General features: G+C 45.8%; 51 protein-coding genes, 1 pseudogene and 1 riboswitch. Of the genes and pseudogenes, 44 read left to right on the top strand and 8 right to left on the bottom strand.

All coding sequences use genetic code 11. The annotated features are described in order from the left end of the window. Positions 1-57 precede the first annotated feature (57 nt). The 3 genes from AC3WQ3_RS23670 (at position 58) to AC3WQ3_RS23660 (ending at position 5,275) form a co-directional block, all read left to right on the top strand. Complete coding sequence (locus AC3WQ3_RS23670; RefSeq protein WP_492473779.1) at positions 58-1,758, top strand: NAD-dependent malic enzyme; 1,701 nt, start codon at positions 58-60, stop codon at positions 1,756-1,758. A gap of 181 nt (positions 1,759-1,939) precedes the next feature. Continuing rightward, a complete protein-coding gene (locus AC3WQ3_RS23665) occupies positions 1,940-2,902 on the top strand; it encodes an AEC family transporter (RefSeq protein WP_154893325.1) in 963 nt (320 codons plus the stop codon). A gap of 111 nt (positions 2,903-3,013) precedes the next feature. Further along, on the top strand, positions 3,014-5,275 hold the full coding sequence (locus AC3WQ3_RS23660) for a hypothetical protein (RefSeq protein ID WP_492473778.1): 2,262 nt from the start codon (positions 3,014-3,016) through the stop codon (positions 5,273-5,275). Positions 5,276-5,378: 103 nt separating this feature from the next. Here the strand turns inward: AC3WQ3_RS23660 and dapA are convergent, their stop codons facing one another. Beyond that, on the bottom strand, positions 5,379-6,275 hold the full coding sequence (gene dapA / locus AC3WQ3_RS23655) for a 4-hydroxy-tetrahydrodipicolinate synthase (RefSeq protein ID WP_492473777.1): 897 nt from the start codon (positions 6,273-6,275) through the stop codon (positions 5,379-5,381). A 122-nt stretch (positions 6,276-6,397) separates the two neighbouring features. On the opposite strand from dapA, the gene AC3WQ3_RS23650 reads away from it, so the two are divergent. The 8 genes from AC3WQ3_RS23650 (at position 6,398) to AC3WQ3_RS23615 (ending at position 15,340) form a co-directional block, all read left to right on the top strand. Continuing rightward, positions 6,398-7,285 (top strand): LysR family transcriptional regulator, encoded by an 888-nt coding sequence (locus AC3WQ3_RS23650; protein ID WP_336779912.1) that lies wholly within the window; start codon positions 6,398-6,400, stop codon positions 7,283-7,285. A gap of 276 nt (positions 7,286-7,561) precedes the next feature. After that, positions 7,562-8,839 (top strand): BNR-4 repeat-containing protein, encoded by a 1,278-nt coding sequence (locus AC3WQ3_RS23645; RefSeq protein WP_492473776.1) that lies wholly within the window; start codon positions 7,562-7,564, stop codon positions 8,837-8,839. Positions 8,840-9,115: 276 nt separating this feature from the next. Beyond that, positions 9,116-10,270: a glycosyltransferase family 2 protein gene (locus AC3WQ3_RS23640; RefSeq protein ID WP_336779914.1), complete on the top strand. Its 1,155-nt coding sequence runs from the start codon at positions 9,116-9,118 to the stop codon at positions 10,268-10,270. 33 nt (positions 10,271-10,303) lie between these two features. Then, positions 10,304-11,584 carry an aminotransferase class III-fold pyridoxal phosphate-dependent enzyme gene (locus AC3WQ3_RS23635; RefSeq protein ID WP_336779915.1) on the top strand — a complete coding sequence of 427 codons (1,281 nt, stop codon included), beginning with the start codon at positions 10,304-10,306 and terminating at the stop codon, positions 11,582-11,584. A 59-nt stretch (positions 11,585-11,643) separates the two neighbouring features. Continuing rightward, the gene (locus AC3WQ3_RS23630; protein WP_492473775.1) at positions 11,644-12,675 is read left to right on the top strand and encodes a zinc-dependent alcohol dehydrogenase; all 1,032 of its coding nucleotides are present in this window, start codon (positions 11,644-11,646) and stop codon (positions 12,673-12,675) included. Positions 12,676-12,755: 80 nt separating this feature from the next. After that, positions 12,756-14,000, top strand: coding sequence for an MFS transporter (locus tag AC3WQ3_RS23625; protein WP_492473774.1), 1,245 nt, complete (start codon positions 12,756-12,758; stop codon positions 13,998-14,000). 65 nt (positions 14,001-14,065) lie between these two features. After that, positions 14,066-14,659 carry a DUF1349 domain-containing protein gene (locus AC3WQ3_RS23620; RefSeq protein WP_492473773.1) on the top strand — a complete coding sequence of 198 codons (594 nt, stop codon included), beginning with the start codon at positions 14,066-14,068 and terminating at the stop codon, positions 14,657-14,659. Between the two features lie 39 nt (positions 14,660-14,698). Next, positions 14,699-15,340 (top strand): HAD family hydrolase, encoded by a 642-nt coding sequence (locus AC3WQ3_RS23615; RefSeq protein ID WP_492473772.1) that lies wholly within the window; start codon positions 14,699-14,701, stop codon positions 15,338-15,340. Here AC3WQ3_RS23615 and AC3WQ3_RS23610 read toward each other — a convergent pair. Further along, entirely contained in the window at positions 15,337-16,152 is an 816-nt protein-coding gene (locus tag AC3WQ3_RS23610; protein ID WP_492473771.1) for an AraC family transcriptional regulator, read from the bottom strand. The genes AC3WQ3_RS23615 and AC3WQ3_RS23610 overlap by 4 nt on opposite strands. Before the next feature lie 243 nt (positions 16,153-16,395). Here AC3WQ3_RS23610 and AC3WQ3_RS23605 point away from each other — a divergent pair, with 243 nt between their 5' ends. The 4 genes from AC3WQ3_RS23605 (at position 16,396) to AC3WQ3_RS23590 (ending at position 20,235) form a co-directional block, all read left to right on the top strand. After that, positions 16,396-17,523: an NAD(P)/FAD-dependent oxidoreductase gene (locus AC3WQ3_RS23605; protein WP_492473770.1), complete on the top strand. Its 1,128-nt coding sequence runs from the start codon at positions 16,396-16,398 to the stop codon at positions 17,521-17,523. Between the two features lie 22 nt (positions 17,524-17,545). Next, positions 17,546-17,842 carry a hypothetical protein gene (locus AC3WQ3_RS23600; RefSeq protein ID WP_492473769.1) on the top strand — a complete coding sequence of 99 codons (297 nt, stop codon included), beginning with the start codon at positions 17,546-17,548 and terminating at the stop codon, positions 17,840-17,842. 14 nt (positions 17,843-17,856) lie between these two features. After that, a complete protein-coding gene (locus tag AC3WQ3_RS23595; RefSeq protein ID WP_492473768.1) occupies positions 17,857-18,750 on the top strand; it encodes a TetR/AcrR family transcriptional regulator in 894 nt (297 codons plus the stop codon). Between the two features lie 252 nt (positions 18,751-19,002). Then, positions 19,003-20,235, top strand: a complete 1,233-nt coding sequence (locus AC3WQ3_RS23590; protein ID WP_492473767.1) for a cytochrome P450 — start codon at positions 19,003-19,005, stop codon at positions 20,233-20,235. Positions 20,236-20,329: 94 nt separating this feature from the next. Here AC3WQ3_RS23590 and AC3WQ3_RS23585 read toward each other — a convergent pair whose 3' ends face one another. Further along, positions 20,330-21,835 carry a DHA2 family efflux MFS transporter permease subunit gene (locus tag AC3WQ3_RS23585; protein WP_492473766.1) on the bottom strand — a complete coding sequence of 502 codons (1,506 nt, stop codon included), beginning with the start codon at positions 21,833-21,835 and terminating at the stop codon, positions 20,330-20,332. Between the two features lie 217 nt (positions 21,836-22,052). Between AC3WQ3_RS23585 and AC3WQ3_RS23580 the strand changes: the two genes are divergently transcribed. The 10 genes from AC3WQ3_RS23580 (at position 22,053) to AC3WQ3_RS23535 (ending at position 31,674) form a co-directional block, all read left to right on the top strand. After that, complete coding sequence (locus AC3WQ3_RS23580) at positions 22,053-22,655, top strand: TetR/AcrR family transcriptional regulator (protein ID WP_492473765.1); 603 nt, start codon at positions 22,053-22,055, stop codon at positions 22,653-22,655. 28 nt (positions 22,656-22,683) lie between these two features. After that, complete coding sequence (locus AC3WQ3_RS23575; protein WP_492473764.1) at positions 22,684-23,322, top strand: NAD(P)-dependent oxidoreductase; 639 nt, start codon at positions 22,684-22,686, stop codon at positions 23,320-23,322. A 102-nt stretch (positions 23,323-23,424) separates the two neighbouring features. Further along, positions 23,425-24,360: an ArsR/SmtB family transcription factor gene (locus AC3WQ3_RS23570; RefSeq protein ID WP_492473763.1), complete on the top strand. Its 936-nt coding sequence runs from the start codon at positions 23,425-23,427 to the stop codon at positions 24,358-24,360. A gap of 104 nt (positions 24,361-24,464) precedes the next feature. Next, positions 24,465-25,223, top strand: coding sequence for a hypothetical protein (locus AC3WQ3_RS23565; protein ID WP_492473762.1), 759 nt, complete (start codon positions 24,465-24,467; stop codon positions 25,221-25,223). Positions 25,224-25,347: 124 nt separating this feature from the next. Further along, complete coding sequence (locus AC3WQ3_RS23560) at positions 25,348-26,022, top strand: response regulator transcription factor (protein WP_154893308.1); 675 nt, start codon at positions 25,348-25,350, stop codon at positions 26,020-26,022. Then, on the top strand, positions 26,019-27,389 hold the full coding sequence (locus AC3WQ3_RS23555; protein ID WP_492473761.1) for a sensor histidine kinase: 1,371 nt from the start codon (positions 26,019-26,021) through the stop codon (positions 27,387-27,389). Before AC3WQ3_RS23560 ends, AC3WQ3_RS23555 begins: the two co-directional genes overlap by 4 nt. Positions 27,390-27,879: 490 nt before the next feature. Further along, positions 27,880-28,242: a hypothetical protein gene (locus AC3WQ3_RS23550; RefSeq protein ID WP_336779930.1), complete on the top strand. Its 363-nt coding sequence runs from the start codon at positions 27,880-27,882 to the stop codon at positions 28,240-28,242. Between the two features lie 2 nt (positions 28,243-28,244). Next, a complete protein-coding gene (locus AC3WQ3_RS23545) occupies positions 28,245-29,963 on the top strand; it encodes an ABC transporter ATP-binding protein (RefSeq protein WP_492473759.1) in 1,719 nt (572 codons plus the stop codon). Between the two features lie 212 nt (positions 29,964-30,175). After that, on the top strand, positions 30,176-30,598 hold the full coding sequence (locus AC3WQ3_RS23540) for a MarR family winged helix-turn-helix transcriptional regulator (protein ID WP_127535905.1): 423 nt from the start codon (positions 30,176-30,178) through the stop codon (positions 30,596-30,598). Continuing rightward, entirely contained in the window at positions 30,595-31,674 is a 1,080-nt protein-coding gene (locus AC3WQ3_RS23535) for a threonine aldolase family protein (RefSeq protein ID WP_492473758.1), read from the top strand. The genes AC3WQ3_RS23540 and AC3WQ3_RS23535 overlap by 4 nt, the downstream gene beginning before the upstream one ends. Positions 31,675-31,771: 97 nt before the next feature. Here AC3WQ3_RS23535 and AC3WQ3_RS23530 read toward each other — a convergent pair whose 3' ends face one another. Beyond that, entirely contained in the window at positions 31,772-32,689 is a 918-nt protein-coding gene (locus AC3WQ3_RS23530; RefSeq protein ID WP_154893303.1) for an AraC family transcriptional regulator N-terminal domain-containing protein, read from the bottom strand. A gap of 233 nt (positions 32,690-32,922) precedes the next feature. Between AC3WQ3_RS23530 and AC3WQ3_RS23525 the strand changes: the two genes are divergently transcribed. From AC3WQ3_RS23525 to AC3WQ3_RS23500, 6 genes and pseudogenes are all read left to right on the top strand, one after another. Then, positions 32,923-33,909, top strand: coding sequence for an aldo/keto reductase (locus AC3WQ3_RS23525; protein ID WP_492473782.1), 987 nt, complete (start codon positions 32,923-32,925; stop codon positions 33,907-33,909). Positions 33,910-34,463: 554 nt separating this feature from the next. Next, a complete protein-coding gene (locus AC3WQ3_RS23520; protein WP_492473757.1) occupies positions 34,464-35,096 on the top strand; it encodes a pentapeptide repeat-containing protein in 633 nt (210 codons plus the stop codon). 53 nt (positions 35,097-35,149) lie between these two features. Continuing rightward, a riboswitch (guanidine-I (ykkC/yxkD leader) is annotated at positions 35,150-35,248 on the top strand. Between the two features lie 103 nt (positions 35,249-35,351). Further along, positions 35,352-35,693, top strand: coding sequence for a DMT family transporter (locus AC3WQ3_RS23515; RefSeq protein ID WP_336779937.1), 342 nt, complete (start codon positions 35,352-35,354; stop codon positions 35,691-35,693). Further along, positions 35,690-36,004 (top strand): DMT family transporter, encoded by a 315-nt coding sequence (locus AC3WQ3_RS23510; protein ID WP_127535898.1) that lies wholly within the window; start codon positions 35,690-35,692, stop codon positions 36,002-36,004. The genes AC3WQ3_RS23515 and AC3WQ3_RS23510 overlap by 4 nt, the downstream gene beginning before the upstream one ends. 109 nt (positions 36,005-36,113) lie before the next feature. After that, on the top strand, positions 36,114-37,460 hold the full coding sequence (locus AC3WQ3_RS23505; protein WP_492473756.1) for a DEAD/DEAH box helicase: 1,347 nt from the start codon (positions 36,114-36,116) through the stop codon (positions 37,458-37,460). A 314-nt stretch (positions 37,461-37,774) separates the two neighbouring features. Beyond that, positions 37,775-39,272, top strand: a pseudogene (locus AC3WQ3_RS23500) (glycoside hydrolase family 2 protein). Positions 39,273-39,472: 200 nt separating this feature from the next. On the opposite strand, the gene AC3WQ3_RS23495 reads toward AC3WQ3_RS23500, so the two are convergent. Next, positions 39,473-39,898, bottom strand: coding sequence for a MaoC family dehydratase (locus AC3WQ3_RS23495; protein WP_492473755.1), 426 nt, complete (start codon positions 39,896-39,898; stop codon positions 39,473-39,475). Positions 39,899-39,929: 31 nt separating this feature from the next. Then, positions 39,930-40,799 (bottom strand): MurR/RpiR family transcriptional regulator, encoded by an 870-nt coding sequence (locus AC3WQ3_RS23490; protein WP_492473781.1) that lies wholly within the window; start codon positions 40,797-40,799, stop codon positions 39,930-39,932. A gap of 183 nt (positions 40,800-40,982) precedes the next feature. On the opposite strand from AC3WQ3_RS23490, the gene AC3WQ3_RS23485 reads away from it, so the two are divergent. From AC3WQ3_RS23485 to AC3WQ3_RS23435, 11 genes are all read left to right on the top strand, one after another. Next, entirely contained in the window at positions 40,983-42,002 is a 1,020-nt protein-coding gene (locus AC3WQ3_RS23485) for a Gfo/Idh/MocA family oxidoreductase (protein ID WP_492473754.1), read from the top strand. Positions 42,003-42,168: 166 nt separating this feature from the next. Beyond that, complete coding sequence (locus AC3WQ3_RS23480; protein WP_492473753.1) at positions 42,169-43,164, top strand: LacI family DNA-binding transcriptional regulator; 996 nt, start codon at positions 42,169-42,171, stop codon at positions 43,162-43,164. Between the two features lie 140 nt (positions 43,165-43,304). Further along, positions 43,305-44,183, top strand: a complete 879-nt coding sequence (locus tag AC3WQ3_RS23475; RefSeq protein ID WP_492473752.1) for an AraC family transcriptional regulator — start codon at positions 43,305-43,307, stop codon at positions 44,181-44,183. Positions 44,184-44,270: 87 nt separating this feature from the next. Continuing rightward, entirely contained in the window at positions 44,271-45,545 is a 1,275-nt protein-coding gene (locus tag AC3WQ3_RS23470; protein ID WP_492473751.1) for an ABC transporter substrate-binding protein, read from the top strand. A gap of 49 nt (positions 45,546-45,594) precedes the next feature. Beyond that, positions 45,595-46,485, top strand: coding sequence for a carbohydrate ABC transporter permease (locus tag AC3WQ3_RS23465; protein ID WP_127535888.1), 891 nt, complete (start codon positions 45,595-45,597; stop codon positions 46,483-46,485). A 15-nt stretch (positions 46,486-46,500) separates the two neighbouring features. Next, positions 46,501-47,382, top strand: coding sequence for a carbohydrate ABC transporter permease (locus AC3WQ3_RS23460; protein ID WP_418041560.1), 882 nt, complete (start codon positions 46,501-46,503; stop codon positions 47,380-47,382). 284 nt (positions 47,383-47,666) lie between these two features. Next, a complete protein-coding gene (murB, locus tag AC3WQ3_RS23455) occupies positions 47,667-48,590 on the top strand; it encodes a UDP-N-acetylmuramate dehydrogenase (protein ID WP_492473750.1) in 924 nt (307 codons plus the stop codon). 207 nt (positions 48,591-48,797) lie between these two features. Next, positions 48,798-49,958, top strand: coding sequence for a type III polyketide synthase (locus AC3WQ3_RS23450; RefSeq protein WP_336779948.1), 1,161 nt, complete (start codon positions 48,798-48,800; stop codon positions 49,956-49,958). Further along, positions 49,945-50,667 (top strand): methyltransferase domain-containing protein, encoded by a 723-nt coding sequence (locus tag AC3WQ3_RS23445; protein WP_492473749.1) that lies wholly within the window; start codon positions 49,945-49,947, stop codon positions 50,665-50,667. Before AC3WQ3_RS23450 ends, AC3WQ3_RS23445 begins: the two co-directional genes overlap by 14 nt. Before the next feature lie 59 nt (positions 50,668-50,726). After that, positions 50,727-51,872 carry an NAD(P)/FAD-dependent oxidoreductase gene (locus tag AC3WQ3_RS23440; RefSeq protein WP_492473748.1) on the top strand — a complete coding sequence of 382 codons (1,146 nt, stop codon included), beginning with the start codon at positions 50,727-50,729 and terminating at the stop codon, positions 51,870-51,872. 180 nt (positions 51,873-52,052) lie between these two features. Further along, positions 52,053-53,240: an aminotransferase-like domain-containing protein gene (locus AC3WQ3_RS23435; RefSeq protein ID WP_492473747.1), complete on the top strand. Its 1,188-nt coding sequence runs from the start codon at positions 52,053-52,055 to the stop codon at positions 53,238-53,240. Between the two features lie 132 nt (positions 53,241-53,372). Here AC3WQ3_RS23435 and AC3WQ3_RS23430 read toward each other — a convergent pair whose 3' ends face one another. Continuing rightward, positions 53,373-53,798: a hypothetical protein gene (locus AC3WQ3_RS23430; RefSeq protein ID WP_492473746.1), complete on the bottom strand. Its 426-nt coding sequence runs from the start codon at positions 53,796-53,798 to the stop codon at positions 53,373-53,375. 120 nt (positions 53,799-53,918) lie between these two features. Further along, positions 53,919-55,193, bottom strand: a complete 1,275-nt coding sequence (locus tag AC3WQ3_RS23425) for a stalk domain-containing protein (RefSeq protein WP_492473745.1) — start codon at positions 55,191-55,193, stop codon at positions 53,919-53,921. Positions 55,194-55,420: 227 nt separating this feature from the next. On the opposite strand from AC3WQ3_RS23425, the gene AC3WQ3_RS23420 reads away from it, so the two are divergent. After that, complete coding sequence (locus AC3WQ3_RS23420) at positions 55,421-55,753, top strand: antibiotic biosynthesis monooxygenase (protein WP_127535879.1); 333 nt, start codon at positions 55,421-55,423, stop codon at positions 55,751-55,753. A gap of 206 nt (positions 55,754-55,959) precedes the next feature. Further along, positions 55,960-56,268 carry a hypothetical protein gene (locus tag AC3WQ3_RS23415; protein ID WP_336779952.1) on the top strand — a complete coding sequence of 103 codons (309 nt, stop codon included), beginning with the start codon at positions 55,960-55,962 and terminating at the stop codon, positions 56,266-56,268. Positions 56,269-56,287: the final 19 nt, after the last annotated feature.

Genomic DNA, 56,287 nt, shown 5'->3' with positions numbered 1-56,287 from the left:
AAGTTACCTAGTGTTAAAAAGAAACTAAAGAGACATCATGAAAGAAGGCTATTCGTAATGAACACATTTTTTGTTGATCCGAGCGGGAATCTGAAAACACAATTAAGAGGTAAAGAAGTTCTATCCAATCCAATTCTGAACAAGGGTATTGCCTTTACCGAAGAAGAGAGAAAAGAACTGAACCTGAACGGCATCTTGCCGCCGATGGTTTTAAATATTGAAGAACAGGTGAGCCGGGTTTATCAGCAGCTGCAAAATGAGTCTGATAACTTGCGTAAAAGCATCATGCTAAATGACTTGTTTAACCGAAACATTGTTTTATTTTTTCGATTATTGAAAGAACACCTAAGTGAAATGCTGCCGATTGTATATACACCTACGGTCGGGCAAGCAATTCAGGAATATAGCCATCAATACCACAGACCTGGTGGTGTCTACCTCTCCATTAACGATATGGACGGCCTGGAGGAGGCATTCCGGAACAGTGGTCTGCAAGCTGGAGACGTGGATCTCATTGTGGTAACCGACTCGGAAAGCATTCTCGGTATCGGAGACTGGGGTGTGGGCGGCATTAACATTGCCATCGGTAAACTGGCGGTGTACACCGCTGCCGTAGGGGTTGATCCTAGCCGAGTACTCCCTGTGGTACTTGATGTTGGAACAAACAATCCTACTTTGTTGAATGATCCATTATATGTAGGGAATCGTCATGAACGTATCCGCGGTGAGAAGTATGATCAGTTTATTGAAGCTTTTGTGAAGGAAACGACCAAATGGTTCCCCGACGTTCTGCTTCACTGGGAAGACATGGGCAGCGTAAATGCCAGAAACATCATCCATAAATATGGAGAAGAGCTGCTCACCTTCAATGATGATATCCAAGGAACGGGTGCTGTCACACTGGCTGCTGTAATGTCAGGCGTTCAGGTTACAGGTGTACCACTTCGTGAGCATCGCGTACTGGTATTTGGCCCAGGGGCTGCCGGGATTGGTAATGCGGATCAGATCAGAGATGCCATGATGGAAGAAGGACTTACGCAGGAGGAAGCGGAAAACCGGTTCTGGGCATTCGACTATCGCGGTATTTTGACGGACGAGATCGAAGGATTGTTTGAGTACCAAAAGCCATATGTACGCAAAGCGGACGAGATCCAAGACTGGAATCGGGATGAAAAGGGACAGGTTAATCTGCTTGAAGCTGTTACTCGTATTAAACCGACCATTCTGATTGGTACATCAGGTGTTACAGGTGCCTTCAACGAACAGGTTGTGAAGGAAATGGCCAAGCATGTGGAACGTCCTATCATCATGCCGATGTCCAATCCTACATCCCTTGCGGAAGCAGCTCCAAAAAGCCTGATTGAATGGACGGATGGCAAAGCATTGATCGCAACAGGAAGCCCGTTTGAACCTGTAATGTATAATGACATTCAGTTTGAAATCGGTCAATCCAACAATGCGTTTGTTTTCCCTGGTCTGGGACTGGGAGCGATTGTAGCCAAAGCTTCGAAATTTACGAAGAATATGTTTACCGCAGCGGCAATCGCGGTAGCAGGTGCAGTAGATTCTTCTGAACCAGGAGCTCCACTCCTGCCAAGGGTGAAAGAATTGCAGGATGTTTCTTACAAAGTGGCGGTGGCTGTAGCGAAAGCAGCAATCGAAGACGGTGTCGCCGGCCGTCAACTCGAAAACGTGGAAGAGGCGATTAAGGATGCCATGTGGCACCCTGTATATAGACCGATCCTTGCAGCAGTTTGATAACTGTGAACCCGCAATAATTTGAATATGACAATACGTCACACCGAGAGAATACCTGTCCATGCGTACAGGTATTCCTTGGCTGTGTCCAAAATTGAAAATAACATATCACATGATCAAAATTTTTGTCATTTGTTGAAGTGTTGCAAATGCTCAGATCATAAATGGAGGTTTGACCAACATGTCAGTAAGTGACATTTTTATTATATTAATTCCTATATTTTTCGTAATTTTACTCGGTTTTTTTGGAGGCTATTTCAAAGTATTTAACTCCGCATCCTCCAAAGGCCTGAATACACTGGTGACCAAGTTTGCGCTGCCGGCGCATTTGTTCATTGGTATCACGACGACGAAAAAAGAGACCCTGATTGACAAGTGGCCATTCTTCATGACCATATTCCTCGGGATTATCGGCTTCTATGTGGTGCTGCTGCTGGTGATGCGTTTCATTTTCAAAGTCAATCTTAGCCAGTCATCGATCTTTTCATTGAATGCTACACAACCTTCGTTTGCATTTATGGGGATTCCGGTGCTGGGTAACCTGTTCGGTGCCGCTGAAGTCACTATTCCAATTGCAATTACGGGGATCGTAGTTAATGCGCTGCTTGATCCAATCGCGACCATTGTCAGTTCTGTGGGGAAGAAAACGGAAGAGGGCAAGCAGAGTGGTCATGGCGAAAGCTTGTTTAAACTTACGATCCATTCCATCATCCATGGTCTGAAAGAACCGCTTGCCTGCATTCCGCTTCTGGGTGTGATCCTGACACTTGTTGGCTTCCAGTCACCTCAGCTGCTTCAAAGCTCCTTTGACCAGATCGGTAGCATAACATCCGGAGCAGCCCTGTTTGCAATCGGGGTAACGGTGGGCATTAACCGGATCAAATTCAGCCTGAATGCCATTAGCATTTCGCTGTTGAAGGTGATTGCCCTGCCATTGTTTACGTACATGTTTGCATTATTGATGGGACTATCATCAACCGACATGACTATGGTCATCCTGCTGGTATCCTTCCCAGGTTCAGCCGTGGCTGCGATGATTGCATCCAGATTCGATACACTTGAGGTGGAGACGGCATCATCCTTTGTTATGAGCTCCGTCCTGTCATTGATCTCACTGCCGATCCTCATCTCCATATTGGTTTGACTCAGAAGAAGCCGCGATATTCGCGGCTTTTTTTCGTTTCTGAACTTAAAAAAGTTGCGTATACGATGAAAATTATGAATAATGTTTAGATGTGCGAAAGGGGGGAGTTTTATGAAAAAGAAGAATAGAATTCCGTTTATACTTCTCGTAATATTTGTTCCTGCGATGATCCTGACGGTACAGATCTGGAATGATTATCGAGGCGGGGTTATGCGAGTCCAAGATCAATACTCCAATCTGACAGGCATGTATTATCTTGATGGCGGGAACAAAATTGCAGCTTTAACGGATGAAAGGGACGGCATGTATTCGAGGCTCCACATGTATGAGGCTAACACGGGAAACCTGATCAAAGAACAAATGATCCGTGCCAATTCTCAAGGTCCATTAGCAGCAGCTGCATATCAGAATAACGGTGTGATCATCCCAACATTAGATAGCAGTCAGAGCTTACAGCTGACTCACGTACGGGATACGGGAGAAGTGACAGAATTAGCCCGAAGTACAATGCAGCTCGATACTCCTTGGGCAGGTGTGCACGCATGGCGTGGCAGGCTCATTGTGAATGGAGAAACATCAGGTTCAACGACATACCTTGCAGAGGTCAGGGACGCAGAAGTAAAAAAAGTGATTCTTAATAGTCCAGATGTACTTCCATCGGATCCGGAAAATATCTCTGACTTAGACAGGAGCTTCAAAAACGAGCTGCCTGTTCCTTTATTTGAATTGGTACTTGAACATGGCCAAAGGGCCCATGTAAGTGGAATTCTTCAACAGGATGGCCTTCCGGCCGTGAAGATCCAGCCTGAGGATGTAGGTATTACCCTCGCACAGGAACAGGCTTCCAATGCGTTTGCCAAATCATTTGGCATTGATAACACCCGGTTGGTTCGCGCCGAGGATTCCAATCCCAAACAAGTCCGTTTCTATAACGCAAAAACGAATGAGTGGGGATCTGTCGTTAATACTCCCAAACCGGTATACCAAGCCAGTGTATTCTTATTGAATGACCAGGAGGTTTTCATTGTTGGATCTTCCATGGAGGATGAGAAACAAGGTGAAGTTCGCGGTTATATCTACAATGAAAAGAAAAAGTCATTCATGGATGCAGGAGCATTGGTTGGGCAATTAACATATCAGGATCTGGAGAACACGGACGTTCAATTTTACAAAGCTCTTGAAGATGATACGCTCTATTATTCCGCCGGTGAACAGGTGGCAGGCGCCATGAACGTGGAGACAGGACTATTCCATATGCAGACGAAGGACCAGATGCTCGAATGGATCAAAACAGCGAATGAAGGACAGTTATCCTTCCGTGGTTTCCTAGGTCATATCGGTGAAGGTGGGGTTCTTGTCCTCAACTGGGCAGTTTGGCTCGCCATTCCGCTGTTAGTAATCATCGTGCCACAGTTCGTCCTGCCACTAATATTTAAAAGGCGAACGCAGCTGATTAACGAGGGTGAACTGTTGAATGGTACGATCATGGAGATGGCAGAGACAGGCACCTACGTCAACAATCAGCCGCTGGTTCGCTTCAAAATTCGTTTCGAGTTGGAAGGCGAACAGAAGGAGGTTGAACTCAAAAAGGTTATCTCTCTCCTGAATGCTAATCGTATCGGCGATCAGGTAGTTATCAGCTATAATCGGGAAAAGGACAAGGCCATGTTGATATCCGATGAGGATTTACAGCGCCAGATGCCATCAACCATACATCATGCTGTTCTTGAACGTATTGATCATTATGGATTCCTCAATCGCGGCAAGGTCCTCCTGCTCCATTTTACAGCGGATGAAGAAGAATACGAGGTGCCGGTTGTGCAGCCTCCGGGCTTCAGCTACCGTGTAGGAACCGAGGCAACGTTGATTCTGGTTGGAGGCCAGGCTCGCCTTCAAAGTTATGGTGTGGGTACTTCGGAACTTGCCGATCAATTGGCGCTGGAGGCAGAAGTTGTCCGACTGGAGAAGAAGGAGACGGAGTTCCTGGATCGGGAGCTGCTCGTCATGGATTTGATGATAACAAGCGGTGAGGACAGTATACGCAAAACAAACAGCCTGTTCGTACCATCGGGTACTGTTGTTCAGAACGGAACGCGGATTCCAATGCATATGAAACGTGAAGATTATGAGCGTGATTTTCGTTTAGCCAAAGGCAAACAGGGTGCAGCCACGATTCGCACCGTCATGTATGAAGGTATAACAGCCGGCGAGCGCCCCTTGGCGCAGATTACTGTGGACCGAGGTGGACAGATCTATGAAATTTATCAGTCGATCGATCCTGTATTCGGTGTAGAGATCGGCGACGAGCTCTGGATCAGTTATGATGAACAGACTGGTGAAGCTCTTATCCTAAATTATTCATCAAATGGATAGCATCTCTCAGCTAACGCTTGTGTTTAGAATTGTATAGAGCATATTCAAAAAGCCGCAGATCTGCGGCTTTTTGAATGTCTATTTACTGTAGTTATTGATGTGTCTAGATTACTGCGTTACTGCTCACCATGTATTGATCCATCTTCGCTTTTAATTGCTCAGATGCCGGCATCAGCGGCAGGCGCAGTTGATCGGAAGTAATGATTGCTTGATTGACAAGCAGCCATTTGATCATGGCAGGAGCGGGCTCTGCAAAGAGATGGTCAATAAAAGGAGCGACTCGAGTAAACAGCTCACGCGAGCCCTCTTTGTCCCCATTTTTAAAGCGATCGTACACCTCAATGAATTGCTCCGTGTTAATATTGGCAGATGCCAGCATGCCACCAGCAGCACCTTCACTTAACATATCGTAAAAGAATGCATCATCTCCGCACAGGATTGGTTTGGATCCGCTTCGTACCAGCTCCGACATTAATTCCACACCATTGGTACTGTCCTTAAGGCCAATAACCCCGTCTAAGTTCATTATTCTTTTCATCGTATCCACCGAGACACGGACACCCGTGCGTGCAGGGATTTCATATACGATAACGGGTACTCCCACTTCGGCAGTCACACGAAAATGCTCATAAATGCCTTCCTCTGTCGGTCTGTTGTAGTAGGGAGTGACAACAAGAACGGCATCCGCACCGAGTTCACCAGCCATTTGTGTACGCTTGACCGTTGATGCTGTATCGTTGGTTCCGGTCCCAACGACGATGGGTATTGTTTTATTTATGCTTTGCAAGGTTTCCTTCGTGACGTGAACGAGCTGTTCCACTTCATCCCATGAAACCGTAGGTGACTCTCCAGTAGTACCGTTAATAACTAAACCGTGAATTCCGCTATTCGCCATATGTGTGATGTAGTTCCGAAAGGAAGGGATATCGAGATGATTATCCTTCGTAAAAGGGGTGATTACCGGTACATAAATACCTTGAATCTGTTGTTCGGTTAGCATAATATGGCCTCCATTTATGTTGAAATGACATTAAATTCACTTTACCATGGGAATTGGCATCATAGTTAACTATAATAGATGATGGGTGTTATCGATTATTTTGATAAGGAAGGTATAGGAACATGGATTTGAATTATTTTCAAACCTTTCGTGAAGTGGCCGTGCGGCAAAGTTTCACCAAGGCGGCAGAAGAGCTTGGCTACGCACAATCGAGTGTAACGACACAGATTCAAAAGCTGGAAAAAATCTATCAGGTCAAATTATTCGAACGTTACAATAACAATAAAATCCGACTTACTTCAGCAGGGGAAGAATTGTTCAAGCTCTCCGGACAACTCCTGGAGATATATGAACATTCGCAGGAAAAGCTGACCAAACAGGGCGGAGGTTCGCTTACCATCGCAACGATGGATTCGCTGGCTTCCTATTTTCTTCCTGCCCCGATTCAGACGACGCGCAAGCAGTATCCTGAACTGGGTATTCGGCTGCAGACCGATCGGGAAGACATGATTTTGCAGAAAGTAAAAGAGGGAGAAGCCGATGTAGGACTTATTCTCGCGAATGCTTCATCCGAATCAGGCTTGCAGTGGATCACCATCCGGGAAGAGCCGCTGGTGCTCATCGTTAACACAGATCATCCCCTTGCGAAGAAGCAGAAAATTGAACTGAGCGATCTGGCTGACGAAGAATGGATTATGCCCGAGGATACCTGCAACTATAGACAACTCCTGGAGAGAGTACTCAGGGCGAACGGTATTCCTTACAAAGTAGGTCTGGAACTCGGAAGCCCTGAGGCGATTAAACGAAGCATTATGGCAGGATCGGGTATCTCGCTTTTGCCTCAAATGATCGCCCTCGATGAGATCCGGCGGGAGGAACTCACCGTATTGCCACTGGAGCATGGCGAATTCAGACTCGAAATCCAGTTAGTCATTCACACCCGAAAATGGGTATCTCATGCATTGCGCCAATTTGTCACAAACCTCGGAGCCAAGGAGACTGAATGGTAACCCATTCGGTCTTTTTGGTGATGGAATATTTCGAAAACGTTTAGCAAAACAGCAATAGTTGAAATGTTCTATTCCAGCATATCTTAAGGTTTAAATATCAAGATTTTGTTCTATCAAAAGCATGATTTTGTATATGACGTACAACGGAAAACTCATGTTACCATGATGATGGCGCTAACAAGCACCCAGTAAACTGTAAGCGCTTTAATTATACCCGGCCGGGGATCCTTTCTCTACGAATTCGTGTTACACCAATCATGAAGGAGGCGAATGATCTTGGGAAAAAGCAGGTTCTGGAAGATAGGCGCCGCTGCAGCATTGCTCATATCTGTACTGCCAACGAGTACCGGTATGGCCGCAGCAGCACTCACGGAGGTACCTTATGCCATGGATTCTAGCAATCAGGCGGGATGGTGGACGCCGCTTGAGACCTATGGCACGGGAAATGAGTATGCTTACTTGGCTTACAACGGACCGGGAGGCTCAGAGAACACACATACGGTAAATATCGCAAGACGGGATGGATCGGGAGCGTGGTCCAACATTCCGGTGATGAATGGCAGTACCGTTGCCCAGTACAGCGATGACATTGGGCACAACCAACCTTCCATAGCCCGCGACGGCAGCGGTCGATTTCATGTCTTTGCCTCCATGCACAACGATAGCTGGCGTTACTTCAGGTCGGATACCGTAGGAGGCGCCCCGCAAAACCATTCTTCCGATATGCCTGCCTTCTCTACGTTTAAGGGGACATATCCCGTGTTGACAACGGCACCAAATGGTGATGTCTATCTTTTGATTCGATCAAGCGATGACACGACTGGATATCGTCCTGGAATTTTGTATCGCTGGAACAATGCCCAGTCCAGCTGGAGCCAAGTGGCGATCGTCGGTGCGAACGCGGGTCGTTCATTCTATCCCAATGATCTGGTTTTCGATGCGCAAGGTGACTTACACATCCTGTTTGAATGGTCTACTTTTGTTTCGAGCGCACTACGTCATGATTTGTCTTACGTAAAGTACAGACCTTCAACAGGTACTTTCTATAAAGCTGATGGCAGTGTCATAGCTTCACCCGTATCGCTAAGTAATGTGGATATTGTCCAGCCGTTTGCTCCAACCGAGGCCTACGTCAAGGATGGAGGCGATCCAGGGGGACCGGGAATCCAGAGCGCCAAGCTGGCCGTAGATTCAGCAGGCAATCCGAAGATTGTCTACCGATACCGGGAGGAAGGAAGCACGAACTTCTCCGTGAAATATGCTTCTTATGATACAGGTGGATGGACGCAGCAGACCGTATATAATGCCACGGCAACAAGAGCGGGAATTGATATTACGTGGACGGGGTCAGAAGTCCGGGTCTATTATACGAAATATAGCGGCACCGACCGTGCATATATGGCGGTTCCGGACGGCAATGGCGGATGGACCCAAACGTCGATTGCTCCTGGAAAACCTATTGAGAGACTTAGTGTTGAGCGTAATGCCAATGGTGTCGACATTCTGTACCTGGTGGATATCACCAATCGCAAGCTGTATTACGGCAGAAACTAAGCTGCTTTTCCACTTCTGAAAAGTACCTCTGGAGAGTCAACCGCACAGGCAGTGCGGAATCACTCCAGAGGTGTTTTTATGTTTGTTCATATTCAAATATTAATAGAGTTCAGAATTTGAGATTTCATAATTACAATAAATGATATAAATTTCTAGTAGACCCAAACATTTACCAAATTAAGACAGCAAATTCGGAACAAGGAGGCTGGTATCCGGACATATTTTCCAGAGTTAACAGCTTGATCGCTTTCCATCACATTCAATAGGAGGGATCCCATGCTTTACACAATTATTGTGCCAGTTAACCAGGACTATAACATTCTGAACCTGTTCACCGATTCACTGCTTCGGACGGTTAGCCCGTCCACACAGATTATCTTCATCAACGATGGTTCCGGCTCGGCAGTCTTTCAGCATCTGGAGAAACTGAAGCAGGAAGTTCGTGAAGGGGTAACGATTGAAATTCTGCAGCATGATTTTCCACTCGGTTGCGCGGTATCCATTAATAGTGCACTGCGGCGAGCTGAGGGAGATTATATTTTCTTCCTGGATTCCGATACGATTTTACAGCCGGATTGGCAGTCCATGATGAGAGAGACGCTGGATAGCGATATTACCATCGGCATGATTGGCGGTGTCCTGCTGTATCCGCAAACCGGGGGCGTGCAGCACTGTGGTATTGCTTTTGCAGACACCATCGGCAGGCACCTTTTCCTCAATGCATCCCCTGAAGATATTCCGAAAGAGACGTTCTCGGTGCAGCTGGTTGTATTCGCCATGTTCGGCATGAAGCGGGAAGTCTACGAGACGATCGGTACCCTGGATGAGAAATTCTTCAATGGATATGAAGATTTTGATTACCAGATGCGTGCACGTGCAGCCGGATATGATACGGTCATTAACCCGAACATTCGTGCTTATCATTGGGAGCGCAGCAGCGGCATTCATCGGAATTTCAACCGGAAAAATAATTTGGCCCGCTTCTGGAAAAAGTGGGGGAGTGAGATCGAGGCCGATGTTTGGCCGTTTGTGTTCAGTCACTTGAAAGAACAGCTGGGTAACCAACCCGAGCACCAACATCTGCCGATCGTCGGCATTGATCTCGCTGAAGTACGTAGTGATGCCGATACGTTCTGGACCAAGCTTGAGGAAGCTGAGATTGCACCTATTACAGAGGTACGTGATTATTCCAACCGCTTCAATTCAAACGGGGCCATTTGGCTGCCGCAGGTACTGGGCAAGGAACTGATTCATAGTGAGAACCGGTTGCTGTTTTTGGTAGACAATTTCGCCCGTTTGCTGGAAAACCGGTACTGGATCGAGATGAGACATGCGCACCGGGCCAAGGATCTGATTATCGATTTGTATGGCAATGTCATTACGATGGATCGAATCTATGATGGCTGCTGGCCTGGAACCAAGGTTCGTTAACCATTAAACCTAGTATACAGGGAGGGACTATAGGTGAAATCAAAAGAGAGCACGCTGGACCGTGCCGTAAGGTTTACCCGGAATCTGGAGTGGCTTGCGCACGTCGAAAAGGTTATTCCGAGCGGATGCAGTACACTTGCCAAAGCGCCTGAACGGTTGTTTCCAGGCTACACGCCCGTGTGTTGTGCGGAAGCACGGAATTCCCGCTTTATCGATATTGATGGGAATGAATGGCTGGATTGCGAGATGGCCATGGGTACCGCTCCTTGGGGACATGCACGGCATGAAGTTCAATTAACCGTCATTCATCAGTTGAAAAAAGGGACAAGCTATTCCATTCCGGCTGACATTGAACTGGAATGTGCTGACTTGATCCTCCAGCGGTTTGGTGGGCGATACCCTTCACTGCGGTTCACGAAGAGCGGTGCGGATGCTGTCAGTGGAGCCGTGCGTCTGGCTAGGGCAGGAAGCGGCAAAAGCAAAGTGATTGCAACAGCCTATCACGGGTGGCATGACTGGTCAGCTTATGGTTATTATGGTCGGGAAACGAAAGAGCGCGGTATACCAGTTGATATTGAACGTACAACGATTTGGGTGGACAAGCCTTCACCAGAGCGAATTGAAGCTCAGATCACAGCGTCCCCCGAAGACATCGCATGCATAGTGCTCTGTCCCAATGAATGGAAGCGTGAACAGCTGGAGCAAGTCGTTTCCCTTTGCCGATCATTGGATATCATTGTGATTTTTGATGAAGTCACTTCGGGCATCCGTATGGGCAAGCAGGCCACAGCAGGAGAGTATGACATCTGGCCGGATCTGCTCTGTATCTCCAAAGGAATGGCGAACGGATTGCCCCTCGCTGCCGTGATGGGACCCGAGCATTTGATGTCCTTGGCAGGACAAGTCAGATTCAGCAATGCGCATTCCAGTGAGACCACTGCACTTGCAGCAGCCATCGCATGTGAACGATTGATGCAAGCTGCCAAGGTATGGCCAAGCTGGAGGGATGCCACCATCCGAATCATGGATCTGATCGAGGCAGAACTTGTGCTTCTTGGGCTGACGGACCAATTGGCCTTGAAGGGTACCTATGCAAGCTTCTACATTCACTCGATTACGGAGGATAACTTCCAATCGGATCCCTTCCGTGAGTTTATCGTAAAGAAAATGGCACACTTCGGCATTTTCACTAAAGGATACTTTATTTTCTCGGATGCCCATACTCGGGAAGAATTGCTATGGGTGGAAGAAGCACTACTGCAGACCCTTTCGGACTGGAAAGAGCTGCGTAAACAGGAGCATCTTGCTCGATAACGTGTTCGAAAACGTTTATAACTTCATCCCTACAGGGAATCGACTAGGAGGAATCATCCATGAAAGCACTCGTATATCAAGATCATAAACAGGTAGCGTTACTTGAGGTTGAACAACCAAGCATCCAGAAACCGAACCAGGTTAAAGTCAAAATTTATGGCTCAGGCATCTGCGGCACGGATCTGAACATTGTCAAAGGCAAAGTCCCGGCAAACAAGGGAACGATTATCGGCCATGAAGGTGTGGGTACGGTTGTGGAGGTGGGCCCTGAAGTCCGTGGATTTAAGGTAGGGGACCGCGTTCTGATTGATCCCACTCAATCCTGTGGAACCTGCTCCTACTGCCGTGAAGGATTGTTCATCTATTGCGAAAACTTCGATGACTATCAGGTAGGCATGACCACGCACGGTACATTTGCGGAATATTATGTGGGAGATGAGAAATATATCTACCCAATTCCGGATTCTATGAGCTGGGAGACAGCGATGATGATTGAGCCGCTTGGTTGTGTGCTGCAAACGTTTATGAAAGCAGGGGTTAAGCCAAGTGATTCGGTGCTCGTTCTGGGTTCAGGCGCCATTGGTTCCCTGTGTCAGCTCGTAAGCAAACGATTGGCACGGCTCACCGTTGGCACCGAAGTAGATCCGTACCGCAAAGAGTTTGCTTCAGGCATTGCTGATCATGTGTTCTATCCTCAGGAACTGACTCTCGATAATGTATATAAAATCAATAACAACAAAAAGTTCGACATCGTAGTCGATGCGGTAGGGAATCAGCTTCATGTTGGATTTGAGATGATTGCCAAAGGGGGAAGAATCATTCCCATGGGCTATGACGACAGCTATAAGGTGACATTCAAATCAACGGATGTTATTAATGATGGAATCAGCATTATTGGCGCCGTAGCCGTACATTCGATGATTAGTACGGCATTGAAATTCGCGCAAAGCATTCCGGAACTGGAGCGCATGGTGACAGCCAAGGAGCTGCTGTCTGATTACGAGGAGGCATTCAACGGTACAGTGGGGTATCATCTGCGTACTGGTGAACCCCTGCCGATGAATTCGGTCAAAACAGCTCTCATTTTATAGGAGTATAGAAGTCTCGGGATTGCCGCTGCGATGCATAACCATCCGCAGCGGCAAGGTCCGCAGAAAGAGGGGGATATGGAGTGAAGCTGCTTCAGGATTTGCCGAGAAACCCGCGGTATTCCATTTTACTTGAACCGGTATGGGCCATCCCGGGCACGATTGTCCTGTTTTATGCTCCTTTATATATGAAGGAAGCCGGACTTTCGGACATCGAAATCGGTTTGATCAATTCGGTGAATCTATATTTTGCCTTTATATTTCAATTGTTTGCCGGTTCAATTACGAACAAGCTGGGCCGGAAACGGACGACGCTGATCTTTGATCTGGTTGCGTGGAGTATTCCGATGTTCATCTGGGCGTTTTCTCATAATTTCTGGCTGTTTCTAATTGCTTATCTTCTGAATGCCACTTCAAAATTCGTGACGGTATCCTTCAACTGTCTGATCATTGAGGATGTCGAGGAACATAAGCGATCCAGAGTGTTCGGCATTCTAAACATGATTATCACGGCAGCGGGGGTATTAACGCCGATTGCCGGCGTAGTTATTGCCGATTTTGGTATTGTGCCAACGCTGGCCAGCATCTATTTCGTCGGAGGAATTCTGATGACCGCGATGTTCTTCATTCGCAACCGGTATACCGATGAAACCGAGGTTGGAAAAGAGCTGATGGGCATGCATAGTCAAACGAGGGTGCTGCACAGTCTTGCTTCAAGTTTGCGACTGTTCGGCAGATCGTTTTATAAACGAAGACTTTTTCCGATCATATTGATTACTGTGCTTTCCAATCTGATTCTGCAGCTGAATTTTTTTCAAGTCATCTTCTTTAAGGAACAGCTCAAGTTTGATGATCGTGTGATTTCGTTTATCCCGGTAGTGACGGCATTAACAGTCATGCTGCTGTATCTGGTCATCATTCCACGCCTGAAACAACGATCAGAGGAGAAGTATGTAGGGTTTTCCATCATATTAAGTACAATCGGAGCCGTGCTGTTTCTGTTGATACCTGTTGGAAACATAGCGATGCTGTTCCTGACCCTGATTGTGCTTGCAGCTGGTAATTTTATTTTGCAGACGTATCGGGATTCCCTGCTCATGAACAGACTGGGCACACATGAAAAAGCCGATATGTTCTCTGCCGTACAGACGGTTATGACACTGACTGCCATTCCATCTGGTTACCTGACAGGGCTGCTATATCATCATCATCCCGTACTTTTGTTCAGCGTCATTCTTGTACTGTACGTTATCCTGATGGTCATTATGTTATTCCTGCCTGATCCACAGAAACATACCCAAGTGATCGAAACTTACAAAAATATGTAGGAGAAGGGGTTTTCTGTATATCGGAAGAATATGTAATACAGAAAACAAACTTGGGAGGTTACGAGATGTCTAACGTATTCACAACAGAAAAGCGAAGCCAAATGAACTGGATGAATGAACCTGAAAACTGGTCTTTCACAGAAGAGGGGGTACTTATTGTGGAGGCTCAGGCAGATACAGACTTTTTCCAAGACCCTGCGGGCATTAACGTCCGTGCATCCGCACCATTTCTGGCGATACCAGTTCCGGATGATTTTGAACTTACCACTCAATTAACCGTGAACATGAAACATCAGTATGACTCCGGATGTCTGATGATCATGGCAGATGAACGCAACTGGTGCAAGCTTTGTTTTGAGTATGATGGAAAAGCGGCTACCATTGTGTCGGTGGTTACCCGGGACGGTTCTTCTGATGACTGCAATTCGGTTGAAGTTCCCGTATCTGATCCATATCTGCGCATTCGCAAGGTGGAGGGCTGCATTTCATTTTTTTATTCACCTGATGGGGAAGAGTGGAAACTAATTCGCTACTTCGGCATGCCGCTTCAGGGGGAGATTCAGGCTGGCGTGGTTGCACAGTCACCAACGGGAACAGGTTGTACCTGCCGCTTTTTGTCGTTGGAAGTTACAAGCCCTGACTTGACTGCACGCTTCTAAGCCATTTCCCCTGCCGATTAATGGAGGGAGGAGAGGTTAATGATAAAAGCCTTTATATTGGATTTTGACGGACTGATCCTGGACACGGAGACGCCCTGGTATTATGCCTTCCGGGATATTTACCAGGAGCATGGAATTGAACTGGGACTGGATCTCTGGTGCAAAAATGTGGGAACGGATTTCGAAGAGTTTCATCCGTTTCTGTACTTGGAACAGGCACTGCAAAAATCGATTGATCATGATCAAATCAAGCTGTTATCGGAACAAAAATATACATCCTACCTGGGACAGGCAACGATCCTTCCAGGAGTGCATGAACTGCTTCGGATAGCTCGTGAAAAGGGGATTCAGCTTGCCGTTGCTTCAAGCTCCACGCGCGATTGGGTGCATGGCTATCTGCACAAGCTGGGTATATTCGAACAATTTGCGGTCATTCATACGGCTGAGGATGTCAAGCGGGTCAAGCCAGATCCGGAATTATATCTTCTGGCTCTGCACAGTCTGGGAATCGAAGCTTCGGAAGCGGTTGTTTTCGAAGATTCGCCTAATGGGCTAAAAGCAGCAAAGGCTGCGGGGATTCGCTGCGTCATTGTGCCGAACGAGGTAACCCGCGATCTGGAGTTCCAGCTGCATGATCTGCGGTTATCCTCGCTGGCTGAGATCGATGTGGACATTCTCTAACCCAGGTACTGCTTGCGTAACTCAATTGGAGAGATTCCTTCGTATTTCTTGAATACGGAACCAAAGTAACTGGCACTGTTGAAACCGACTGCTTTGGCAATATCATGAGCGGTAATGGCATCATTCTGGATGAGCATTTCCTTGGCTTTCAGCAGACGATAACGTGTCAGGTACTCAAGCGGAGTCATTTGAAATTCCTTCTTGAATATCCGGTTTAAGTGCTGTTCGGTGACGTTCATCTGCTGGGCCAGCATGGAAAGCGAGATATCCTCATGATAATTCTGTTTGATAAAAGTAACGAGTCCGCCAAGCTTTAGGCGTGCATCGGAGCGTTCAACAGCACCATAACGATCTCCTTCGATCGTCAATCTTACCAGAAGCATGTAGAGCAATGCGGATACGTGCCAGATCTGATCCTTGTGCCGGGACTGCAGCGCCAGCGTTATTTCATGCAGCAGGATATGAAGCATTCCATCCGGCTTGAAGGCGCGCAGCTCCCCGATCTGCAAGGTATGCAGAAAGCGGGGCAACAAATAGCCATTAAACGTAAGACAATCAAACAATAATGAATCACTCAGATTGTGATAACGATAGGCAACTTCAGGGAACATAATAAGAGCGGTTCCTTCACGGATCAGGAATTCATGATTTTTGGCTGCGATTCGCCCGGTTCCTCCGATGCATTGTACAATGGTGTAATCCCGTGAATGGTCGCTCCAATGCTTGAATTCATCAGCATTCATCTGGATCTGCCCTGTAATCATTAGTGGCATATCGGCATCCAGCGGATTCTCCATGCTAGGTTTCGGCATCGTTGTGTAATTCCTCTTTTCGTTAAAGGATCTTGTGAATTAATGGCGTGGATACAGCATTAAAAGAAACCTAACTTGAATTATATTACATAATTAACATTATTTTAAACGACACGATTGAAACATGGCATCATAGAGCGAAAACCTTTTAGTTTGCCGTACTGAAATGGGCAACTCTTGCTAATCGGATGCGAAACAGTATACGCTATAATGGAAGCAGTGATAGAGGAAAGGGATGCAAGCATGAAGAAAGTCATCGTAGTAGGATCAGGAATACTGGGGGCTTCGACAGCCTATCAGTTAGCAAAAAGTGGTGCGGGAGTCATCCTCGTGGATCGTGGTGATATCGGACAAGCTACGGATGCTGCCGCAGGTATCATCTGCCCGTGGTTGTCGCAACGGCGTAATCAGGATTGGTACCAGCTTGCCAAGGCCGGTGCACGCTTTTATCCCGGACTTATTGAAGAACTGCAGAGCGAGGGAGAAACGGAAACCGGGTATGCCCGAGTGGGGGCATTGAGTATTCATTCGGATATCGAAAAGATCGGCAAGATGGAGGAGCGTGCCCATCTTCGAAGAGCAGATGCACCGGAAGTTGGGGACATTACAAGGCTTAACGAAGAGGAAACGCATGCACGATTTCCATTGTTGGATCAACAATATCATTCGGTATACATTAGCGGCGCAGCGCGCATAGATGGTCGTGCCCTGCGAGATGCCTTAATTCGATCCGCGCAGCGGAATGGAGCCGTTCTCGTTCATGGGGATGCTGCTCTTCTATTTGATTCTGGTCGGGTAACAGGAGTGTCAGTGGATACAGAGCGTTTCCTGGCAGATGAAGTAATTGTATGTGCTGGTGCATGGGCCAATTCGATCATGAAGCCTCTGGGTATTCACTTTAAGGTTCATTACCAAAAAGCACAAATTATGCATTTGCAGGTATCCGATCAGGAAGAGACAGGAAGCTGGCCAGTGGTTATGCCACCTTCTGATCAATATCTTTTGGCTTTTGGCGAGCACAAAATCGTGATCGGGGCCACACATGAAAATGAAATTGAAGGCTACGATACCAGAATCACGCCGGGCGGTATGCAGGAAATCTTGAATAAAGGGTTGGAACTCGCACCTGGTTTGTCGAACAGCACGTTTCAGGAGGTCAGAGTTGGTTTCCGGCCGTTTACGCCAGGTTTTCTTCCGGTAATGGGGTATGTTCCTGGATGGGAGGGATTGATCACAGCCAACGGACTTGGTGCTTCAGGCTTAACGATGGGTCCCTTTATCGGCAGCCAGTTAGCGAAGCTGGCTCTGAATCAGGAGCTGGATATTGATATTCAGCCATATGATCTTGCCAAAGCGATGGATGCATTCTAAAAAGGAAAAGTGGAGGTGAACCATGACCTATTCACAGCGATTAACCCAAGCTAGCTCGTCCGATATATCCTATCTGGAGTACCAGATCGGTGCGGCGGAAGACGAATTGAAACAAGCCGAAAGGCAGCAGATCAAATACGAATCTGAATTGAATCAGCTCAGGACATCCCTAGAGGATGGTTCAAGTTCAATCTCATCACTGGACACCGACATGGAGCTAAAACTGCTGAGTAAAATAGCCGAAGTGAAGAGTCGTATGGAAGCAATCCGTACACGGCTAATTCAATTGCAGGATGATATGGAGAAGTTGGCAGATTGAGAGGTCCTTACCTAATGAATAAACGGAAACAACTGCTATTGGACACGGCACTTATGCTTTTTGAGAAAAATGGCGTGTCTAATACAACCATCCAAATGATCCTTGATCATTCAGGTGTATCGAAAGGCACATTTTATAAATTTTTCAATTCCAAGGATGATTGTGTTCTTGCGATCCTTGAGCAGCGTATCCAGGAAGATATGATGATTCGTCAGGAACTCGAGGCACAAAATCATAACTCTGACTTTGACTTGCTGGTAGAACAGATCGTGGTGCCGATGATATCCCCGGATAAACAGCGAGTGGTTGAGTTGTTCTGGACAGGATTTTATTCAGGGGAATTTGATGTCGAAAATCTCACACGAATCCAGTTAAACTGGCTTGCTGGACGACTTGTGCAGTTATTTGGTGAAGAGGTAAGGCCATACGCCTGCGAAGGGGCCATTTTTTGTTTCGGCATGGTTCACCAGATCTCGAATACCTGGAGAAACTTCCATCTGAATCAGCCTCACTGGAAAGCACTCGTGCCCAAGCTCCTGAACTATACCGAGGTTCTGCTGAAAGACATGGTGGACAAGCAGGAGCATATGATTGATGCAGCGAGTCTGGCTGTTATCGATCCTGAATTCAAGCAGACTGTACCGGATAAGCAGCATCTGCTTGCTGAGCTGGAGAAGTTCAACCGATCTATTCAGAAATCGCACGTATCCATCCAGGCCAAGGAATTAACCCAAGGACTATGGTCCCTGTTTCGGGAAGAGACGCTTAATTTTTCAATGCTGAGGATTACGTTAACAGCCTTTCAAGCTGCTTTTGATTCCGAATCTGAACAGGTGCAATCAAGAACGATTGCTCAATCATGCTGGTGGTTTATTGAAATGAACGGAATGATCAAGACTGCAAAATAGCTGGTAAACAACATATCAAACTACTTAATATACGAATCGTATAATTTAAACCCTCTTATTATAGAGGGTTTTTAATTTAGTTCAAATGGTTTATATCATAAAATAGACGAATTGTATAAAATTTAACTAGGTGCTGAACTGTCAATTCATGTACCGAAGAAGGAGGAGTGGCCTTTACGATAATTCCAAGGCAAGAACCTTTACTCTACTACTAGCATTCAATCAAAAAATATTCCAGGAGGTGGCATCAGCATGTACAAAGAAGTGATTCGAGTTGAGGATATCACCGGATTTCAGTCCAGATCCGAGGAGTTTTTTCCCATCCAATGGTATCAAAAAATGTTGTCCGAAAGCCCAGTGCACTACCATGAGGATACCGATACCTGGAATGTATTTAGGTATGATGATGTTAAACAGGTTCTAAGCAATCATGAATATTTCTCCGCTGAGGGAACCCGAACAACCATAGCTGTTGGGGCGAAAAACAAGGAAGGCACACCTCCGGACAAATTAAACATTTCAAGTATTGACCCGCCAAGACATCAAAAAAGCCGCTCATTGTTATCTGCAGCCTTTACACCCCGCAGTCTCAAAAACTGGGAACCTCGTATTCGCAACATTGCGAAGCAGCTGGTGGAAGACCTTGAGTTTAATACAACTATAGATATCGTCGAGAAGCTTGCTGCTCCACTGCCTGCCATGGTCATGGCGGACCTGCTCGGGATTCCGCTCATGGAAAGCCACCGGTTTAAAAGCTGGGTGGACATCCTGTTCCAACCTACCTCTGAAGAGAACGCGCAAGAAAGTGAAATAAAGAAACAGGCTGCTGCTCAGGAGTATTATCAATTTCTGTATCCACTCGTAGTGAAGAAGCGGGAGAATCCCGGTGAAGATATTATTACCGATTTGTTGAATGTGGACGTTGAGGGAGAGAAATTCACGGAAGATGAAGTTGTTCGGACAACGATGCTTCTGCTCGGAGCCGGCATTGAAACAACCAGCCATATGGTTTCAAGCACATTTTATTCTTTCTTGTACGACGAGGGGAATCTATACAGCCAGTTAAGACAGAACCCGGAACTGGTTCCGCTTGCTGTGGAAGAAATGCTACGTTACCGATTCCATAATGCGAAAAGACATCGAACCGTCAAGAAGGACAACCAGCTGCTTGGTGTGGATCTGAAAAAAGGGGATGTAGTCATCTCCTGGATGAGCGCAGCGAACATGGATGAGCGTATGTTTGATAATCCGTTTGAAATTGACATTCACCGTCGTAACAATAAAAAACATCTCACCTTTGGTAATGGCCCGCACTTTTGTCTCGGGGCACCGCTGGCAAGGATGGAGCTCACTCTTGTATTAACTGCTTTTGTAGAGAGAGTTGATCGTTTAGAAGCTGTGAACACGTTTGAGCTTGAACGAAATCTGTCCACTTCTGCTCCAGGACAGTCCTTGACGCATTTACCGCTGAAGATGTTCAAATAAGGTTAGGCTAACGTTAATTCAAGTAAAAAGCGACAGACAGGACATAAAGTTCGTCCTGATCTGCCGCTTTTTTTAGGTTACTATCATTCTCAGTTTAGTTCGAATTCATGGAAACTTTCTGTCTAACAGGCATTTTCACTTCTTCTTCAGTGGCCTGCTTCGTACGTTTGATAAAGAAAGAGAGTGCGAGCCCTACTACTGCTATGCCGATAATAACGACATAAGCATCGTTGATTCCCTGAATCATGGACTCCATCGCCAATTGTTCGCGGGACAAGCCGTTCGCAGCACCACTCGCGATCATATCCTGTACATGTGTCGTTGTACGACTGGTCATGACACTTACGAGTAATGAAGTACCGACCGCGCCAGCGACTTGTCTGACCGTATTGGAGATGGCTGTACCATGAGGACCGAGTCTTGGTGGCAGCTGGTTCAGACCTGCTGTTTGAATTGGCATCATGAGCAGAGCCATACCAATCCGGCGTCCAGTGGACATCAGAACCAAGTATGTGTAGCTGGTCGAATCGGTCAGATCGATGAAGCCAATCGTCGTTACGATTGTAATGACCATACCGATGATGGCAAGCCATTTCGCTCCGAAGCGGTCGAATAATCGTCCGGTTACCGGCATCAGGAATCCCATGACGAGAGCGCCTGGAAGCAGCAATAATCCGGATTCGAGTGCGGTGTAACCACGTGCATTTTGAAGATACAGAGGCAGCAGCATCATGTCTGCATACATGATCATCGTAATTGCGATATTAATGATCGTGGTCAAGGAGAACATATTATACTTGAACGCACGAAGGTCGAGCAGCGGGGATGCAGAAACGAGCTGACGCCAAGTGAACAAGGCGAGGGCCACGATTCCTGCCGCAAGACAGATGAGCACTTCCGCACTGGACCATCCCAGGCTTCCTGCGCGGCTGAAACCATACAGCAGTGCACCAAAACCAATGGTTGATAATGTCACACTAAGCGTATCGAATTTGGTGTCCATGCGCTCTGATACATTTTTCAGATAGACAAATGCACATCCGATAACAATGACCGTCAATGGGATCATGCCGTAAAACATCGTTTGCCACGAATAGTTTTCGAGCACGTATCCAGCGAGGGTAGGCCCGATTGCCGGGGCGAAAATGACTGCGAAGCCGACCATCCCCATGGCAGCTCCTCGTTTCTCAGGGGAGAACAATGTGAGAATGACATGCATCAGCAGCGGCATGATAATACCTGCTCCAGCAGCCTGCACCATACGACCTGTTAGCAGTGTACCGAAGTTGGTCGCTAATGCGGATATGATCGTACCGATCAGGAAAATGAACATGGAAGCCTGAAAGAGCTGCCTTGTGGAGAAGCGCTGCATAAAATACGCAGTAATTGGAATAAGTACGCCATTTACCAGCATGTAGCCAGTGGTTAACCATTGCGCCGTTGTAGCGGAGATATTGAAATCACCCATCAGCTCAGGCGTGGCAACACTCATTAGGGTTTGATTCAATGTGGCCAGAAATGCACCCAGAATCATGACAAACAGTATGTGACCTTTTTTGATGTTTTTCTCATCATCTAATCGAGCCTGACGCAAGTCCATTCCATCCTTTCAATCTACACGTGACTAAATTTACAACGTGTTGTATAGTTTACATTGTATTTATTGAATTATATACATATTCCCACGGATTACAATTTACACTTCTGGGCATAATCGTTGCTTATTTTACAGAAATGTTAATTATGTAGCTTATTGCAAAAATAAACGACTCATTATTTAAAATTGTAATTTTCTCAAATTGAAGGAGTGATACGTTATGAAAAACGATAACAAGTCAGCTACCGATCCGCGAATACTTCGCACCAGACAGCTTATTCGGGATGCCTTCGTAGATCTGCTGCAGGAAGTGGATATCGAGAAGTTAACGGTGAACCGGATTGCCGAACGTGCGACTATTAACCGGGTGACCTTTTATCTTCATTATCGTGATATTACGGATATGATGGAGAAGATGGCGGACGAGATGAACGAACATATTGAACGGATCGTTGATCAACACCACCGATTTGATAATAATGAGACAGAGGAAGCCTGGCCAGTTCTGGTGAAAGTGCTTGAGCATTTTGCAGATCATCCCAAATTCTATCGTGTCGTGCTCGCCTCCAAACGAACCCCTATTTTCACAGAACGGTTGTTGAAATTGCTGACTAGACTCGTTACAGAGAAAATAGAGAAGCAGGAGATGGAAAGTGTTTTTGCGCAGGCAGGCATCCATAAGGAAATTGCAATTTGGTACAGCTCTTCGGCACTGATTGGAACCATTGTGGCCTGGCTTCGCAATGACATGCCATATGCCCCTCATTTTCTGGCCAAACAATTTTCGTTGATTCGCTCCTATTCGTACAAAGGTTTCATGTAAATAACAACGAAGAATGGATGTGGGATAATTGAACATCATCATATTTGGAGCGACCGGAAGAACGGGAAAGGAGCTGCTGTTGCGTGCACTTGATGAAGGGCATAGCGTAACTGCTTTTGTCCGCAATCCTACCAAACTCGGCATTTCTGATCCGAAATTAAAGGTTGTACAGGGAGAAGTAACCCGGTATACGGATGTCGATCATGTCCTGAAAAAAGAAAAATTTGACGCAGTCTTTTCTGTTCTTGGTGCGAAGAGCATGTTCAAAAGAGATCTCGTTCTTATCGATGCTCTGAAAAATATCATCCAGGCAATGGAAAACAACGAAGCTGGCAAATTGATTCATGTGTCGTTTATTGGTACTCACAAAGAGGCCGGTAAGCTCGGTTTCTTATATAAATATGTCATCCCGAACGTCATGACCAATCTGCTTCGCGATCACCTGGACAAGGACAACCTCGTAACCAGCAGCAAGCTGAATTGGATACTCGTTCAACCTCCCATGCTCACGATGAATAGTTATAATGGAAAGTATATTCACGAAGCGGAGATCCACCCGGACAAGTCTCGGAAACTCAAGCTGTCGCGTGCCAACTTGGCTGATTTTATGCTTAAACATGTGAACGATAGGACGTATGATCGTAAAGTCGTCTTGGTTACAGAGTAGGTCATCCCTTATTAGGGTGGTTAATCAAGAGAGTGGATTGTGTTCAGTTTGGTTATTCGATAGAATGATGCTAATTTATATTTTCAAAAGGAGAGCGGTTATGTGTTGCAACTCAGTTTCAATGACCCGGATAAACTGGTAAGTGTCACCCATGCCTTGTCGACCCGTTCCCGAATTGATATTCTCCAGCTGTTACATGTGAACAAGTTAAATATTATTGAAATTGCCGAGGCACTAAGTCTGCCGATATCAACAGTCGCGAATCATATCAAGGTGCTTGAAGGCGCGAGCTTAATACATACAGAGATGCTTCCGGCATCACGCGGAGCCATGAAATTGTGCAGTCTCAATTATAAGGACATACACATAGTTTTGAATCAGGTGGCGGCTGATACGACGTCAGAGATGCATCTGTATGAGGTGCAGATGCCCATCGGACATTACAGTGACTGCGAGGTGACACCCACGTGTGGCATGGCAAGCGGTGAAGGAGTGATTCTCAAAGAGGATGACCCGGCAAGCTTTTATCACCCCGAACATGTGAATGCTCAGATTATCTGGTTAAGTGAGGGCTACCTGGAATACTTGCTACCAATGGATATTCCTTCTGATGCAACGATTGAATCGTTGGAATTGTCCATGGAAATGTGCTCTGAAGTTTCTCATTACAATAACGACTGGCCGTCTGATATTTCCGTTTGGGTAAATGGGATAAAGATCGGTATGTGGACAAGTCCGGGAGATCTGGGCGACAGACGTGGCAAGCTGAATCCGGATTGGTGGTACAACGGCTCTACGCAGTATGGAATTCTCAAGACATGGCAAGTAGACCAGGATCGGACCACGTTGGATATGAAGAAGGTCTCCGACATTTCTCTGACTAATCTGGCACTGGAGGGCAAACCCAAATTGCGCCTGCGCATCGGAATTGATCCCAGTGCCAGACACCAGGGCGGAATGAACCTCTTTGGTAATCAGTTTGGCGATCATGAGCAGCATATCTTGATGCGTGTAAAGTATACGCTAAATCCGGCGTAACTTCCCTGTTATGGGCATGCTAACTATAGAAGGACACCATTACATAACCGCCCATGGGCGGTTTTTTTCAAATGACCAATGCTAGAAGGCGAGGAGGGAACATTTTGCTGATAGATTCTATCCAACATAAACGTCAGATGGAGTTCATGAAGTCACTTCCCCTGAAACAGAGGTACACAAAAGCGGATCTGTTAATTAATGATCTGAAATTGGGAGCAGCAGGAAACGTTGAGATGTACTATTCTCCCCATAATGACTACATCAATTCCTCCGCCAAAGTCATGCTTGTTGGCATTACACCCGGTTGGCAGCAGATGGAGATTGCTTGTCGCACAGCCATCCAAGCCTTGAAGCATCAGGTAACCTACGAAACAGCTTGTCAGGAAGCAAAGTTTGCCGCCAGAATGGCTGGAACGATGCGAACGAACTTGATTCAGATGCTTCAGGAAATAGGGTTGCATGAATTTTTAAGCATAGCTCATGTGAAAGAGCTTTTTGATTCAGAGTGCACCATTCTACATACCACTTCCCTGATTCGATATCCCATCTTTGTGAAGCAACAAAATTATACGGGACATCAACCTGCTATTACCCACAATCCTTTTCTATATGAAGCTGTGCTTGAATCTTTTCTGCCTGAATGGAATCAGTTGGATGAACCTTTAATGATTCCGCTTGGTAAGTCGGTTGAGGCTGTGCTTCGTCAATTGCTTCATGAGAAACGGATGCAGGAAAAGAGCATTTTGTGGGGATTCCCTCATCCGTCCGGTGCTAACGGTTATCGGTTGAAACAGTTTCAGCAGAATAAAGCTGACATGCAGCATATAGTGGGCAATCTCAATATCACCGACCCTTCTCCTTAAAACGAATGGCAATGATGCTTATGAACGGCTTCGAGCTAGACATTCTACAAGTGAGTCAGCAGAGTGAATTAATAGTATAATAGTTGAGACTACTTAGATTGCATTGGAGGAAAAGGAGAAGCACATGCCGACAATACTTGTTGCTGACGATGATGCGAACATTCGCGAACTTGTCTGTTTATTTTTGAAAAATGACGGATTCACCACGGTAGAAGCTGCAGATGGCAAGGAGGCCTTGGCCGTGTATGCATCGACACCTGTGGATCTGGTAGTGCTAGACATTATGATGCCGGTTATGGATGGATGGACGTTATGTAAAGAGCTGCGCAGGGCCAATCCCGATCTTCCCCTGCTTATGCTGACTGCACGAGGTGAAACATGGGAGAAAGTAAAGGGATTTGAACTGGGAACCGATGATTATCTGACCAAACCGTTTGACCCCATGGAATTGACGGTTCGGGTCAGAGCGCTGCTGAAGCGTTACCGGATTGGCTCTACACAAACGATTCAGCTCGGGAATCTCATCCTGAATAAACAAACCTATAAAGTCACTATGGGCACGGAATCTCTTGCGCTGCCGCTCAAAGAATTCGAATTGCTGTACAAGCTTGCTGGTACACCAGGACAAGTATATACGCGCGAGCAGTTAATTGATCAAATTTGGGGAATTGATTACGCTGGAGATGATCGAACGATAGACGTACATATTAAACGTTTGAGAGAAAGGTTTGTCGCTTCAACTGATTTTCGAATTGAAACGGTGCGCGGCCTTGGTTATCGGCTTGAGGTTAGTGAATGATCAGATCTCTGTATATCCGTGTGGTACTCACCTTTTTAATTTCGGTCATCGCGGGTACGATCATCGCTTTCGTGATTACCTTTTTGGTATTCAGGGGCAATATGAATGAGAATGTCCAGGAAGAATTATTGAGTTTCGGACAGGATATCGTGCGTATCTATGAAACTATTCCATTACATGAAGCAGACAAATTTGTGGGAGGGATGAAGCAGCTCGACTCCTATCATATCCGCATTTACGACGAGGATAATACTGAGGTCCATTCCTATGGAACACTGGGTGACCAGGCTTCTGCTCGGGTGTCATCGGATCAAGTAAAGAGCGTACTAAATGGGGAGATTGTTCGTGCTGATTCGTCCAACGAATCTACAGGTTTTGTCGGATTGCCGTTAAAGACGGAAGCGGGGGCAAAAGCGTTATTTATACAGCCGCTTTTATCACCTTACACTTCTTTCAACGTAAAATGGTTATCCACTTTCCTGATATATTCTTTGGTCATAGGAAGTTTGTTGATTTTGATTGCTTCCATATACGTCGTAAAACCGATTAACAAACTTACCAAAGCAACCAGGCGTCTGGCCTCAGGTGATTTCAATGTCAGGCTGAATATCAAGCAGACGGGAGAGCTTGGAACCTTGGCTCGAAGTTTTGAGGAGATGACACATGATCTGCAGCAGCTTGAACATATGCGCAGAGAATTTGTAACGAATGTATCGCATGAGGTTCAGTCGCCGCTGACTTCCATATCTGGTTATGCTCAAGCGCTCAAGCAGGTCAATCTCGCAGAGCATGAACGAAGCCGCTATCTGGATGTCATTATTGCTGAAGCAAATCGGATGTCCAAAATGAGTGACAGCTTGCTGAAGCTCAGTTTGCTTGAGTCCGATTCTCAGCCATTGCGATCTGTCACACGCAGTCTGGATGAACAAATCAGGCGTGTAATCGTGGCACTGCAGCCGCAGTGGACTGCGCGAAACATCGCTTTTGAGTTGGATCTTGAACCGATCAAAGTAACAGCGGATCATGATCAACTGGACCAGGTATGGATGAATATTATAGGCAATGGTATCAAGTTTTCCGAAGATGGTGGCATTATTGGTGTAAGCATCAAGCGGAATCTCTCGGATGTAATAATTCGAATATCCGATAATGGAATCGGAATTGATCCTGAAGATCAGAAGCGTATATTCGAGCGCTTTTTCAAGGCAGATCGTTCCCATAGCAGCAAATATGAAGGAAGTGGAATGGGGCTTGCCATCGTTAAACAGATTGTTTCGCTTCATCGAGGCGACATTCAGGTGGAGAGCAATCCGGGTCAAGGTACTGCATTTGTCATCACCTTGCCAATCAATCCTGCAGAAAATTAATCATAAGTAGGTCATCGATGAACATCAGTTTATATAGCATGAAGAGAAGCTGCGACAACATCGCAGTTTTTTCTTATTGGATGGCAATTATGTTTAATTCTAATGTTGATATTTGAGTATAAGACAACCGCCTTGGTGAGTAATGCGGATGCACTGGAACGAGATACTTTGATTACAGTTCAACAATCCTGTTCGTTAGACAAGTATAAACAGAAAACCGAAGTTTGGCATTCCTGTCGGTCACTGCAGCCATGATTTGACCAATATATGTTCCTGCTCGAAGCCGTATTCTTGCATGCCCTGCAGTCTATGTAACGGAACCAAGCCAGATTATGTTTAAGTATGTGGTTGCAGCATCATTAATAGCCTATTGGATAAAAGGGTGTTCACATAATTGGAAAATAACGGTTGACAGGTTACTTCATTGCGTATACAATCGTATACATATTGAATCGTATACAAATGTATACGATGTGGAGGTGTTCTTTAAATGAGAGAACCATACGCAAATGAGTCTGCAGAACGTCAAAATGTTCGTTCAGGACGTGGACGCGGAGAAGAAGAGCAGCGTGGTGAACGGTCCAGAAGGGGCAGAGGACATGGTGAACATCACGGTAAGCGGGGGAACGGAGCGCAAACGTTCCGGCGTGGCCGCATTCTGGTTTTTCTGGAGCAAATGCAAAATCGAAGAACGACTTTGGCCAGACAGCTGGGTCAAGCGGAATATGAGCATATTCGTCCGATGATTAGTGGTGAACTGAAAGCCATTGACCAGGTTATAGATGAATATATTCATCTCTTCGAGCTGCAGGATGAACATGAGAGCCCTAATAAGGATTTGGAGAGTGAATAAGAATGATTCGTCGTTTCTTTTCGTATTATCGGCCTTACAAGAAGCTGTTCGTCATTGATTTTGGATGTGCAGTTATCGCAGGTCTGTTGGAACTGGCATTTCCACTTGCCGTGAGCAAGTTTATTAATGAATTATTGCCAGGACAGGACTGGCCGCTCATTATCCTGGCTTGTGTTGTATTGTTGTCCATTTATGCACTTAATACAGCCTTGAATTATGTTGTTACATATTGGGGTCACATGCTCGGTATTAACATTGAGACCAACATGCGAGAGAAAATGTTCGCTCACTTGCAGAAGTTGTCTTTCCGTTTCTTTGATAATCGAAAAACGGGCCATCTGATTGGTCATTTAACAAATGATCTGAATGATATCGGAGAGGTTGCTCACCATGGACCGGAGGATGTCTTCATCGCCGTTATGACATTGATTGGTTCATTCTGGCTCATGGCGAATATTAATCTGGAGCTGGCATTGATTACATTTATTATTATTCCGATCATGGCCTGGGTCATCATTGTGTTTGGTGGCCGCATGACCAAAACCTATCGGCGTCTCTTTGGCAACGTGGGTAATTTCAATTCCCGGATCGAAGATAACGTAGGCGGAATTCGTGTTGTTCAATCATTTGCGAACGAAGAGCATGAGAAAAAACTATTTTCTGTCGACAATGAAAACTTTCGTCAAACCAAACTGCTTGCTTATAAAACGATGGCGAAGAGCATATCGGTCAGTTATATGATGATGAGACTGGTCACTGTATTTGTGATGATCAGTGGTGCATGGTTTTTTATTGACGGCAAAATTGATATGGGTGACTTCATGGCATTCCTGCTGCTCTCCAACATCTTCTTCCGTCCGATTGAGAAAATCAACGCAGTCATCGAGAGCTATCCGAAAGGAATTGCCGGCTTCAAGCGCTACCTGGAAATTATTGATACGGAGCCTGAAATTGCGGATGCCAAAAACGCAGTTGAGCTGAAACATGTTCAGGGCGATATCCGTTTCGAGAATGTATCGTTCGGTTATGAATCCAGCCGCCGTATACTGAATAATATCAGTCTGTCTATTAAACCGGGAGAAACCGTTGCTTTCGTTGGACCTTCCGGTGCAGGAAAAACAACCATCTGCAGTCTTCTCCCAAGGTTCTACGAAGTGGAAGAGGGAAGAATCACGGTGGATGGTGTTGATGTTCGGGATGTCCAGCTGCAATCCCTTCGCAAGCATATTGGTATCGTTCAGCAGGATGTATTCCTGTTCTCGGGAACCATCAAGGAGAATATCGCCTATGGGGATCTCACGGCAACAGATGAGCAAATCTGGGATGCTGCACGCCGGGCATCGCTGGAGGAATTACTTCTCACATTGCCGGACGGCATCGATACGATCATCGGTGAACGTGGCGTTAAGCTATCCGGAGGGCAGAAGCAGCGTTTGTCCATCGCCCGCATGTTCCTGAAAAATCCACCGATTCTGATCCTTGACGAAGCTACATCGGCTCTGGATACGGAAACGGAAGCTCTAATTCAGAAATCTCTCGCTGAACTGTCTGTGGGCAGAACTACGCTGGTCATTGCACACCGCCTGACAACTATCAAGAATGCGGACCGCATCATGGTCGTGAACGCAGATGGCATTGCCGAGCAGGGGAATCATGATGAGCTGGTTGCAGCTGGTGGGATCTACAGCCGGCTTCATCAGGTGCAGTACAGTCATTCATAGAAAAAGGTTATTGAAGCCGAACCGCGCATTTAGCGCGGTTTTTTGCTGTATAATTTGCCTCCAATAGGCTGCAATCGGTTTGTTTTTTCGGTAGGCACGATCATTATGTTGACAACGTCCACTAATCAACTTATTATAATGTTGACAATGTCCACTAAAAGGGAGGGTTTCACATCGACTCTCAGCATATACATTCTGATATTTTGGCTGACATGCGGCGTTTCAACCGTTTTTATACCAATATTCTTGGCGTATTGGATAAGCACATCCTTGGTACGGGGTATTCGTTTGCCGAGGTAAGGGTCATCATTGAAATTGGTATTCGTGGAGAAAGTATTGCCAACAATCTGGTAGATACACTGACCATTGATCGCAGTTATATGAGCCGGATTGTGAACAAGCTGTCCAAGGAAGGTCTGCTCATCAAAGTGAATTCGGAAGCTGACAGCCGGGTCAGTCTCATTCGCCTGACGGATAAAGGTCAGGAACTTTACGCTGAATTAAACGATCGGTCTGACCAACAAATATTGAAGTTAATGCAGAATCTGGATGAGGAAGAGATCCAAGAGGTCTATGCTTCCATGATGAACATACAAGAGAAGTTAACGAAGAAAGCAGGAGAGACAACACGATGATACGATTCGAATGTGATTATAACGAAGGTGCGCATGAACGCATTCTGCAAAGACTGATCGAGACCAATATGGAACAAACGAGCGGTTATGGTACAGATCCCCACTGTGATCGGGCGAGAGCTCTGATTCGTCAAGCGTGCGACAGCGAGCAGGCTGATGTGCATTTTCTGGTCGGAGGCACTCAAACCAACACAACGGTCATTGCATCCATCCTGCGTCCCTATCAAGGTGTCATTGCAGCGACTTCGGGCCACATCGCTGTTCACGAAACGGGCGCAATTGAAGCAACTGGTCATAAAGTACTTACCGTTCCCAGTGAAGACGGGAAGATCACAGCTGGCCAAGTGAAGGCAGTCTATGAAGCGCATAGGAGTGAGTCTTCTCCTGAGCACTGCGTACAGCCAGGAATGGTTTACATATCCCAGCCAACAGAGAACGGTACGATGTATAGTAAGGCCGAATTGCAGTCATTATTTGAGACAAGTAAGAAATGCGGACTCCCGTTATTTGTGGATGGGGCAAGGCTCGGATACGCCCTTGCATCCCCCGATTGTGATATGACCCTTGCCGATCTCGCCCGTCTATGTGATGTGTTCTATATTGGAGGAACCAAGATCGGTGCATTGATGGGGGAAGCCGTAGTCATCCTGAATGATGCACTGAAGCCTGATTTTCGTTACATGATCAAGCAGAAGGGCGGTCTGCTCGCAAAAGGCAGATTGCTGGGCATTCAGTTCGAAACGTTGTTCGAAGACGGATTGTATCTGGAAATTTCACGTCATGCCATCGATATGGCCATGCGAATTCATGATTCGCTTGAAGAACAACATATTCGCTTCCTGTACGAATCACCAACCAATCAGCAGTTTCCGATCTTGCCTGATGTTTTGCTTGAGAAATTACGCAGTCAATATACCTTCACATTCTGGGAAAAGGTAGACGCCACACATAGTGCAGTCCGTTTTTGCACCAGCTGGGCAACGGAGCAGGATAATGTGGATGCGCTGGCTCGTGATATCGCTCGATTAATGCAAGAATCAATTGAAGCACGGGTACCTGCTGAAGTACTGGTTTAAACTATGAAGATGTAGGTCGAATAGTTGCGATATACTGAAAAAGGACGACATATTGTCGTCCTTTTTTTGTTGAGTTTTCATTAAAACAGTGGAGAAGCTATTCACTCAAGATGAGGTCGTATTTTTCCTTCAATCGTTTAATATCACTTCTTGGTGGTGCGCCGAACATGCGTGAATACTCACGGCTAAACTGGGATGCACTTTCGTAGCCAACCCGAAATGCTACATCAGCCGCATCGCCAGACTCAGCCATCAGAAGGCGCCGGGCTTCCTGTAGTCGCAGCTGTTTTTGGAATTGCAGCGGGCTCATGGCCGTGATCTCTTTGAAGTGCCGATGAAACGAGGATACGCTCATGCTGGCGGTCTCTGCTAGATCTTCAATGCGCAAAGGCTGCTCCCAGTGATGAACGATATACTCGATGGCTTCCCTAATTCGGTACGTACTGCTTCCTTCTACCGCGATCTGGGCCAACTCGCCTCCGTAAGGTCCCTGAAGAAGACGGAACAAAATCTCCTTTGTGTACAATGGAGCAAGGAACGGGATTTCCTCCGGCGTATCCAGTAAACGGATAAGGCGAAGCACAACATCCTGAATGGAAGATTCCATCTGTCCCACGAACATGGCTCGTCTGGCGTTTTCTTTGGAAGTGACTTGGATATTGCATTCATTCAGTACTTCCAGAATTTGATTCTTCGTAAACTCAAGCTTAATACTTAGATAGGGTGCATCAGCGGATGCCTTGATAATCTGCCCGATTACCGGAAGATTCATGGAAGCAATCAAATAATTGGATGGTCCATATTCAAAGCGCTCCTGTGCCAGTAATACTTCTTTTAAGCCTTGCACGATAACACAAAAAGCAGGCTTATAAACTCTGTATGCCGGTTCAGTAATACTCGTATGATGATAGAAAAACAGGGAAGGGATCGGCGTTTCCGTTGCACCGTTACGTACGGAGTGACGCTCAACCAACTCGCTCAGTTCCCTTTTCTGTTGAAATAAATCCTCAGTCATTTGGACTCCTCCTCACGGCTCTAACCTCGTTTCATTATACGACCTAATCATCGAATTCAAAAGAACCCCTGATAGGATTAGGCAATCAATTAAGATAAATGATATACCGCTTGGTGAGCACGCTTCGGCATAATGAGATTAAGCTCACAGAATCAAGCAAGTGAGAGCGTGTGGGTAAGAGTACTTGAATTGTCTTAGATGAAAGATATTCAAATGAGGAGGAATGAGGAATGATGCAAAAACGCAAATTGGGAAACAGCGGTTTGGAGGTTTCGGCCATTGGCCTTGGTTGTATGGGAATGAGCTACGGGTATGGTCCTGCTTCCGAGAAGAATGAGATGATCTCCGTTCTTCAAAAAGCTGTGGAACGAGGTGTGACGTTCTTCGATACCGCTGAAGTATACGGTCCATACACCAACGAAGAACTTGTGGGCGAAGCACTAAAAACTGTTCGAAACCAAGTCGTCATTGCTACCAAATTTGGTTTCGATATACAGCACGGCAAACAGGGCGGTACGAATAGTCGGCCCGAACATATTCGCAAAGTGGCGGAAGAGTCGCTGCAGCGTCTGCAGATTGAATCGATTGATCTGTATTATCAGCACCGGGTCGATCCGGATGTGCCAATCGAGGAAGTAGCAGGAACGATACAAGATTTGATCCGGGAAGGAAAAGTAAAACACTGGGGATTGTCCGAGGCAGGAGTGCAAACGATCCGTCGTGCTCACGCCGTGCAGCCTCTTGCAGCAGTACAGAGTGAATATTCCCTTTGGTGGAGACGCCCTGAAGAGGAGTTGATCCCTGCTTTGGAGGAGCTTGGAATTGGTTTCGTCCCATTCAGTCCTCTGGGTAAAGGATACCTGACAGGACGTTTCAACGCGGGAACAACATTTGAACAAGGCGACCTGCGTAACATTCTACCTCGTTTTACGCCTGAAGCGTTGCAAGCGAACCAGGTATTGGTTGATTTGCTTAAAGAAAAAGCAGAGGAACTGCAAGCCAGCCCGGCCCAAGTTGCACTTGCGTGGCTGCTTGCCCAGAAATCTTGGATTGTACCGATTCCAGGCACGCGCCAATTGAGCAGATTGGAAGAAAATCTGAACTCGGCAGATCTTCAGCTCAAGTCTGAAGATGTACACAGCATTAATGAGGCAGCGTCGAAGATCACTTTGGTGGGTGCCCGATATACAGAAGAACTGGAGAGAAGAACAGGTCTGTGACAGTTTTGAGATGGCGGGAGAATAATCTGCTGCCCTTAAGTTAAAGGTGGTTTGATAAAAAGAGTCGGGTGAATAAAATGATCAAGGAATTACTGAAAAGCTTGAAGCAGATCTTAACCGACAGACTGGAGTGCCAGATCAAAATGGAAGAAAATCCAGTTTTCAAGGATGCATACCTTAGTTATTGGTTTAAGTTAAGTTCGGAAGAAATAAAAGTTACCTCAGCGACAAATAAAAAATGTTAGGAGTGTGTGAGACATGGAATATGTTAAACTTGGACGAACAGGTCTGGACGTTTCGAAATTATGTCTTGGCTGTACCAGTAGAAATCAGTTACCTGGAGGAAGCCTATATCCCTCATCCAGTGATGGGTAATCTCAGTTAGAGTTAAAATAAGATGAAAGAAGTCGCCTTACTGGCGACTTTTTCATCGTTAATCCTGGCTCACACATGAGGAGTGGAGAAAAGATTCAGTAGAACTTAAGCGTAATAGCAATGGTTTCTGGATATCAGTCATATGAGAATCATAGCTTATAAAGGAGCGGGGAAGACACATGAAAATAGATAGTCCGAAAATTCAGGAACAATCGATGACGTTGGAAATCATTCAGGTATTGGAGTCCAAAACGGAATACCGAAATCAAATCATTGAACAGATCTCACTGGATAACCAGGAAGCACTCAAAGTATCCTTTGAGAATGTCATTTTCAGAAATGTGATGATCTCTGATTCCACGCTGGAGCAATTTGAATTTACAGATGTTGTTTTTGAAAATTGTGATTTCTCCAACGTCAATTTCTCAGGTGCTATTATGCACCGGGCCGCATGGACCAACTGCAAATTTGTCGGCACGGATTTTTCCACCAGCAGAATGCAAAACGTTCAATTTGCTCAGTGTGTGGGGGATTACTCCAATTTTAGATTTGCCCACCTTAAACAAGTCGCGTTTGCTGAATGCTCATTAATTAGTGCTGACTTTGCCTATCTAACCTTGCAAAAAATCCTGCTGGACCATTGTAATATCGATCAGGCTTTCATGTCAGGTACAAAATTAAAGGGCTTGGATCTTAGCAATTGCCAATTTGACTCGCTCGTATTGAACATGGAGGATCTGAATGGCTGTGTTATTTCCCCTTATCAAGCGGCGACCTTCGTCGGATTAATGGGGATTGTGATCAAATCATAAAAGAGACTTGCCCCAAAGGGAGAAGTGTGTATAATAGGTAACATAAAATCATACGACATGCTTTCTAGGGTTCCGCGGGTGAGATCGGTCTGGTCCGAGAGAAAGCTCATAACCTGATGGTTGTGCCACGGAGGGATAAAAGCCTGGGAGATAAACTGCTTGAATGCAGTTTGTTTCCCAGGCTTTTTTATTTGTCTCTAAGACACATACTAAACGTTGTTGTATGAAATTGGATACCAAAAGGAGTAGGTCGAAATGAACAAAACCTGGTTGTCTGTTGTGATTGCAGCCCTTTTTGAAGTGGGTTGGGTGATTGGCTTAAAGCATGCGAGTGGACTGTTGGAATGGGGAGCAACGGTGATCGCCATTGGCGTCAGCTTTTCATTGATGATTGCGGCTTCCCGTACACTTGATGTCGGAACGGTATACGCAGTATTTGTCGGTTTGGGTACGGCTGGTACGGTGCTGGCAGAGATCCTGTTATTTGATGCTCCTGTTCAGGCCGGAAAAATGATACTCATTGGTGTGTTACTGCTCGGTGTAATTGGACTAAAAATGGTAAGCAAGCAGAAAACGAAGGAGGCGCATCATTCATGAGCTGGATATTTCTTATTATGGCAGGTCTATTCGAGATGATGGGAGTACTGATGATTAATAAATGGAACAAGGACCGTAACCTGATATCCATTCTGTTGTTAGTTGCAGGTTTTGGATTAAGCTTCTGGCTGCTGTCTCTGGCCATGAAAACACTGCCGATGGGCACGGCGTATGCTGTGTGGACAGGTATAGGTGCTTCCGGAGGAGCGATTCTTGGCATGATTTTCTATGGGGAATCCCGAAATGCACTTCGAATATTGTTTATTGCCATGGTGCTTGGATCTGCGGTTGGGTTGAAACTGGTGAGCTGACATTGGGATTAAAAGATAATATACAGATCGTCTTTTTAATGGTATCCTTATACGTTACGTGTGATAACAAGATAGATCTAATAGATATGGACGTCATGAAGGAGACTCAATGAACTTTAAAGACTTGAATATTATACCCCCAATCTTAGAAGGATTGAACAAAGCGAACTATACGAACCCTACACCTATTCAGGAACAAGCAATCCCAGCCGTATTGGCAGGCAGAGACTTGCTTGGCTGTGCACAGACAGGAACAGGGAAGACGGCAGCATTTTCGGTGCCGATCATTCAATTATTAAGCGAAAAGTCTGGTGGTCCCAGACAAGGACGCCGTATTCGCTCCTTGATTTTAAGCCCAACCCGAGAGCTGGCTATCCAGATTGCGGATAACATGAAGATATATAGCCGATATACGGATATTCGCTGCGCCGCTATTGTTGGTGGTGTTTCACAGAAGGTGCAAGAACGAGCGCTGAGCCAGGGTGCAGATATTATTATCGCCACGCCAGGCAGATTGATGGATCTGGTTAACCAAAAACGGATTGATTTGAAATCCATTGAGATTTTGGTATTAGATGAAGCTGACCGGATGCTGGATATGGGCTTTATTCATGATGTGAAGCGAATCATCTCCAAGATGCCGAGCAAGAAACAAACCCTTTTCTTCTCAGCTACGATGCCTCCGGAAATCACAAAAATGGTCAAAACGTTACTCGTAGATCCTGTGAAAGTTGAAATTACACCGGTGTCTTCTACGGTAGACCGAATTGAACAGTCTGTGTATTTATTGGAGAATGGCAAGAAACAACATATGTTAAATCATATTTTGCAGGATAAATCCATTGTTTCGGCACTGGTGTTCACTCGCACGAAGCGCGGCGCTGACCGTGTTACACGAGAGTTGACCAAGGTAAATGTGACTGCTCAAGCCATTCATGGTGACAAGTCTCAGAATGATCGACAAAAAGCGCTGAACAATTTCAAAAGCGGAGTCACACGAGTGCTCGTAGCGACAGATATTGCGGCAAGAGGAATTGACGTGGAAGAGCTTTCGCATGTCATCAACTTTAACCTGCCTAATATTCCGGAGACCTATGTACACCGAATTGGCCGTACAGGCAGAGCAGGACATAGCGGTATGGCAATTTCTTTTTGTGATAAGGAAGAAATGCCGTTCCTCAAGGATATTGAGAAGGTAATCAAGAAGAGCATTCCCGAAATCAAAGATCATCCTTATCCGATGACGAGTGCTCCTGTGTTTATAAAAAACAGTAAGGGATCGAAGGCTGCAGCCAACAATTCCATGACCAATAAACCAGCTAAGGCGAAGAAGAACCCCGCGCGCAAACCCAAGTCTGAATGGTTTACCAAGCCGGGGAGAACGAGCCATAGCAAAAAAACGAACGAAAGAACAACCAGAACAAGGACAAACAACAGCAAGATCAGCAAAGGTTAACAAATGAATGAACGTATATTAGCTCTTCGGGGCTAAACGATATAACGATAGACATGCCAATCACCGAAGAGCAATTTAACAATGTCCTTGGTGATTGGTGTGGAATAGTAAAACAAAAGCATTAGATACGTATAAATCGTATTTAATGCTTTTTTTAATGCGAAAATAGTAGAGAGTCGGATTTGTAAGCGTTGACATATGATTGCGGTCTCGCTATAATCCCGGTATAAATACAATAAATACGTAACAGTTATTTAATTGATTCATAAATATTAAAACAATTAATCCCACTATGTGAGATCGGAGAGAATCAAATGACAACGAAATCGTATATCAAAAATTATCCCAGACCGCAATTTGTTCGCAAAGCATGGCTGGATTTAAACGGAGCATGGGATTTTAGCTTTGACGACAACCAGGTAGGTGTACGAGAGCAGTGGTATGATGAGGCTCAATTCCCGAAAGGGCTCACTATTCAGGTTCCCTTCACGTACGAAACCAAAGCCAGCGGCATTGGTGACGAAACATTTCATCCGCGAGTCTGGTATCACAAGCAGGTGACAATTCCTGCAGAGGCGCAAGGGAAAAGGACTATACTACACTTTCAAGGAGTGGATTATCACGCAAAATGCTGGGTGAACGGAACGGTTGCGGGTGAACACGAGGGAGCTTACGCTGCGTCGAAGCCATTTGCGTTTGGAGACACGTATAGAGCTAAAAGGTCAGCATGTACAAACGGTCAATTTCTCCCCAGACAGACCCTGGACCACACTTGAGATTGATGTGCGGCACGAGGCAGGAGGTCCATGGAAGCAGCTGCTCTGGGCTCCGGAATCACCAAATTTATATGACATTGAGTTTGTCATGTATGACCATGATCAGGAGATCGACCGTGTCCAGTCCTATTTCGGCATGCGGAAAATATCGATAGAGAACGGGCAGATACAATTGAATAATGGTCCGCTCTATCAACGATTGATATTGGATCAAGGCTATTGGCCGGAGAGCCATCTAACCGCACCTTCAGAGGAAGCCTTGATTCTGGATATTGATCGAATGGCTGAAATGGGTTATAACGGTCTCCGTAAACATATGAAATTGGAAGATCCCCGCTTTTTGTATTGGTGTGATGTAAAAGGAATGCTGGTCTGGTCCGAGATGGCATCGACGTTCGAGTTTAATGACGAGGCGGTTGCCCGATTTACGAAGGAATGGCTGGAAATTGTGCCGCAGCAATACAATCATCCAAGCGTAATTACCTGGGTTCCATTCAACGAATCATGGGGAATTCCAACCATTGCCCATGATGTTAGACAGCAGCAGTTCACGCAAACCATCTATCATCTGACCAAAACAATTGATCCGTATCGCCCGGTTGTAACGAATGATGGCTGGGAACATACGGTTTCGGATATTCTGACACTTCATGATTATGTGGAGGCGGGCGAAGTGTTTCAGCAGCGGTATCAAGATAAGGAACGGATTGTAAACAATCAGATCTCCTTCAATCAATGGAAGTATGCCTATGCCCAAGGACATCATTACAAGGGCCAGCCCATTATTGTTAGTGAGTTTGGCGGCATAGCTTTTCAATCAGACAAAGGCTGGGGATATGGCAATCAGGTGGATTCAGTTGAGGCCTTTATTGAACGTTTCCGTTCAATTACGGGAGCAATCAAAGCGGTTCCCTATATCTCGGGTTATTGTTATACACAGCTCACAGATGTGCAGCAGGAGATTAATGGTTTGTTAAACGAAGAGAGAGAGCCAAAAGTACCTTTGGATGTCATTCGCAAAATCAATCTAAGCTAAACTGGCACATATTCAGAATCGACAAAACATGTACTGCGGGTCACGTTGTTATGTAAGACGTGTGCCGGAACGAAATGTATTCACGTAATCGGGAGCAGTTCATCCAGCGATGGCTGGATGAACTGCTCCTTTTCAGGCTCTCTTGAAGTAACCAATCTTCTTCCTACATTTCTTATGAAATAGGGGCGCATGTCCTGAGCTTAATTATCAATCAATGCGCTTAATTCGGCCTGAAATACTTTTTGATGATTTTGATTATAAGTTGTGAGTAGGACGGTAACAATGCCATTGCCTCTCCGTCTTGGGAGAAGCTCAATCACTTCCGCAACTACGCGCAGCTCATCATCCGGAAATACAGGCTTGATAAACTGGATATGATTCATCCCCGTACCTGCGACCACATTCTCTCCGTAAACGCCTACTTCAATCCACAGCTTGAAGGAGATGTTCATCGTTTGCATGCCGGAAGCAATCAGGCTGCCGAAACGTCCTTTTTTGGCCATTTCCTCATCCAAATGCATGTACTGTGGATCATAAATCTTCGCAAACTCCATAATATCGGACTTGGACAGTTTAATTGATTTGGTTTCGTAGCGCTGACCTACGACATATTCACTAAATTTCAATGCGGGCACCTCGTTCTTTTCGTATGTTTATTTATATATCATTCATCATGTCACTCATGGCAAATTTCTGAAGAGACTCTGTGGCCGTTTGTTTATTTTTGGCATAGTCCATATTGTAAATGCAGGAGAACAACACATTTAACACATATTCCAGGGCAATCTGCGAAGAGAAGGTTCCAATCTTGGCGAACTTCTCCTCGTCGTTGGCAACCTGTAAACATAAAGTACTCCATTTTGCCAACTCACTCTGGGGGGTTGCTGTTATTGTAACAAACGGAATACCTTCACGTTTGAAGTGACGTGCTGCCTTGATGTAGCTTAATGACTTCCCGTGATATGTCAGGAACATGGCACAGTCTTTTGAAGTTACATTGATGGTATGGTGCGCCCACTCGGAAAGTTCTGTTGCAATGATTGCATACTTGTTGAGTTTAAACAATTTATTTTGGAAGCTTTTGGCCCGGATCTGCGAATCGCCCAAGGCATAGATGAAGATTCGATCTGCTTGGTTCAGCAGCAGTGCCGTTTGGGTAAGCAGGCCATCGTCCAGAATGGCAGCGTTTTTTGAGATCGTTTCTTTCATCAAATCGGCAATCTCTGCAGCCACCTGAAGAGTGGATTCACCAACACCGAATGGATAATTGGCATCCACGTGGTTGGAACCATTCTGGGTACTTTGCTGGAATTCACGGGCAAGGGTAATGATAAATTCCTTGTAACCCGTCATCCCAAGTTTGCGCGTTAGGCGGTTTATGGCAGAATGCGATGTATATGTAACTTGAGCAAGCTCCTGAATATTGCAGTGAAGCATGCGATCCCGCTGACTCAAAATATAAGATGCAATGCTCTGTTCGTTAGGTGTAAAATGCCGCATTTCTGACAATTGCATCAGCAGTTTCAATCGGTTCACCCCGGATTCTATCATTCTTTTGAATCAAAATGATGTTTAATTGAACATTTTGCCCAATATTAATGTGCCATAGTAACTGAACTTTGGTCAAATGTACCATAATGCTAGGGCAACCTTTACGCACAGTACTCTTCTTCTATAATAAAAGAAAATGAGCAGCAGGGGGGAACAACCATGTTAACGATTGGTTATATTGGGAATGGCAAAAGCACAAACCGTTATCATCTTCCTTTTTCATTGAATCGGGAACATTTAAACGTAAAAACGATCTATGCCCGGAACCCGGACAAAACGGATTGGCATAAGGTGCCGGAGATTCACTATACGAACGATATTTCGAGCCTGATGAATGATGAAGAGATTCAGTTAGTTGTAATCTGTACGCATACAGAATCTCATTATAGTTATGCCAAGATGGCGCTCGACCATGGTAAACATGTGCTTGTTGAGAAACCGTTCATGTTAACCAAAGAGGAAGCGGAATCCATATTTCAATACGCCAAAGAGAAGAACCTGGTCATTCAATGTTATCAGAATAGAAGATATGATTCGGATTTTCTGACAACTCAAAAAGTTATTGAATCCGGGAAGCTTGGGGATCTGCTTGAAGTGGAGATGCACTATGATTATTATCGCCCGGAAATTCCGAACGGCACAACGCAGTTCTCACCTTACAACAGTTACCTATACGGACATGGAGTGCACACGATTGATCAAGTGATATCCTATTTTGGTCAACCGGACAAGATTCATTCTGATGTGCGTCAATTACTGGGTGCTGGCAGAATGAACGATTACTTTGATCTGGACTTTTATTATTCAACCTTGAAGGTATCCGTTAAATCGAGCTTTTTTCGTTTGAAACCACGCCCGAGCCTGGTTGTATATGGTAAAAACGGAGTGTTTGTCAAACAAACGGAAGATCGTCAGGAGGAACATCTGAAATTATTTTACCTACCGAAAGGACATGCTGATTTTGGTGTAGATTTGCCCCAGCATTATGGCACACTAACCTATATAGATGAAGAAGGTGTGTACCATGAAGAGAAGGTGGTCTCTGAAAGGGGAGATTATGCCCGTGTGTACGATGATATCTATGAGGCCATCATCCATGGCAAGGATAAAGTCATCAAAGATGAAGAAACATTAACGGTGATGGGCATTCTGGAAGAAGGGATAAGAGGTTTAAAGTAATGACTCACAGGTACTGATCAAGTAGAAATTACGGATCGGTACCTTTTTTTTACAAACAAGGATTGCCGAGGAGACATGCACCAGTTAGCATGATAAAATGCAGTGAATGATTCATAAGGTGTTGTTTCTAATAACAAAAGAGATTGGTCTTTTGAGGAGCATTATAATGATAACCATTAAAGATGTAGCAAAAAGGGCTGGTGTGGCCAGTTCTACCGTATCTTGTGTGCTTAATGGGAAAGACAATGTAAGTGAACTAACAAGACGGAAGGTACTCGGTGCAGCCAGTGAACTCAATTACGTTAAACATGGACCAGCGTCGGAATTAAAACGTAAAAATACCCAAACTATCGGCGTGATGGTTCATGACATGTCCAGTCCCTATTTCTCTGATTTGGTACCCGGCATCGAATCAGCGATTAAGAGTCATGGTTACGATCTGATTGTATGCAGTTCAATAGGCGGTGAGAAATCCACGGCGAACCGATATATTCGGGAGAAACGAATCGACGGTGCCATTGTGATTGCGCAGGATATTCCGGATGAATTGCTCACGGAAGCTGCAGCCAGGGAGTTTCCGATCGTGGTGATGGATCGGGAACTTGCGAATGAACATATCGTAAATGTTCTAATGGATGATGAGCAAGGGGGATATTTGGCAACAAAATATCTGATTGATCAAGGTCATCGTAATATCGCTTACATTAACGGACCGTTCAGTTCAGATTGTAATCTTCTTCGTTACCAAGGATTTTTGAGAGCGCTGAGCGAAGCCAAGATCGAAGAAAAAAGTGAATGGAGACTGGGTGGACAATTCTGCAAAGAGAGCGGTTATCATGCTGCCAAGATGCTGATAGAGAATGGTCTCCCCTCGGCTGTATTTTTTGCAAATGATGACATGGCGATCGGATGTCTGGAAGCATTCCGCGAGCATCACATTTCAGTGCCGGAGCAAGTATCTGTCGTTGGATTCGACAATATCCATGTATCACAATATGTTTCTCCGCCGCTAACGACGTTTCGACAACCTAAGACAGATGCTGGATTGCTTGCCGGACATTTGCTCATTCAAATGTTGAACGGGGAGCAGGTTAAGTCGGTATTTACCTTGGATATTCAATGTGTGGAACGACAGTCCGTTCGTGCAGTCATAAACGAGTAGTCTTTTTTAGCCGCCCTATAGAGCGGCTTTTTTCATGTGTGGAATTTTATTTTCCTGCTCCATTCGAAAGGAATCCTGCTCTTTATGCATAATATGATTACTAGGGCTTGGAAATTGGAAAATATGGAAAGGGTGATCTGATGGGAGTACCAACGTTTCTTGAAACAGGTCATATGACAGAAGGGTTTCCGATCCGGGTAATTCACACGGGTGAACAGTTTAATTTTGCTGCACACTGGCATGAAGAGGTTGAATTGGTCGTTGTGAATGGAGAACACGCGAGAATTGGAGTGAACAACGAGGTCTATGAGCTTGTACAAGGAGACGTTCTGCTGATCAAGCCGGGGGATGTGCACTGTTTTTTGCCAGGCACCGAGTATTTAACCATTATCCTGTTTCGGCTGGAGTGGGTAACGGGAAATGTGGCAGCAGATCCTGAATCCCATGAACTTCGTGAACTTTTTCATAAAACGGCCATGATTCCGTCCCCCATCTGTAATGAGAAGAATCTGGACCGATATATCAAGGCCATTTCCGAAGAGGAGAAAAGAAAGCAGCCCGGATACCGCTGGTTAATGGTAGCAAGACTGTACGATCTCATTGTCCACCTGCTTCGGACCAAGGAACCAACCACGGAATCATGTGCTTCGAAAGAGACTTGTAACGGAGCCAAAAGATTCGAATTCCTTGAATCGGTCTGTGAATATTTGGAGGAACATTACGCTGAACCCGTCAAGCTGGATCATGTGGCTGAGCATATTAAATTCAGTAAATTTCATGTATGCAAGCTGTTTAAGGAGACTAAGGGAGTCACGTTGATGGAGTACCTGAACCACTTTCGTATTATCAAATCGGAATGGGCATTATTGTTTAGTCAGACCTCCATTTTGGATATCGCCATCGGGCATGGATTTAACAATGTGAACTCCTTTAACCGACTGTTCAAAAAATATAATGGTTGTACACCTTCTGAATTCAGGAAGAAGCATCAGACTCATATCACAAAATATGAAGGATGATTCACAATATTTGAGGAGAAAGCCCTCTCCAAAATCACTATACTCGAATAAAATGTAAGCGTTTCCTTTTATCGAAGGAGGGGGCCCATGAAGACATTTAAATTGAAGTATCTCTCCATTATTGCACTTGTAAGTGCAATGATGATCGTATCCGGTTGTCAGTCCAAGGGAGAGCAGGCATCCAAGCAGGAAGAAATTACGGTGTGGAGTTTTACGGATGAAGCCGGTTATGCCATTGAGAAATTCGAAGAAAAGTATCCAGACATCAAGGTGAATTTCGTCAATATCCCCGGAAACTTTTACATTACCAAATTAAAATCCGCACTGCAGACCACGTCGAAAGCACCTGATGTATTCATGATTGAAAATGCAAACATCAGAGAGCTGATTGATGTACCTTATCTGGAGAATCTGTCTTCATCCCCGTATAACGCGAATGAGCTGATTCCAGAACAATATCCATTTGTGCAGGCGAATGAAAAGGACAGTGAAGGCCATATTCGTGCCATTGGGTATCAGGGGACACCAGGAGGCATCTATTATCGCAGGGATTTGGCCAAAGAATATTTGGGAACGGACGACCCCGTGAAAGTGGGCGAGCAGATTGCTACATGGGAAGACATATTTGAGATTGGAGAGAGGGTGCAGCAGGAGAGTGGAAATAAAGTACATGCACTGGCAAACTGGAATGCCATATCTAACTCCTATGATGGAATCCCTTGGGTTAAGGATGGCAAGCTTGTCATCGATCCAACGTATATGGAGGTACTGGACCTTGTGCGGGAAGCGCGTCAGCGCAAGGTGCTTGCGGAGTATGAAGAAGGAAGTGCGGGGCACGCCGCTTCGATGCAAAAGGGGGAAGTGATGTTCTACCCTGGTGCAACCTGGGCTTTGCAATATACCTTCAAGGCGAATGCGCCAGACACCGAAGGGTTGTGGGGGCTTGCACCTGGTCCGTCTTCATTTAGCGCAGGAGGCACGTATATCGCGATGTACAGTCATAGTGAAAAAAAGGATTCGGCTTGGAAGTTTATTGAGTTTTATAACTTTGACCATGATTTCCTGTCTGAGCTGGCGAAGGAACAGGATTATTTTACAAGCAACATGGTCGTGAATGACCAGCTGGCACCAGCCGTTACTTCAGCTTATTTGGGAGGGCAAAAGCATTTCGAGTTTTTCTCCGAGGCAGCCAAAAAGGTTCCGGTCTACGAGCGAACAAAGTATGACTCCATTATTAATAATGACATTTATAAAAATGTCCTACAGTTGTATCTCAATAATGACATCCAGACCAAAGAAGAAGCGGTGAAGCGAATCAAACGCGATGTGAAATTGAGATTTCCTGAGCTGGAAGTGGATTAGCCGAGGAGAACGAAACCTTTTAATCATCCGATGACTGGAGGAACACATCATGTTTGCCAAATCGATCCGCAAAGACCACTATGGCTATTATTTTATCGCTCCATTCTTTATCATTTTCGCTATTTTTGGACTCTATCCTATTCTTTATTCCCTGTATATCAGTTTTACCAACTTTGATGGCATTACGACTCCTGAATTCGTTGGGATCGGAAACTATATTGCTGTTCTGCAAGATCCGCTGTTCTATAAAACGCTGTTTAACACGTTGTTTATCTGGGGAGTATCTGTCGTCCCGCAGCTTACCGTCTCTCTTGTTCTTGCTTTTATCCTGAACGACAAGCTGCTTAAGGGAAGAGATTTCTTCAGAGCCGTATATTTTTTCCCGAATATCGTTACGGCAGCATCACTCGGATTGCTTGTCAGCCTGATCTTTGATTGGCAGTCCGGTGGTCTGAATCACTTTCTGGTGCAGATTGGGCTGATTGATGATCCGATCAACTGGAAAAATGATCCGTGGTTTATGAGACTCATTGTGTCAGCTATTCTGTTCTTTCAATACTTCGGATATTCAATGGTCATTTACCTTGCAGGGCTTCAGGGAATAGACCCGGCATTACAGGAAGCGGCCCAGATGGATGGGGCGAAGAAGAAGCACATTTTCATCCATATTATCGTTCCAATGCTGCGACCGATCATTCTGTTTCAGATGATTACCTCCATTATTGGAGGCATTCAGATTTTCGACCAACCGTTCACGCTCACCAATGGAAATGGTGGACCGGACCGTGCTGCCATGACCAGTATTATGTATCTCTATAATGTAGCATTCCAAAGCACACGCTTCGGTTACGGCGCAGCTATTGCCTTCTGTCTGTTCGTTATCATCATTCTCTTATCCGTTGTATCCTTCATCATGACCAGTCGGAAGAGTCGTTCATAGGGAGGGGGGAGTACTATGCAAACCGCAAAATCGATTGAGCAACCGAATGCAGCCATCCAGCAATATGCCAGCACGAAGCAGCTTACGATCGGCAAAGTGATCATCTACTTGTTCCTAACGGGTCTGGCTGTGATCTGCATCATTCCGTTTTATCTGATGATTATCTATGCCACGCATAATAATGCGACCATTGCATCCACCTTTACTTTCCTTCCCGGACCATTCGTAGCGGATAATTACTTCAATATGGCCTCCAAAATCAACATTTGGCGCGGATTTGCGAACAGTCTTTTTATTGCCGGCACTTCAACTGTACTATCGCTGTATATCGGTTCATTAACCGCATATGGATTTGCCAAGTTCAAGTTTAAGGGACGTACCTGGCTGTTCATGTTTTTGCTGGCCACGATGATGGTGCCCGGGCAGCTGGCTCTAATCGGGATGTACCGGCTGTTCAGTACACTGGGGCTGTTGGACAGCTATGCGGCCATTATTTTACCAGCGGCAGCGAATGCTTTTAACGTATTTTTTATCAAACAATTTATGGAGAGCAGCATCCCTGACGAAATCATTGAATCGGCACGTGTGGACAGTGCAGGAGAGTTTCGGACATTCAATCAGATTGTGCTGCCCATTCTGGGACCTGCCATTTCGGCACTTGGCATATTTACGTTCATCGGCTCATGGAACAACTTCCTCACACCGCTTGTTTTGTTCTTCTCATTGGATAAATACCCGCTTCCTGTCCTCGTGGCTCTGGTTCAGGGCTATTATGGTATGGATTATGGGTTATTATATCTGGGAGTTGCAATTTCCATCCTGCCGATCATCATCGTCTTTGCAATCTTCTCCAGGCAGATTATAGGGAGTGTTGCGTTGGGAGCTGTGAAGGGATAGGTACCTTAAATGTATGAATTGTCTCTGGGCCTAGTGCCCTTTTTTTGTGCTTTTATAAGAATGAAAAAAGGAAGACAGCAAGCATTATGCTCACTTACTTGAAATGAGTTATAATGAGTAAGGCCAAAGCAACGTTTTACCAAGTCGCCATATGGCGGCTTTTTCCGGTCCTGCACCATTATTTAAAATAATTAATGATTAATTCGAATTAATTGCGACAAAATGGAGCTATTCAGAGTAAAATAACCTATACGATGCAATCAAGACAAGGTGGTAGAAAAATCATGAATTCATATCAGTTATTAAGCAAAACCCTGTTTGACAACTTTCACGAAGACCGCATTCGATATTCCGAACCGATCCGAAATTATACGTACACGCGACTCGGCGGGGAAGCAGATATTTTGATATTCCCCGAGACCATAGATGAAGTAGCCACCATCGTGAAGCTGGCGGTTCAGCATGATATCCCGTTGACTACACTGGGATACGGCTCCAATATGATTGTCAGAGATGGCGGCATTCGGGGGATTACCATGTCGCTGCAGAATCTTAATCAGGTCAATGTGAATGGTCATACGATGACTGCACAGAGCGGTGCAGCAATTATCGATGTATCCCGCCAGGCGTTAGACGCAAGTCTTACCGGACTCGAATTTGCCTGCGGCATTCCGGGCTCGGTAGGTGGCGCACTCTATATGAATGCAGGAGCATACGGAGGACAGATGTCCGATGTGGTCGAGTCTGCCATTGTCGTGACTGAGGCAGGCGAAATTATCACCATGCAGAGTGAGGAGCTGCTGCTGGCCTATCGCAAGAGTGTATTTATGGGCAATAGGGATATCATCATCGAGGTGAAGTTCAAGCTGCAGCCGGGAGATCCGGTAGAGATCAAGGCGAAGATGGATGAACTTACTTATGCGAGAGAGTCCAAGCAACCATTGGAATACGCCTCTTGCGGAAGTGTCTTTAAACGTCCTGAAGGCCATTTCGCTGGCAAATTGATTCAGGATTGCGGACTTCAGGGGACTCGCATCGGCGGTGCCGAAGTATCTCGCAAACATTCGGGTTTCATTGTGAATGTGGATAATGCTACGGCGCAGGATTACATTGATATGATTGCACTCATTCAGGAGAAGGTGCGAAGCCAGTTCAATGTGAATTTGGAAACGGAAGTCGTCATCATTGGCGATGAACTGAATAAATAATTGGACGGAAGTCCACACTTTTTCGATAAGTCGCCTTCGGGCGGCTTCTTTTTTTACACTTTCCCGAAGAAGAGCACCTGAATGGAGAATGTGGGTCAGCATAACCCATATAAATAAATATATAGGATACGACAGATTACAACGACGCTCTTAAGGGTAAGTGTTGTTAATTAAAGGATATCTCTTATCCACCATAGGAGGTTTAAAATGAATCAACCCTTGTATAACCATACGGATATCGCCATCCTGGGCATGGGAACTGCGCTGCCTGTTCATGAAGTTGCCCAGTCCGATATTGCTGAGCTCATTGCCTCATCGCTTGAGGATCAACAGGATTTGGCCCGGTTTGCCAAAAGAGTGTTCAGGTCCTGCGGCGTAGAAACACGCTATACGGTTGAACCCAGCTATCTGGGGACACTTGAGGACTGTCGTTACCTGCCTTCGGGGGACCATTCTCAGATTCCGTCCACGCAGGAACGAATGGATACATATAAACGGGAGGCGCTCCCGCTTGGGATGGAGGCTGCCCAGAAGGCATTGAAGGATGCGGGCATGTCTCCTGAACAGATAACACATATCATTACGGTCAGCTGTACAGGACAGTATCTGCCTGGTCTGGATGTCATGCTTATTCGCGATTTGGGATTATCTCCACGCGTAAACCGGTTACCGCTTATTTTCCAAGGCTGTGCGGCCGGATTAAAAGCCATTCAGATGGCTCGTGATGTCGTCCAGGGAAGGCCTGATGCACAAGTGCTGGTCGTGTGCGTTGAACTCTGTACCCTGCATTTTCAACCAGTTAAGGAGAGAGGGGCGCTGTTTGCAGCCTCATTCTTCGGGGACGGGGCTTCTGCTTGTATCATTGGAGCACCGGAATCCGAGCAGCGGCATTATCTCGATCTTGGAACCGGATATTCCGTTCTGCTTCCTGATTCAACGGAGGATATGACATGGGAGGTGGGCAATCAAGGTTACGATCTGTACTTATCGCCTCGCATTCCTAAACTGTTGGGTGAGCACTTGGAGAACGAGCTCTATCAATTGCTCGGGAGCGACAGTTTACCCGAACTATGGGCTATTCATCCAGGCGGACGGGGGATCGTAGACTCTGTCCAGGAAGTTATGAATTTAAGAGCAGAACAGACAATGTACAGCAGAGAAATCCTTAGAACCGTAGGCAACTTGTCATCCAATACCATTATATTTGTACTTCATGCCATGCGTGAGGACATGAAAGCCCGTAATCAATCTGTAACGGAGGGTGTGGCGATGGCTTTTGGACCTGGGCTGACCGCTGAGCTCATGAAATTTACTTACGTTCCGTCCTATACGCCTGCGCTGAAGGAGAAAGATCATGTCCTTCTTTAGAAACTTGTCGATCCGGGCGAAGGAAGATGAATTGATGGATGATTTCTCCATGGGCGGGGAAGAATTGCGTGAAGCACTGCAGCACCTGCGTCGTCTCAATAAAATATTTGCTGCTCCCGGCCCTACTCTCGATGGTGTGGAGAAATTATGGATATCGGTCGGTAGACCTCTTAAGCTGAGCATTATGGATGTAGGAGCAGGCTCAGGAGACGTGAATCAGAAGCTGCTTCAGTGGGCGAAGCAGAAGGGGATTGACCTCACGATTACGTTGGTCGATCTGACCGAGGAAGCTTGCGAAGAGGCAAGACTGCTCTTTCAAAATGAACCAAGGGTCAATGTACAGCGTGCCGATGTCATGAAACTGTCGGATGCTTCGGCAGATATCGTTACAGGATCGCAGTTTGTACATCATTTTGACGGACAGCTGCTGCTGGATATCGTTTCACATATGCTGCGTGTCTCTAGGTATGGTGTTGTGATTAACGATATCCACCGCCACCCGGTATCTTATACCGCGGTCTGGCTAACAACCCGGATGATCTCGCGGAATCGTTATATCCGTCATGATGGTCCGCTGTCTGTTGCCAAAGGCTTCACGGCAAAGGATTGGCAGGAGTTAAAAAAGCAATTGAACCATGACACCATGACCTATGAATGGAAGCCGCTGTTTCGCTACTCTGTCGTGATACCGAATCACCCGGCAGTTTAATGAAGGTGGCATTATAGTCACGGCTGCGCAAAATTCAATTTAAAGGCAGGGGATGCTATGTGTCCGAATCATTAGATGTCATTGTACTAGGTGCTGGAATCGCTGGCAGTTCGTGCGCCCTGCAGCTGGCCAAACAAGGTCATCGTACGCTTCTATTGGATCAACAGTCATTTCCCAGGCACAAAACCTGCGGTGAATTCATGTCACCAGAGACCAAAGAAATGCTGGAGTATCTAAATATTCAGCTTCAGGAAGTGAAGCCCAGCACGATGGATCATGCACAGATCATTATGCCTCAGGGCGGTCAGATTGAAGCTCCCTTGCCCGGATCCGCTTATGGCATCAGTCGACATGAACTGGACCGCATTCTCCACAAGCAAGCTGAGGCTGCGGGAGCCGAAATTATAACAAAAGCAAAGATTGTTGGTATTCAACTGCTTGAAGATGATCATTACGAGGTACAGGTCAAACAAGGGAATGAACGATTAAGCTATAGAACGAAGGCTGTCATCGGAGCGTATGGAACCAAAAAGCCGCGTGGAATGACGTCTCCGCCTGAAACTCGGGATGATACTGTATACGTTGGGATAAAGTCTCATTACAGTGGACTTGATATGCCTGCTAGAGTTGAACTTTATTTCTGTGAGGGAGGATACGTCGGCATTTCACCGATCGAGAATGGCTATGCGAATGTTGCAGCCTTGTTAACGCTGGATACGGTGCAGGGAAGCGGCAAGTCTGTAACCGATATCCTGCAGGCGGCCTCCGAAACGAATGGAAGGCTCGCAGCAAGACTGGCAGCTGGAAAGCCTGTTCAGGGAACTCAGGTTTCCATCGCTCCACTTCACTTGTCGAACGTGCCTGAGCCTTGGTCGCAGTTCCCGCATATTGGAGATGCGATGCTGATGATTCCTCCCCTGTGCGGTGACGGCATGTCCATTGCGCTGCGTTCTTCCATCCTGTGTGCAGAGTGGACCCACCGTTACTTGCAAAAGGACATCGGATTTGCGGAGTGGAAGGAAGGATACGCAAAAGACGCGAGCGATGAATTTACAGAGCTGCTTCGGCGTGCACGGAGAATCCAGAAGCTGGCTTTTGCCAGAACCAATAAATATTACCCCGCGCTAGCTCGCTTATTTCCTGGTTTGGCAACATATCTGGTCAAGGCTACAAGGTTATCAGAGATGAATGCTGCTCGCGGGTAATGTGGGGAAAAAATGCATATTGATGGATCTGAAAGAGGCGGCGTATGTCGACCTCTTTTTTATTGTTTTTGACGAATTTGAAGCAGACCATTTTGAAAACAGAGAAGTACTCGTATAATAGAAAAGAATGTAGAAGTAGTATTGAGCGTCAGATTTGAAGCAGGGAGGCATTATATTAAGATGAACTATTCATTTTCAAACCGGATTGCTGCGCTGCAGCCGTCCATTATTCGAGAAATCCTGAAGGCATCCTCGGGCCAGAACGTTATTCCATTCTCTGCGGGAAATCCCGCTCCGGAGACATTTCCCATTGAAGCCATTCGGACATTCACTCAGTCCATTCTGGAGCAGGATCCAGTTACGGCTCTGCAATACGGGATAACTGAAGGTTACGCCCCGCTGCGCGATACATTGACCCATCACCTGAAGACGAACTATAACACAGGCACAGCATCGGACGAGCTATTTATTGTCTCGGGTGCACAGCAAGGCATTGAGCTTGCCTGCAAAGTATTCTGCAACGAGGGAGACACGATCATCTGTGAAAGCCCAAGCTTCATAGGGTCGTTAAACTCCTTCCGGGCTTCAGGTGCAAGGCTGGTTGGCGTTCCAATGGAAAGCGACGGTATTGATATCGGCAAGCTGGAACTGGCACTGCAGACGGAGCAGAATGTGAAATTGATCTACCTGATTCCGAGTTTCCAAAATCCGACGGGAGTAACGACAAGTCTGGAGAAACGCAAAGCCATTTATGCTCTCGCCAAACAGTATGGTGTGATGATTCTGGAAGATAATCCATACGGTGAGCTTAGATTCAGTGGAGAAGATGTACCTACTATCAAATCCATGGACGAAGAGGGACTAGTGATCTATGTGGGCTCCTTCTCCAAAATCCTGTCTGCCGGCTTGCGTGTTGGCTATGTGCTGGCACCGAACGAAGTCGTGCAGAAGATGGTGGTTGCCAAACAGGGAGAAGACGTACATACGGCGATGCTTCCTCAGATCTTGGCATACAAGTTCATGGCAGAATACCAGTATGCAGAACATATCAGCAGTATTCGTGAAATATATCGCAGAAAATCTGCCTTAATGATGGACAAACTCAAGGAACACATGGGGAATTCCATTACGTTTACCCAACCGGATGGTGGTCTTTTCCTCTGGTGTGATCTGCCGGCTCATATTCCGATGCTGGGTTATGCCAAGGCAGCTGCAGCCAGCGGCGTAGCCGTTGTTCCAGGCACGGCATTCCTCGTTGATGAGAGTGAACCTTGCAATGCGATCCGATTGAATTTCTCCACACCTTCCGATGAACAGATTGTGAAGGGGATTGAAATTCTGGGGCAGGTATTGAAGCAGTATTCTTAATAACGTCTGATCTGGGTAGCTCCCTGTACAGCTGAAGTGGCATCTAGCCTTTCAACTGTGAGGGGGCTTTTCTTCATTCAAAAACCCTACCGCATTTGCAGCGGTAGGGTATGAATGGAAATCGATCAATGATCAATCAGATACGAGGAAGCCGTCAAAATTTTCGGGTCCGACTCGAACCGTTCCGAGCAAGTTCGTACTGATAAACGCTGAATACGTTAGTTGTGATGTAATGGGAGGGTTAAAGTCATTCGCTGAAAAAGTAATGATTTCAGGTGCGAGTAAACCGCTCAATCCATAGGTACTATTTGCCGAATAGATGATAGGATCTGTCGCCAGCGTACCTCTCACAATGGTAACTCTCACTACAAAAAGCGCCAGAGGTAACTGAACCGTAATCGTCCCTTTGAGTTGAACCCTGGGATTAGCCCCTGTACCCGCAGTAATAAGACCAATTTGGGCAAATAACGTAGGGGTATTGATTACGGGTATGGGTACAGAAATGGAGTTGGTCGACGTTGCATTGATTGAGACTCTTGCATCCAGAAACTGAGTCATTCTGCATACCTCCTATCCGATAAGATAGAATAGTATATTCATAGAAGACAAGTTTGCGTGGACATACTCCTGCAGGGCAGGAGATCCTTCATCACATCCTGCTCATAGAAATGAAGTCTTTTACTCTTTGATCACTGACGAATTCACGGCTTCTACCATATTATTGTTGAATTCACGGAATAAGCCAAGGCGCCAGAATGCTGCCCCTTTGAGATCATATCTCTTGGCTAATCCAAGCTTGTCATCAACGGAGGTTCCCGTTTCGCTGTTTAAGTTAATGCCAAGCAGCAGCTTGTCTTTTGGAACACCTGCGTTAAGTGCAAGCTGGATGGCTTGGTCAACGAGACTGTTGGGCTCAGGAATCTGTGCCTTGGTACCCGCAGGGTTATATTGATAAGCCATAATAATAAGATCGTCTGCCAAGGAAGCGAGCGTTTTGTAATCATAGCCTTTATATGCACTGTTCAGAGGCGGTACAGCCAGTGATATCGAAATGTCAGGAGGCAAGGAAGCTTTTAACTGTTTGACATAGTCGTTAAGCAGCTTCTGCTGCTGCTTGGCATCCAGTTTGAAACCCAAGCCTTCAAAATCAAGAACGACGCCGCCGAATCCATTCTCCGTAACTGCTGCGTTTATGCCCTGAATCGATTTCTCGCGCAGACTGCTGTCACTCAAAACTTTGGTTAGCTCGCCTTGACCATCCAGTGCGTATACCATAAGGTACGGTTTGATATTCTGATCTGCAGCATCCGCCACGATGGTCTGGGGGGTCACTTCACCTGCTGCCTCAGGGAAATAATACTCCTTCCCTTGAAGCGTGAATTGGCCATCCCGGTCGATTCGACTCCAGCCAAAAGCTACGGAGTTCATGGATGGGACCAGATCGATTTCATGAAATGCCCGCACAGCATAAAAGGCTCTCAAATGCATTTCACGTTGTGGGGATACGAGAGAAACTGTGCGTGTGGCCTGATCCCATTTCACACCCACGCCGAATTGGCTGCTGAACGAACTGAGCGGAATGAGTACGCGTCCTTCTCGCTGAACCGGGGCTGCGGCAAGCTTCACTTTGGTGCCATTGACGGTGGCTGTGGTATTCCCCACTTGAAGAAGTACCTCTGTAGCCTGACCTTTTACTTTGCCTACGGCTTTGACGGTTTGGGTTTTACTGTTCCACGTAATCTGGATTCCCAAGGCTTCACCTACGGTACGGAAGGGAACATAAGTAACGCCTTTATCAATTCGCGGGGCAGCATCAAATTGCAGTGCAACATTATCCAACTTGACCGATATGGCAGGTGCTGCATGCACATCACCGATGTTTACCGTCGTTCCAAGCAAGGACAAACCAATCAAGGTGGCAGCAATGGTTTTACCTATGTGTTTACGAACCATGTTTGTATATTCCTCCACATTCATAAAATAGTAGAAAAAAGGACGTATGGACAGTAATCTAGCATAGTGTAGTATAGCAAAATTTTCATAGAGTTCCAATTACAAGATGAACTAAACTTGGCTTTATTGATAATCATTTTCAATTGGGCTACAATAGTGGAAAGAGTAAACCAAAATGCGGTTAGGCTGGAGGGTAACCAGTGTGACTGCAATCAGGAGGAATAATGATGTTGATTCAAACGCGCAGTATGGTTATAGAAAAAGGGCATAGTGACAAGGTACTGGAACGTTTCAATGGCCCAACCCCAGTGGTGGATATGCCTGGTCTGATTGATTTCAGTGTCATGGTCAACAAGAAGAGCAAGGAACATGAAGAGGTTATGGTTATGATTCGTTGGGAATCGGAGGAAGCGTGGAAAAACTGGGAGAAAAGCGATGCACACATCCAGGGCCATCGCAACAAAAGAGGGCAGGAAAAACCTGAATATCTGATCAGCACAACCGTAAATATGTATGAAGTCCAGACTGTAAAAACTGGCAAAGGTACGGTTCAACAATAGGTTCAACAAATAGTGTTTATATGACGATCATCAGGACCTCCACGGGAGGTTCTTTTCATTCAAACCAGCAACGAATAGAGCGCACGTCTATATAGAAAAATGAACATCCTTGGCGGCTGCCGAGCGCCTTTCTTGCCGAAACGATACGTAAATTGCTATTATGAATGATAATATATACTTGAATTAATCAATCTGGAGGCATATCAATGAATCAGCGTTTCCGTATCACCCGAACCATGCAAGAACAAATTGGGGAACCAGCCATCACTCTGGAAGAGTGCAAGGCATACTTTGCAACCCAGCCTGACTTTACGTATTCACAGGTTTACACGGTTCAGGGAACCGAAAGTACCATGTCCATTGATGGAGATTTCTTTATGTGGAAGCAGGATAACGTGGACATTCCTTTCCGGCTATATTCAGGGGATTTGTACGTGGCCATTTCCAGTGAAGCTGTGGTTCCCAAGATGATTGAAGTCGCGACTGCTCTGCAAGCAGATATTGTAGAGGGATAGTTCATTTGAAGCCTGGTCC

This window comes from Paenibacillus sp. FW104-T2 (genome assembly GCF_058789975.1).
The sequence above is the reverse complement of the archived record's forward strand: the minus strand, read 5'-3'. Positions and strand labels throughout refer to the sequence as shown.

Bases quoted from the DNA above. Each gene is read 5' to 3' on its own strand.
- AC3WQ3_RS23605 (WP_492473770.1), top strand. From the start codon at position 16,396: ATGAAGAAAGTCATCGTAGTAGGATCAGGAATACTGGGGGCTTCGACA.
- AC3WQ3_RS23485 (WP_492473754.1), top strand. From the start codon at position 40,983: ATGTTAACGATTGGTTATATTGGGAATGGCAAAAGCACAAACCGTTAT.
- AC3WQ3_RS23505 (WP_492473756.1), top strand. From the start codon at position 36,114: ATGAACTTTAAAGACTTGAATATTATACCCCCAATCTTAGAAGGATTG.
- AC3WQ3_RS23430 (WP_492473746.1), bottom strand. From the start codon at position 53,798: ATGACTCAGTTTCTGGATGCAAGAGTCTCAATCAATGCAACGTCGACC.
- AC3WQ3_RS23450 (WP_336779948.1), top strand. From the start codon at position 48,798: ATGAATCAACCCTTGTATAACCATACGGATATCGCCATCCTGGGCATG.
- AC3WQ3_RS23535 (WP_492473758.1), top strand. From the start codon at position 30,595: ATGATACGATTCGAATGTGATTATAACGAAGGTGCGCATGAACGCATT.
- AC3WQ3_RS23610 (WP_492473771.1), bottom strand. From the start codon at position 16,152: ATGCCGAAACCTAGCATGGAGAATCCGCTGGATGCCGATATGCCACTA.
- AC3WQ3_RS23640 (WP_336779914.1), top strand. From the start codon at position 9,116: ATGCTTTACACAATTATTGTGCCAGTTAACCAGGACTATAACATTCTG.
- AC3WQ3_RS23525 (WP_492473782.1), top strand. From the start codon at position 32,923: ATGCAAAAACGCAAATTGGGAAACAGCGGTTTGGAGGTTTCGGCCATT.
- AC3WQ3_RS23445 (WP_492473749.1), top strand. From the start codon at position 49,945: ATGTCCTTCTTTAGAAACTTGTCGATCCGGGCGAAGGAAGATGAATTG.
- AC3WQ3_RS23420 (WP_127535879.1), top strand. From the start codon at position 55,421: ATGTTGATTCAAACGCGCAGTATGGTTATAGAAAAAGGGCATAGTGAC.
- AC3WQ3_RS23595 (WP_492473768.1), top strand. From the start codon at position 17,857: ATGAATAAACGGAAACAACTGCTATTGGACACGGCACTTATGCTTTTT.
- AC3WQ3_RS23530 (WP_154893303.1), bottom strand. From the start codon at position 32,689: ATGACTGAGGATTTATTTCAACAGAAAAGGGAACTGAGCGAGTTGGTT.
- AC3WQ3_RS23520 (WP_492473757.1), top strand. From the start codon at position 34,464: ATGAAAATAGATAGTCCGAAAATTCAGGAACAATCGATGACGTTGGAA.
- AC3WQ3_RS23515 (WP_336779937.1), top strand. From the start codon at position 35,352: ATGAACAAAACCTGGTTGTCTGTTGTGATTGCAGCCCTTTTTGAAGTG.
- AC3WQ3_RS23660 (WP_492473778.1), top strand. From the start codon at position 3,014: ATGAAAAAGAAGAATAGAATTCCGTTTATACTTCTCGTAATATTTGTT.
- AC3WQ3_RS23665 (WP_154893325.1), top strand. From the start codon at position 1,940: ATGTCAGTAAGTGACATTTTTATTATATTAATTCCTATATTTTTCGTA.
- AC3WQ3_RS23460 (WP_418041560.1), top strand. From the start codon at position 46,501: ATGCAAACCGCAAAATCGATTGAGCAACCGAATGCAGCCATCCAGCAA.
- murB (WP_492473750.1), top strand. From the start codon at position 47,667: ATGAATTCATATCAGTTATTAAGCAAAACCCTGTTTGACAACTTTCAC.
- AC3WQ3_RS23560 (WP_154893308.1), top strand. From the start codon at position 25,348: ATGCCGACAATACTTGTTGCTGACGATGATGCGAACATTCGCGAACTT.
- AC3WQ3_RS23670 (WP_492473779.1), top strand. From the start codon at position 58: ATGAACACATTTTTTGTTGATCCGAGCGGGAATCTGAAAACACAATTA.
- AC3WQ3_RS23650 (WP_336779912.1), top strand. From the start codon at position 6,398: ATGGATTTGAATTATTTTCAAACCTTTCGTGAAGTGGCCGTGCGGCAA.
- AC3WQ3_RS23585 (WP_492473766.1), bottom strand. From the start codon at position 21,835: ATGGACTTGCGTCAGGCTCGATTAGATGATGAGAAAAACATCAAAAAA.
- AC3WQ3_RS23545 (WP_492473759.1), top strand. From the start codon at position 28,245: ATGATTCGTCGTTTCTTTTCGTATTATCGGCCTTACAAGAAGCTGTTC.
- AC3WQ3_RS23600 (WP_492473769.1), top strand. From the start codon at position 17,546: ATGACCTATTCACAGCGATTAACCCAAGCTAGCTCGTCCGATATATCC.
- AC3WQ3_RS23620 (WP_492473773.1), top strand. From the start codon at position 14,066: ATGTCTAACGTATTCACAACAGAAAAGCGAAGCCAAATGAACTGGATG.
- AC3WQ3_RS23415 (WP_336779952.1), top strand. From the start codon at position 55,960: ATGAATCAGCGTTTCCGTATCACCCGAACCATGCAAGAACAAATTGGG.
- AC3WQ3_RS23435 (WP_492473747.1), top strand. From the start codon at position 52,053: ATGAACTATTCATTTTCAAACCGGATTGCTGCGCTGCAGCCGTCCATT.
- AC3WQ3_RS23425 (WP_492473745.1), bottom strand. From the start codon at position 55,193: ATGGTTCGTAAACACATAGGTAAAACCATTGCTGCCACCTTGATTGGT.
- AC3WQ3_RS23480 (WP_492473753.1), top strand. From the start codon at position 42,169: ATGATAACCATTAAAGATGTAGCAAAAAGGGCTGGTGTGGCCAGTTCT.
- AC3WQ3_RS23615 (WP_492473772.1), top strand. From the start codon at position 14,699: ATGATAAAAGCCTTTATATTGGATTTTGACGGACTGATCCTGGACACG.
- dapA (WP_492473777.1), bottom strand. From the start codon at position 6,275: ATGCTAACCGAACAACAGATTCAAGGTATTTATGTACCGGTAATCACC.
- AC3WQ3_RS23475 (WP_492473752.1), top strand. From the start codon at position 43,305: ATGGGAGTACCAACGTTTCTTGAAACAGGTCATATGACAGAAGGGTTT.
- AC3WQ3_RS23470 (WP_492473751.1), top strand. From the start codon at position 44,271: ATGAAGACATTTAAATTGAAGTATCTCTCCATTATTGCACTTGTAAGT.
- AC3WQ3_RS23510 (WP_127535898.1), top strand. From the start codon at position 35,690: ATGAGCTGGATATTTCTTATTATGGCAGGTCTATTCGAGATGATGGGA.
- AC3WQ3_RS23540 (WP_127535905.1), top strand. From the start codon at position 30,176: ATGCGGCGTTTCAACCGTTTTTATACCAATATTCTTGGCGTATTGGAT.
- AC3WQ3_RS23465 (WP_127535888.1), top strand. From the start codon at position 45,595: ATGTTTGCCAAATCGATCCGCAAAGACCACTATGGCTATTATTTTATC.
- AC3WQ3_RS23555 (WP_492473761.1), top strand. From the start codon at position 26,019: ATGATCAGATCTCTGTATATCCGTGTGGTACTCACCTTTTTAATTTCG.
- AC3WQ3_RS23550 (WP_336779930.1), top strand. From the start codon at position 27,880: ATGAGAGAACCATACGCAAATGAGTCTGCAGAACGTCAAAATGTTCGT.
- AC3WQ3_RS23630 (WP_492473775.1), top strand. From the start codon at position 11,644: ATGAAAGCACTCGTATATCAAGATCATAAACAGGTAGCGTTACTTGAG.
- AC3WQ3_RS23590 (WP_492473767.1), top strand. From the start codon at position 19,003: ATGTACAAAGAAGTGATTCGAGTTGAGGATATCACCGGATTTCAGTCC.
- AC3WQ3_RS23580 (WP_492473765.1), top strand. From the start codon at position 22,053: ATGAAAAACGATAACAAGTCAGCTACCGATCCGCGAATACTTCGCACC.